Origin of the sequence: Salirhabdus salicampi (genome assembly GCF_024259515.1) — a bacterium.
In the GTDB taxonomy this organism is placed as follows: domain Bacteria; phylum Bacillota; class Bacilli; order Bacillales; family Alkalibacillaceae; genus Salirhabdus_A; species Salirhabdus_A salicampi.
This window is the reverse complement of record NZ_JANBWE010000004.1, coordinates 182,937-240,607: the sequence shown is the minus strand read 5'-3', so window position 1 is coordinate 240,607 and position 57,671 is coordinate 182,937. Positions and strand designations below refer to the sequence as shown.

Below are 57,671 nucleotides of genomic sequence, written 5' to 3'. Positions count from 1 at the left end.
ATTAACCCAATCTCATCACAGTGACCCGCTAGTAATAGTTTGAATTCTGCATCCGGATTTAAAATTCCGATGACATTTCCTGCATTATCAGTTTTGATTTTATGTGCAAATGATTGTACATAATTCATCCATTTTTTTTGGATTTGCATTTCCATACTTGATGGTGATGGTGTTGTTAACAAAGTTTGTAAAAATTTCCGGCTACTTGTTTCCATAGGTATCCTCCTCTATGTATCTCTACTGCGTTTATACTTAACTTTATCTTTATTTTTCCCTTTTTTCAAATGTTTCTACATTCACATATCGAGCTTATAAGGAAGCATTGAATCACACATAATATGAAAAAACGTTTGGGAGGACCCCAAAATGGGCTTACAATTTTTATGGCGGTGGTATTTTCGAATACCCATTTTTTTACGTCTACTAATAACCGTTTTCTTCTTTATGACTTTGTTCGGAATAACCATTCATTACGTTGAGCCAAATAATTTTAAAAGTATTCTGGATGGTATTTGGTGGGCGTTTGTAACAGGGTCAACAGTCGGGTATGGAGACTTTGTGCCGTTAACGGTGTTGGGGAAACTAATTGCTATTTGTATGATATTAGCTGGTGGTGGTATCGTTACCTACTATATGGTCACCGTCTCTTCCGAAGTTGTGAAAAAAGAATATGAAATTGAACATGGGGAAGTTAAGTATAGAGGGAATAATCACGTAATTATTGTGGGCTGGAATGAACGAACAAGAAAACTGATTGAGATGATTAATGACCACCATCATGAAAACATCGTCTTAATAGATGAAACGTTAGAAGAAGTGCCGAGAAAATTTCCTGCCTTCTTTGTGAAAGGAAACCCTTCAACCGATAAAACATTAAATAAAGCAAACATTAGTGCAGCTTCAAAAGTGGTCATCACATCAGACCAATCTAAGGAAGAAGGACAAGCAGACCAGCAAAGCATTCTTATTACAGTTGCTGTGAAAGGAATGAACGAAAAAGTACCTATTATTACTGAAATTTTAACAAAGGAACAAGTGGAAAATGCAAAGCGTGCAGGTGCTCATTCTGTCATAAGGTCAAATGATTTCATGAGTACATTGTTCTTCCATGAGCTGTATCGGGAAAAACCACTTCAACCGTTTAACCTCATCTTAAAACAGCTTTCCAACCAACAATATTTAATGTATGACTTGCCGGACCATCTAGATGGAAAAACATTTCTACAATGTTCCGATCATCTCGTTCAAAAGGATGAACTTCTTATTGGTGTATTAAAAAACGGAGAGTTACAGATTAACCCTCCGTTTCAACAAAAAGTTCATAAGGGAGATCAATTACTAGTGCTTTCATCTTTATGATAAAAGCACTTTTTCTACTGTTTTCATAAAATGCTCTCCCTTATCTTTATATTCTGGTGCGATTTCAGCATCCGAATCGACAGGAGTTTGAAACTGGTTTATCAAGGCTGTTGAATTGCTTAAAATGCCATCTACATCTTCATTATCCTCATACTGGTGACCTAACATAAATGGTTGACCGATTCTCACTTGGACTCCAGGTTCATCCAGCTGACCTATTTCAGCTGTGAAAGGGATTCGTAAAAAAACGTACTCTCCTTTTTTGGCAAAGGCATAATCAAAATAACCGTGATCATATTCCCAATTACTACCTATGTCAAATCCTAAAGGCTTTAATTTCTGTTCTAACTCCTGTAACGTATATACTTGATTGACAACTGCTGATTCCAAAGGAATCATCTACATCACCTTTTCACTTTTTATTCCTAGTATGCCCGCAAGTATGTTCTGCAATAAAAAAGAGCCTTGCCACTTTATGACAAAGCTCTCGTTTCTTATTGTAAGCGTTTCTCAAGCTCTTCTTTTTCATTTTCAAAGCCTGGTTTACCTAATAATGCAAACATGTTTTTCTTATATGCTTCTACACCAGGTTGGTCAAATGGATTTACCCCTAATAAGTAACCACTTACTGCACAAGCTTTCTCAAAGAAGTATACTAAGTAACCGAACGTATGTGCATCAATTGTAGGGATATTAACAACTAAGTTTGGTACTTGACCGTCTGTATGAGCCAACAACGTTCCTTGGAAGGCTTTATCATTCACTTCATTAAATGTTTTACCTACTAAGTAGTTCAACCCATCAAGGTTTTGCTCATCATGTTCAATTGGCATATCTTTTTTTGGTTTTTCCACACGGATGACCGTTTCAAATAATTGTTTTTTGCCATCTTGAATATATTGTCCTAATGAGTGTAAATCAGTTGAAAAGATTGCGGACGCCGGATAAATTCCTTTTTCATCTTTCCCTTCACTTTCTCCATACAGTTGCTTCCACCATTCCATAAAGTATTGCAGGGATGGTTCATAACCAACTAACAATTCAACTGAACGCCCTTTACGGTATAGCGCATTACGAATGGCTGCATATTGATAAGCAGCATTTTCTTCTAAATTCGGATTATTAAAATCTTCAAGAGCCTGCTGAGCTCCGCTCATCATTGCTTCAATGTCAATTCCAGTAACAGCAATTGGAAGTAGGCCAACAGCAGTAAGGACAGAATATCGGCCCCCAACGTCATCAGGAATGACAAATGTTTCATAACCTTCCTCATCAGCAAGCTTCTTCAGTGCACCTTTCTTTTTATCCGTTGTTGCATAAATTCGCTTTTTTGCTTCTTCTTCACCATATTTTTCTTGTAAAAATTTACGGAATAAACGGAAGGCCATCGCCGGTTCTGTTGTTGTTCCACTTTTTGAAATTACGTTTACGGATACATCTCGTCCTTCTAGTACATCAAATAATTCTTTAACATATGTTCCACTAATATTTTGACCAACAAAAATTACTTGTGGATAATTACGCTTATCATCAGAAAGCATGCTATAGAAAGAGTGGTTTAACATTTCAATAGCTGCACGCGCTCCTAAATAAGAACCACCAATTCCTACTACAAGTAAAACATCAGAATCTTTTTGTATTTGGCTTGCTGCTCTTTGAATACGCGCAAACTCCTCTTTATCATAGTCAGTTGGCAGGTCAACCCAACCTAAAAAATCACTGCCAGGTCCTGTCTTGCTATGTATTGATTCATGTATTGTATTCACTGCATCTTGTAAATAATCAATCTCATGTTGCTTCACTTCTTTTATTGCATTGCTGTAATCGAATCGGATATGTGTCAATGTAAACGCTCCTTTAAATAAGTATATCTAAATTGAAATGAAAAAAGGTATCGCAATTAAGGATACATAATTTTTATGTCTTTTACTAGTATTTCTAAACAACAACTTTCTATGAAAAAGCCGATATAGATTTATACCGGCTTCATCATTCTTTATAAAGATTGTTGCAGTATGCTTACGACGTCATCGCGCTCAAGCTTACGGAAGTTTCCAAAGGCACCTCTCGCCATTGCCCGATCTGCAATAAGCTCTAATTGACTATCATCAATGTCGTAATCAGCTAATTTATTGGGTGCTCCAAGTGAGTCCCAATACTGCCTTAGTTTATCAATACCCTCTAATGCGATATCTTTATCAGATTTGCCTGTTGGATCAACATCGAACACTTTTGTCGCCAGACGTTTGAAACGGGTTACATCGACATCAACGTTATGCTTCATCCAATTTGGGAACAGAATCGCAAGTCCTCCAGCATGTGGAATATCATAAACGGCTGATACGGCATGCTCGATATTATGTGTTGCCCAGTCACCACGATATCCCATTTGTAACATACCGTTTAATGCAATCGTTCCGGCATATAAAATGGTTTCTCTATGTTCGTAAGAAGATAAATCGTCTAAAAGTTTCGGTGCTGCTTCTATTATAGCCCGAAGCACTCCTTCACACATTTCATCTTGTACAGGTGAAGCTGTTGCCTGATGAAAATACTGTTCGAATATGTGGCTCATCATATCCACAATGCCATAAATCGTTTGGTCTCGTGGTACCGTTAATGTGTTTGTTGGATCCAATATTGAGAATTGTGGATACAATAACGGACTTCCCCAACCATATTTTTCGTTCGTTTCCCAATTTGTAATTACAGCACCTGCGTTCATTTCAGAGCCAGTTGCTGCTAAAGTAAGGACCGTACCTAATGGCAACGCAGTTTCAGGTGTTACTTTTCGAGTAACTAAATCCCATGGGTTACCATCGTACTTTGCCGCTGCGGCGATTGTTTTTGAACAATCAATTACACTACCGCCACCAACAGCTAAAATAAAATCAATTTTTTGTTCCTTACAAAGGTCTGCTCCTTTTTGTACGGTAGTTAGGCGTGGATTAGGTTCAACTCCTGCTAACTCATGTACATCTACATTGCTGGATTCTAATTGTTTTAATACTTGATCATACAGGCCATTCCTCTTAATACTACCGCCACCATATACGAGTAGAACCCGGTTGACGTGATCCGGTAATAGTTCGGGTAACTGTTCAAGTTGATCCTTTCCAAAAACTAACTTCGTTGGATTATGAAAAGTAAAGTTCTCCATATTCAATGAACCCCTCTCTCTATAGTTTCTCTTTTAGTATGTTTAACTTTTACGATAAATTCAAAAATATTGCTCTTACACGAATCCTTCCGAATGGAAAAATAAGGTATATAACATCCTGAAGGAGGATTGTAATGAATAAATTGTAACGGTTTGCATTGTTTTTAACTGTCATTGGCGCTATAAACTGGGGGCTTGTCGGTTTTTTTCAGTTTGATTTAGTCGCTTTATTACTAGGCGGAGGAAACCAAAGCGAAGTTGTTCCACGTATTGTTTATTCTCTTGTAGGGATTTATGGGATCATCCTGGTTCGAACCTTGTTTCGTAATGATTAAAACCATAAGAAAAAATGTCCGGAAACCATCCGGACATTTTTTCTTATTTGTTATATGTTTCTTCACGGTCACTTGACTGTTGAATCCATTCTTCTAATTTGTCTTTAAGGGTGTTAAATCCGGCTGACGAGGAAGTAGATTCTGCTGCCGCTTTTTTATTGTTTTTCGTCGTTGCAGGTTTACTCGCACGTTTAGGTGCTTCCTCTGTTGCACGGATAGATAATGAAAGTTTTCCTTTTTCTTCATCGATATTTAAAATTTTAACTTTAACTTCATCACCAATGTTTAAATGTTCGTTAATGTCTTTCACATAACCATGTGTAACTTCAGAAATGTGCACTAAACCTTGTGTTTCTTCATCTAGGGCAACAAATGCGCCATATGGTTGAATACCTGTTACTTTCCCTTGTAGTACTTGACCTACTTCAAATTTTTCTGTCATGCTCATACAACTCCCGACTAATTTTTCTCATACTTATCGTTTCTTTTTACGCAATTAAATATTTTACCATAAGTAGACTGAACTAGCAAAAAACTGCCAGTTTAGAAAGGATGATAATGGAAATGGTGGACTTTCCAAATACGATTTCAATTATTCTAATTGCAGGCCGGGATAGTATTTGAACTTGTTTTTTGAAACACCTTATAAGCTTCTTTACCGTTTTTCTAATCTTGACTCAGGAAAATTTCACTCATAGGAAAGACTTCTTTTCATACGTATTTCTTTTTTGTAACGTTATAGCAATTTATTTTGTTTATTTCATTTTTTTGAAAAAGGAAGTTTAATTTTTGTTAAAAACGGTAATACTTGTAATGCAAGACTTTCTCGTATTCCCCCTGTGTATAGCAAAGCGTTCTGATAATGCGCTTTGCTTTTTTTTGTTCTTTTTTATATGTACAAATCCATTTTTATTCTTGTATAAATTTAGTATGATTATCGTGAAGGGGGAGGTACTATGGATAAGTTTTTACAACCTGTAAAACGTAACAATACACGTTCCGTGAAATGGGACTGGACAGAAAAGCTTTTTAACTATAAAGATGTGTTACCGATGTGGGTTGCGGATATGGATTTCCCTACCGCAGATGCAGTACAAGAAGCCATTATGAACCGTGCTAAACATAATGTGTATGGCTATACTGCAGCCGACGACCAACTAACAAACACCATTACATATTGGTTACTAAAACGACATAATTGGTCAGTAGACCCTCGTACAATCCTCTTTAGCCCTGGCGTTGTCACCTCTTTAAATATCATTGTCAATACTTTAACGAAAGAGGGTGATCAAGTGATGATTCAAACACCTGTATATCACCCCTTTTACGAAGCAGTGGAAAAGCACAACCGTAAACTCATCAAAAACTCCCTAATCCGAAAACAAGAAAAATATGTGATAGATTTCGATGACTTTGAACAAAAGCTAAAAGATGGGGTGAAATTGTTTATTTTATGTAGTCCTCACAACCCTGTCGGGCGTGTTTGGTCAACGGAAGAATTGCGACGAATGGGGGAGCTGTGCGTTTCCTATGGAGTTATCATTGTTGCTGATGAAATTCATGCAGATTTAATTTACAAACCACATGTACATAAACCAATGGCCACAATTTCAAATGAAATTGCCGACCATACTATTACTTGTATGTCTCCATCAAAAACATTTAACTTAGCAGGACTACAAGCTTCTTATATCATTACACATAATCGGGCCTGGAAACTTAAGCTAAAACGTACTTTTCATAAGTTTGGACTTCATCTTCTTAATCCATTTGGTATTGTCGCAATGGAGGCAGCTTATGAAAAAGGAGAGCCATGGTTAAACGGGTTATTGAATCAATTAGAACAAAACAAATCCTACACTATAAACGTTTTAAAACAGGAAACTGATCGAATAAAAGTGATTGAGCCTGAAGGCACATATTTGTTGTGGTTTGATTGTCGAGGTCTTGGGATGGATCAAAAAGAATTAAAGCGATTTATGCAAGAGGAAGCTCGAGTCGGGTTAAACGATGGGATCCAATTTGGTCAAGAAGGAAGCGGTTTTATGAGAATGAATATTGCATGCCCGCCTCCTACCCTTGAAGAAGGTTTGAAGCGAATTACCACCACTGTGAAACAACTTTAAAAAATATAAAAAACAAGCATGCGCATAACATGCTTGTTTTTTACGATGACTCTTCTTTTTCCGGTCCTTCTTCAGCTGGATTAGATGGAGTTTCATTTTTATTAGCTTCTCCTAATTCAATTTTCCCACAAGCAATTCTTGCCCCAGCATCTCCTGCTGGTTGAGTCATTCCATCGTCTTGTTTTTCATGAATGATTAAGGAGGTGCCACCATTTTTCAACAATGAATTTTTCCCATCTGCCATTGTAGCTTCTGGTAACATCACTTCTGTGTCAATCGCTCCCTTATCATCCGCTTCCACATTTGGCATATCTCCTAGGTGGGATCCTTCAGGATGCATTAACCCATGGACTTTTGAAGTATCAGGATTATAGTGATTACCAGCTGATTTAAAATCAGGACCTTCACACTTTGGATATTCATGAATATGAATTCCATGCATACCAGGCTCAAATCCTGTAACATTTAATTTAATGTTGACACCGTCCGGCTGTTCCGATAGCGTTGCTGTCCCTAATGAATCACCTTCAGGATTATATAATTCAATCTCTAATGGGGACCGTTGATCGCCACTGTTACAAGCAGATAACATCAAAATGCTACATATCAAGGCGAACCAAAGATGTTTCACTGCACCCACAACCTTCCTTTTTCATTTCCTGTCGTAGTTTTGCCCAAAATGGAAAAATTTAAACCGGGGATACTTTTCCTAAAATATAAAAAGAACCTGTGTTTAACAGGTCCTTTAAGAAGTTGGGGGATGATCGTCGTTATTCATCTTCCCTATTTTATGTTCGTAGCGTTTCTTAAACTGTTCTTCTTCACGTTTCGACGCCTTTATAATAATTCTCATCACAAGAATAGCTGCAATGGTAAATAAAACTAACATAAATATAGATGGAATATATTCCGTTTTATCTTGAGGAAAATACAAAAAATCCATCATTTTATATCACATCCTTATCCGCTACGATTATACCAAATATTCGTTTTACTAGGAAGTGACTTAAGTACCTGGAACACGTAGGTTCTCTTGTTTTTTTCGTTTTGGCTTTCCGAAAATAAGATTGGTAAGCTTTGGTGCTTGTTGAAACAATAACATTCCTAAAAACGCAGCTGTAATAATGTAAATGCCTGCAAATACTTTGATGGTGCCCGCTGCTAAGCTCGCAATAACTACAGAAAACTCCCCTCTTGCACATAAAGACAAACCTGCGCGAAACGAAACACGTTTTGATAAACCATACATTTGCCCACCGAAGTATCCAACACCAATTTTCGCAACTAGCGACCAAAGGAGTAACATGAGTAAAAAGAACATCATGGGAACCCCTTCTCCAAATTGAACCGTTGTGCCAAAATAAATAAAGAAGGCAGGTAAAAGTAAATCCCTGAATGGATGAACAGCGTGCTCTATTGGCTCCAGGCGTTTTACTTCCGCCAGCATCATACCAGCCAAAAAGGCACCTAGCACTTCAGATAACCCTAGAAGCAAGGCAACTCCTCCATAACTAAGGGCGATCCCAATATAAAAAGCATATTTAAACTCTTCGTCGTCAATTTTATCGAAAAATTTCCCTAGCTTACTAAACAGGAACTTTCCTAGAAGAATGGCACCGATCGCAAGTACTGCTATCTTTCCGAATAAGAACAATAAGTCAATACTCGAAACATTCCCACTTAAACTTAAAGCCATTAATATGGCAATAATAATTGGAGCAACTATATCTTCAAATATTAAAAGAGCCAAAATAAACTCTGTCTCCCGGTTAGCCATTCGGCCTGTATCATCTAACAGTTTTGCGGTAATAGAAGAACTTGTAGCATAAGCAACTCCACCGACTAACAAGGAGGAGTAAACATCCATTCCTACAAGCCAACATAATAAGATCACAAAACCAAAATTAACAGCAACATCTAACAGACCGGCACTCCAAATTTTTTTCGCTATGCCACCTAGGCGGGCAACACTAAACTCTAATCCGAGAAGGAAGAAAAGAAGAACAATTCCAATTTCCCCAGCAAAATGAAGGATTTCATTATGATACAAAGCCTGAGATAATACAATTCCAAGTAAAATATACAGAATCACACTCGGTAGTTTTATTTTTAGACTAAGAATACCGAGCCAAAATATAAAGATTAAAACGATTCCTGCTCCTAATAGACTCGGAATGTCTATGTGCACGTTTACCCTTCCTCTCCCTTACACAATGATTCAAAGTTGTCAACATGTTCTTTTTTTCCCATTACCATTAAAACATCACCAGGATTGAGCACTGTATCGGCATCAGGAACAGCAATTGTTTCGTCCCCCTTTACGACTCCCATAACCGTTGCTCCTGTTTTATTCCGGATCTCGGCTTCTTCTATTGTTTTATTTGTAAAAGGGGAATTCGTCTTCACTTCAACCCAATCGACAATAATTTGACTTTTTAACAGTTTTACTTTATCGACGTCAACCGGCTGATAAGTTGCACCTAAAAGTTGAGCCCCTAGCTCTCTCGTTTCATCAGCAGTTAAATCCATTGCAAAATCCGCTTCATCACTATCTGCATCCTCAAAAAAATAAAGTTCACGTTTACCTGTATGGTGAACGATTAAAACGAGCATATTATCTTCTGCCGTCTCAAACGTAATTTTCTGACCAATACCCGGCAATTTTGAAACTGATACGTTCATGAAAAATTACTCCTTCCATTGATTATTAAGGGTCTTTTTACTTCTTGTAGTATAGGTTACCCAAATGAAAACTTCAATGTTATCTTTTTGTCATGGACGTTCGTTTGTTTTTCGCTAAAACTTATGGTAACTTAATTCTGATTAATAAACTGACAAGGAGGTTGTATTTATGAGTGTACATATCGGAGCAAAAAAAGAAGATATCGCAGACAAGATTTTACTACCAGGTGATCCCCTTCGCGCAAAATATATAGCAGAAAACTTTTTAGAAGATGTTCAGCAATATAATGAAGTAAGAGGCATGTACGGTTACACCGGGACATATAAAGGAGAGAAAATTTCTGTCCAAGGAACTGGAATGGGTGTTCCTTCAATATCGATTTATGTTAATGAACTGATTCAAGAATATGATGTACAAACATTAATTCGAGTAGGTTCATGTGGAGCTCTACAAAAAGATGTAAAAGTACGTGACGTAATTTTAGCATCCACTTCATCTACAGACTCCCAGATGAATCGTATGACGTTCCAGGGCATTGACTATGCGCCGACTGCTGACTTTGACCTATTGCATAAAGCTTATAAAGCCGGTGAAGACAAAGGTCTAAATTTACGAGTAGGAAATGTGTTCACAAGTGATAGCTTTTATCGAGACAATGCGATGGAGTTATTTGAACTTCTCGCCAAGTACAATGTATTAGCTGTTGAGATGGAAACGACAGCACTATACACATTAGCTGCGAAATTCAACCGCAAAGCATTATCTGTGCTTACTGTAAGTGACCACGTACTAACTGGGGAAGAAACGACGGCACAAGAACGACAAACGACATTTAATGATATGATCCATGTCGCATTAGACGCTGCTATTCAATAAGCTAAAAAAGTTCTGAATCCTTCCATTCAGAACTTTTTTCATACTCACGAAGAGTACTTCCACTCATATGATGACAACATGGAGGTGATTGTAGAAAATGGAAAACAACCACTATGTTGTCCCATACTTAAACTCCCGAACGTTTCCTGATGTTGATACTACCCAATTTACAGAATCGGCTGTTGTCTTTCAATCCCTTATGGTTGATGCTAAAAAAATTGTAGATCGATTTGCAGAATCAAAACAGTTTGCCCACGATGTTATGTCTGCTGCTCAAAAATCTGAATATGATAAAGTTAAACAGATGATTGAAAATACAGGTCTTAAACATCCAGTAAATATTACGTTTAACCCTGACAATCTTCACCTAACATTATTGGCGAAAACAGCGGATATTGATTGCTGCAAATTAGAGATGTCTATCCATTGGTAACGTCCCCCTAACAATTGTTAACCATTGCACAAAAATGGTTGACAATAAAAGATTCCCCCCTTAAGATTTGATATAGGAGGTGGGAATGTGACATATTCAAATCAAAGACAAGGTTTTAAAACAGTTGAATTAACGATGGGGGCCCTTTTTGTAGGATTGATGGCCATTGGGGCTAATATCGCCATCTGGTTACCTTTCTTAAAAGTGTCAATCGGTGGCGCAAGTGTCCCCATATCTTTACAAACTTTCTTTGCTACTCTGGCAGGCTTAATGTTAGGAAAACGTCTCGGGTCCTTTTCGATGCTTGTATACCTTTGTGTTGGCGCAGCAGGTATTCCAGTATTTGCCGAAATGAAAGCAGGAATTAGTACATTCGCTACTGGAACTGGAGGATTTTTACTCTCATTTATTTTCGTCGCTTGGTTTGCAGGATGGGTTGTTGAAAAAAGCCAACGATTGTCTCCGTTTCCTACATATTTCCTTGCTTCTTTAGCTGGTCTAATGGCAAATTATATGATTGGTACAAACTTTTTATATGTTGCATTAATCGGCTGGATTGGAGTAGAAGCATCCTATACGGCAGTATGGTTAGGAATGGTGCCGTTCTTTATTAAAGATTTTGCTCTAACATTTTTTGCCGCATCATTAGCAGTAGCACTTGTAAGTAGGGTTCGTACTCCTTTACAGTCATCTACAGTTAGATCATAAAATAAAACCACTTTGAAAGGTGGTTTTTTCTTTAGTTTCGTTCAATGTTAAAATTATAGTGATCAAAAATAAAGCACATGAATGTATTACCCATTCATGTGCTAACACTATAAACATCAATTATTCCTTAGCTTTTTGAATTTGTTCACGAAAAACCTGCATTGTTTCATCTTCATTTAATTCATCTAATACTTCTGTAGTTAGTGACCCATTACCTTTTTCGATAATGTATACCTCAACTTCTTGCTTACCCCATTCTTCGTATACAGCGTCAACCGTTTCATAATAAAGGTCAATTTTATTTCCTTTAATTGCACCACCTTTATCCGCAACTACTCCGTATCCATAACCTGGAATAAACAGAATGGTTCCTATTGGAAATACGTTTAAATCAGCTGCAATCGTTGAGTATAAATCACGTCGAACCTCTACCCCTGAAAACGTAATTCCGTATTGTGGGTGGTCTGGACCCTTCCCAGTTGATTCTGGTCCAGCTGTATATCCTGTGGCTACTACCCTTTGGGAGGGATATTGGGATACATCAATATATTCTTCTAATGTCAAATCCACTTCATCACCAGATACGTATCTTGCTTCTACATTTTCAGTGTTTAATGATTTTAGCTGTAAGTTCGTCTCTTTCGGATTATACTCGTTTACTTGTATGGATGGGTGTTCAATTTCTGTAGTTTTTTTCTCTTCTACCCAAACTTTTAAGTCACTTGCGGTTATGTTGGACATTGAAGAATAGGTTGTAAAGACAGCCCCCATAATAAATATGCTGTAAATTACAGCCCTAAAAATCTCCATCGATAACACCTCTCTCGGTGTCATCCTGTCCATTAATAATAGCTTTTATACATTTTTTACACAATAAAGCTTTTAAAAAGATTAATATGTTAGAACATTTGATATCCGTTTGCTCGAAGGGTCTTGATCACAATTCCGGATACAATTGTACCGACAAAACCAGCTGTTAAAAAGACGATATCTAATAATTCTAGCCTTACCACTTGTAACCATAACTCTGGGAATGCCCAACCTGGATCCGTAAAATATTTTCCAAAGGGAAAATTATCAACGATGCCGATTACGATAATGGGATAAAAAAAGGCCATAATCCATGTTTGACGTAGTAGCATATTAAGTAAAAAGGCTATTCCAAAAAATAAGACGAAATATAAAATCGTCCCTACAAACAAATGCAATATATTCAAGGCATTTCCCCCCTAACTTCCAACTTCAGTCCAAAGCCTATTTTATAATACTATACAAAAAAAGCAAAGGCAGACTTACCGCCTTTGCTTTTATCTTAATCGTACAAATTATTTAAAGATATTAAATTTACCTTTTTTCAGTAATAGTCCAACTCCACCTAGCTTAAGTAGGTAACGGTTATCAATCACTTTCTTCATTACAGAAGCTGTCCAACCGAATAGTTTCCTCTTACCGAAAATAACGCCAATCGCATCTCCTTCACCGATAGATGCAACTGTACCTAAAATCTCAGGTTTGAAGTGTTTTAGTTCATTGCTCCCCCGCACTAATGCCTTAATGTTATCTGATGCTACGTAGGACATTTGAATCGCAATTTGTGCAGTCGGTGGATATGGGCGTTCCGTTTCTTCATTCATAATTAACGCACAATCACCAACGATAATAACATCGTCATAGTTCGGTGCACGAAGGTCAGGGCGAACTGGAACTCGTCCACGATTTACTTCAAACCCTGATTTTTCTACAATCGTACTACCTCTAACACCAGCAGCCCATACGAAGTTATTTGTTTTAATGAGTTCCTGTTCTCCATCTCTCTCAACAAGGATTCCTTCAGGTGTTACTTCTTTTATCATTGTACTAAGCATAAATTCTACGCCTTTAGCCTCTAGACGCTTAACCGCATAGTCAACAAGTTCGGAATCAAATCCAGCCAATGCTGATGGACCAGCCTCTACATTAATGATACGTACTTTGTCCGGATCAACATCGTACTCTTTACATAGTTCTGGAACACGATTAGCCATTTCCCCTACAAATTCAATCCCAGTAAAACCAGCACCACCTACCGCAATCGTAATTAATTCAGGGCGGTCTTCAGGTTCATTGTTATATCTAGCGAAGTTATATTCAATATGGTCACGGATAAGTCGAGCACTGTTAATGTTTTGGATTGTAAAGGCATGCTCTTCAATACCTTTAATACCAAAAGTAGCTGTTTCGAAGCCTAGTCCTACAACAAGGTAGTCATACTCTAATTCTCCATCTTCGAGCTGAACCTTCTTATTATCAGGATCAATTGATACGACAGTATCTTGTACAAAATTAACTTTGTTAAAATCCACTACATCCTTAATCGGAATACGTGTCTGGTCATGGTGGATTGTACCTGCTGAATTTTCGTGTAACCATGTTGTTTGATAGTGATAGTCATGTTTGTTTACAAGCGTGATGTCAACTTCGTTCGTTCCGAGTGTTTTTTGTAGGCGGGTTGTAGTCATCATACCGCCGTAGCCTGCACCTAAAATGACAACTCTTGGCTTCCTCATTATCATCACTTCCATTTATCAATTTTGTTTATAGCGTGTGCATGAACGCTAAAATCATTTGCTTGTGACATAATTCACGAACATAAGCATAAAAAAAATAATTTCTATAAATGATGAAAATGTCACAAAATCGTTAAAAATGTATTACCTAATGACAATCATAGAACTTTTTATTTTATATTTCAACCCTTTAAATTCATTTCAAATCTTTCTTACTATTCCAATTATTCGAATTAATTAGAAAATATATTTTCAATTAAAACATAAATGTCTTCGAATATGCTAAAATAGGAGAGGTGATGTATTATATGTATAAGTATTTTAAGAAATGGGGGAATGATTATGACGAATAAAGTATATGACATTACAATAATCGGTGCAGGTCCAGTAGGATTATTCACGGCATTTTATGGTGGTATGCGTCAAGCCAGTGTCAAAATAATCGAAAGTCTGCCCCATATTGGAGGACAGCTATCGGCCCTTTATCCTGAGAAGTATATATACGATGTAGCCGGTTTTCCAAAAGTTCGTGCTCAAGAATTAGTTGATAACTTAATGGAACAGGCAGGCCAGTTTGACCCAGCTATTTCATTAGAGCAATCGGTAGAAACGATTGAAAAACTGGAGGACGGTACGTTTAAGTTAATAACAAGTAAGGAAGAACATTTCTCTAAGGCGGTCATTATAACTGCCGGAAATGGTGCATTTCAACCACGTAAGCTTAAGCTGGATAATGTAGAGCAATTTGAAGGAAAGAATTTACATTATCACGTACAAAACATGGATGAATTTAAGGGAAAGAAAGTAGTCATTTGTGGTGGTGGCGATTCAGCTGTGGATTGGTCCCTTATGCTAGAACCAATAGCCGAACAAGTTACGTTAGTTCACCGTCGTGATAAATTTAGAGCCCATGAACATAGTGTAGAACAATTAAAGTCTTCCTCTGTTGATATTAAAACTCCATATGTTCCAGTTGAATTAATTGGTGATGATGAAATTAAACAAGTTGTGTTAAAAGCTGCAAAAGGTGACGAAACGTTAACTGTTGACGTTGATGCAGTTATTGTTAATTACGGCTTCGTTTCATCACTCGGTCCTATTAAAGAATGGGGACTTGAAATTGAAAAGAATAGTATTGTCGTAAATTCGAAAATGGAAACAAACATCCCGGGCATTTATGGTGCAGGTGACATTTGTACATATCCTGGCAAGGTAAAACTTATAGCTTCTGGTTTTGGTGAAGGCCCAACGGCAGTGAATAACGCGAAAGCCTATATAGACCCAGACGCAAAAGTTCAACCAAAACATTCAACAAGCTTATTTTCAGAATAATCGATATAAAAAAGTAGCCGTTCGGCTACTTTTTTTTAATATTAATAAGTTTCTTTTGATATGAGCGCTTATTTCTTTTAATGAAAAAGACGTTCACATCAAGTAAAGAGCATTTTCATTAGGTTATATATAAACCTCCATCATGCTACATTGAGTTTAAATAAAAAAGCCTTTTTAGCGTTTGGCTAAAAAGGCCATTATCTTAACTTCTCATTAACAATTTTCCGGAGTTCCTTCATTTGTCGCCGTTTTAAATGATGTTCCACACCCACAAGATATAATCGCATTCGGATTATCAATTGTGAATCCGCCACCCATCATATTTTGTTTAAAATCAATTGTTGTGCCATCAATTAAAGGGACATCTTCTTTTCTCACAACAACTGGTATTTCGTTAGATGTAAAAGTCATATCTTTGTCGTCAACATCGTAATCAAAGCCCATAGAATAGGATAAGCCACTGCAACCTCCACCCTTTACCCCAAAGCGAAGGTGAACTTTTTCAATATCCTCATCTACCATCATATCTTTAATCTGTAAACTTGCATTATCTGTAATGTTTACAACCATTTTTTTCATCCTCCTTACGAATAATATATTAAGCTCTTCGTCTTTCTTCAATCATACGAAGAGAATGGTTTGATGATTACCTATTTGTTATTCCCAATGAAACGTTCCTGTCACCACGGTTTGCGCTGGACCTCTCATGGAAACACGTCCATCTTTATTCCAAGTAATGTACAAATCTCCACCACTTAAATGGACACACACTTCCTCCCCTATATCGGAGAAGCCATTGAGGATTGATGCAACAACAGCTGCACATGCACCTGTACCACAGGCCTCGGTAATCCCTGATCCCCTTTCCCAAACGCGAAAATTCAGTTCATGTTTACTTACTACTTCTACAAATTCAACATTAACTCCTTCAGGGAAACGGTAGTCATCCGTAATTATCGGGCCAAGTCGGTGTAATGGAGCATCCTCTATGTTATTTACAAAAAATACTGCATGTGGGTTTCCCATAGAAACCGCCGTTATATTTAATTGTGCTTCATCGATCACAAAAGGTTCATTTATAATGCGCTCCCCTTCGTTACCTGTCATCGGGATTTTTTCTCTTTCTAAACGGGGCTCGCCCATATCAATCGTAATGTCAGATACTTTGCCATTTTCTACATGCACTTCTGCATGTACGACACCAGATTTCGCTTCAATGAAAAATGATGTTTTGTTGACAACTAGTTGATAATCATAGGCATATTTTGCAACACAGCGCAAACCATTTCCACAGTTCATGCCTTCTGAACCATCTTTATTAAAAATACGCATTCCTACATCTGCTATTGAAGAAGGAGTAATTAAAATTAAGCCATCAGAGCCTATTCCTGTGTTTACGTTTGAGACAGTTTTGGCCAATTCAGGTAACTTTTCCTCTGCAATACGCTCTGTAAACATATTTACATATATATAATTATTTCCTAATCCGTGCATTTTCGTAAAAGTAATATCCACGCCATCCACTCCACTTTCAGTATAATCCTATGCGATACTGTATTAAAACAGAGGATTTTCATCTAAATGTTGATATATATTATGAACAAGTTCTTCAGCGCTTTCAGCTGTAACACACTCCCCGTTTACTATAGCAAACATAGATTGTGCACAGATTCCACAGTGACTCGTACAACCATACTCCACAACATCGAGACTTGGATCTTTTTCTAGCTGTTCTAGCGCCTTTTGTGAACCACTTGCTAAGTTGTTAACACAAAATTCTATAATGGGATTCACCAGATACACTCCTTCATTCACTAGGTCTTGTTGGATGAATCGTTCAACTCAAAATGCTATCACATTCAGTGCTGAAAATACAATTTATCAACTTAATTCCTATTCGTTTAAGATTGTGCATGTAATCCTTTTTCCTCTAAAATACGATAGATTGTTTTTAACTTCGGGTTTCCTTCCCCGGCAATTTCATCGTCTACCAGTACAACTGGATAAAACAAGTCCTCTTCAATTACACGTCGGGCAAATTGCTCGTGCTTTTCAACATTTGGCGGAGCAAAAATATCCACATATTCATATTGGACAGCATCAGCCCCATACTTTCGGTCTATAGCTGCTTGTAACCATTCATACGTATCCTTTGAACTTGGTAGGTTGACACAACTTGCACATAGTTGTTCAGCTCCATAAACTGTAATACTGATCCCATTTCCCATCATTCATCCCCCCTGTTCGTAAAGAACCTTTATATTCATTTTACAAAAGCATTGAAAAAAGATAAAATGTTTAACGTTCTTCATAATATAAATATAAAAACAAACATAGTCCTGAATAGATTTTTTCTGTAAAAAGTTTTATAATTGGAGTAGTTAAGAAAGGAGAAGATGGCCGATGTTTGAACAAGTCCAAGAAGTGATTAACAAACTACGTCCATTCTTACTGCGAGACGGTGGGGATGTTGAATTAGTAGAAGTTGAAGATGGCATTGTACGTCTTCGTCTTATGGGAGCGTGCGGAAGCTGCCCAAGCTCTACCATTACATTAAAAGCAGGAATTGAACGTGCGTTAGTTGCAGAGGTTCCTGGAATTAGAGAAGTAGAACAAGTATTTTAATGAATTAAGATGAAAAAACAGCTGGTAATTACCAGCTGTTTATTTTTATTCCACATGGCGCAACTGATAGTTCTAACCAATCAAAGTCTGGATGATCATGCTTCCATGTTTCCATGTTTTGTTCACTTACTTCTTTTGGACAAATACTAATTAATGTTGGTCCAGCCCCACTTAAGTAAGTACCATAAGCTCCTTGCTCTTTCATATATTTCACAATGTCATCAAAATAAGGGATAAAATGTTTTCGATATGGTTGATGAAACAAATCGTGTTCTATTAACCTGCCAAAGGTAGAAAAATCTCCTTGAAATAAAGCGGCAACAGATACGTTTGCCACTGCACTTGCACGAACACTCTCTTTATAAGGAAGAGATTGGGGCAATACTTCCCGAGCTGTTTTGGTTGCTAATTCAAACGCTGGGACAACCGCAACAAAACGGATATCCTCAAAATCCTCTTTTTGTACATAAATAAACTCATCATTTACGACATGCCCAACTATATATCCTCCTAAAATGGATGGAGCAACATTGTCAGGATGACCCTCTATTTCTGTCGCATAAACTGCTTTTTCATACGGAGTTAGTCCTAAATTCAAAATTTGATTGGCCAACTCTACACCTGCTGCAATGGCCGTCCCACTACTACCTAACCCTCTGGCAACTGGGATTTCACTTTTTACTTCAACCCGATGTGCAGGCAATTCATGATAGTGGTATTGTTTCGCCACATATAATGCGCTTTGATAAATAATGTTTTCTTTATCACTTGGAATCGATGCTACATTATGTGTCACAGGAACGAATTCCCAATCATCATGCGGTTGGCAAGATATGGTTAAAAATAACGATACCGCCATACCGATTGAGTCAATTCCTGGCCCTATATTTGCTGTACTAGCAGGGACGATTATGTCAAAGCCTCCCTTTTTCATTGGGTTACACCCCTGCTAATTGCTTTCACAATTGCACCATGATCGTTCGGTAATACTTGTGGGCGAATATCACTTTGATCTACAGCTGTTGTTGGATCCTTTAATCCGTTTCCAGTTAACACACAGACAACCGTTTCACCTGATTGTAATGTTCCTTCTCGTTTTGCTTTCATAAGCCCAGCAATAGATGCACATGAAGCAGGTTCTGCAAATACCCCTTCATTTCTAGCAAGCCAGTTATACGCCTGTAAAATTTCTTCATCTGTCACAAGGTCGATTTTGCCGTTCGATTCAGTCGCAGCTTGCACAGCACCATTCCAACTAGCCGGGTTTCCAATCCGGATAGCGGTCGCAATTGTTTCCGGTTGTTCAATCACCTCATCCTTGACAATTGCTGCTGCACCTTCAGCCTCATATCCTCTCATAACCGGTAAACCCGTATTATTTTTTTCATGATATTCCTTGAAACCTTTCCAGTATGCCGTAATATTGCCTGCATTTCCTACAGGGATGAATAAAGAATCAGGAGCTTTCTCCAATTGATCACAAACTTCAAAAGCAGCCGTCTTTTGCCCTTCAATTCGGTATGGGTTCACAGAGTTAACAAGTGTTATCGGCTCTGTTTCGCTCAATTCTCTTACTGCCCTTAGTGCATCATCAAAATTCCCTTCAATGGCATATATGTCTGCACCATACATCACCGCTTGTGCAAGCTTTCCTTGTGCAATTTTGCCATCAGGAATTACGATAACACAATCTAGTCCGGCCCTGGCAGCAAAAGCAGCTGCTGAAGCTGAAGTATTACCTGTAGAAGCACAAATGACACCTTTCGCCCCCTCTTCTACCGCTTTTGCCATCGCCATTACCATCCCCCGGTCTTTAAACGAACCAGTAGGATTTAACCCTTCGTACTTAGCATATACTTCTACATTCAACTCTTCAGAAAGTTTATCAAGTTTGACTAATGGGGTGTTTCCTTCATAAAGTGTTAAATTCGGTGTTTTCGCATTAATCGGTAAAAATTCTTTGTAATGATTCAAAAGCCCCTTCCAAGCCATCATTTATTCCCCCTCTTCCACACGATACACACTTTTCAGGTTGCGAACAGCTGGTAAATCCGTTATTTGTTGAATAACCGAATGAATTTTGGCCTTACTGGCTTGGTGTGTAACAAGAATAATTTCTGCCGTTCCCTTTGATTGATCTGGTACTTGGGATATCTTCGCAAAGCTAATGTCCGCATTTGTGTATATGTTCGTGATTTCCAAAAATGTTCCTGCAATATCGTCAACTTCTAACCGGAAAAAATATTTCCCAAACATTTCTTCATCGGTTTGCAATTCTTTCTCATATAACGGTTTAACATAAGACTTCCCTGTAGTTCCTAACGAGATATTCTTTACGACTCCAATTAAATCCGATACGACAGCTGAGGCAGTCGGTAAGCTTCCTGCACCCGGCCCGTAAAACATCGTTTCTCCAACCGCATCACTATATACGTATACTGCATTGTATTCGTTTTTTACAGATGTTAAAGGATGATCAGATTGTAGTAATACAGGCTCTACACTAACCTCCACTCTACCATTATGTCGGTTGGCAAATCCTAGAAGTTTCATCGTATACCCTAATTGCTTCGCCAACTTTAAGTCTTCTAATTCAATATTACGGATGCCTTTTACATCAACATCTTTTAAATCAATAGGCATGGAGAATGAAAGTGTTGACATTAAGGCAATTTTACGTGCTGCATCTAAGCCATCAATATCGGCACTTGGATCTGCTTCAGCGAAACCAAGTTCTTGCGCTTCTTTTAGAACATCATCAAATTGGCGCTCCTCTTCATCCATTTTCGTCAATATGTAATTCGTCGTACCATTGACAATCCCCATTAGTTGGTTAATCCGATCAGCAATTAATCCTTCCTTTAACGTACGAATGATTGGAATTCCACCTGCTACACTAGCTTCGTAAAAAATATCTCGGTTATGCTTTGAAGCCAGATGAAAAATTTCCGATCCGTATTCAGCTAACATATCCTTATTTGCTGTTACAACATGTTTACCGTTTTTTAACGCTTCACCTACTAGTTCATATGCTGATTTCAAACCACCCATCACTTCAATTACAACATCTATACTGTCATCATTCACAATATCTGTAACGTCTGTTGTCAATACATCTTCTGCGATTTGCAATTCACGTTCTTTTTCTATGTTATTGACAAGGATTTTTTTCACTTCTAAAGAACATCCTGTTTGATGAAACAGTTCTTCCTGGTGCTCCCGTAATATTTTTACAACACCTGTTCCGACAGTCCCTAACCCGCATAAACCAATGTTAATTTTATTCAATCCTGCTCATCTCCTTTGTTCCCCTCAAAAGAACAATTGTTTATATATAGTGGTCATTATAGCGTGACAGAAGGGAAAAAGGCAACCCTAAATTTCAAAAAAGCTTGCCCTTTATTTTGGCAAGCTTCTTGTTCCTTCTATACTGGAGTTTTTGCAGCCTTTCCTTGTAAAACGAGTTGAATATTTTCTAATGTTAATTTCATCATCGTATATCTCGTTTCATAAGAGGCTGAACCTATATGAGGTAAGGCCGTAACATTAGATAAAGTAAGTAAAGGGTGGGACGGGTCAACTGGCTCTTCACGGAAAACATCTAAACCTGCTGCCGTTATATCACCGTTTTTCAAGGCATCATATAAAGCATCCTCATCGACAGTTGCTCCTCTGCTCGCATTGACGAAGATTGCACTATTTTTCATTTTTTGGAAGGCTTCACGATTAAATAAATCCTTCGTTTCCGGTGTTAAAGGGGTTAAGCAGACAACATAATCAGATTGTTTTAATAGATCATCAAAAGATGTGTACTGCGCTTCTAGTTCCGCTTCCGCACCTGGTTTCCTTGAACGATTATAATATAGAACGTCCATGTTAAATCCCTTCGCTCTTCTGGCAACTGCTTCACCAATGCGCCCCATTCCTACAATTCCTATCGTCTTACCATAAACATCCGTACCTGCTAAAAGAAGTGGAGACCATTCCTTCCACTTACCTTCTACTACATAACGATTTGCCTCGACTAATCGCCTTGCAGACGCCATTAAAAGGCCAAACGTTAAATCTGCTGTTGTTTCCGTCAACACATCTGGGGTATTGGCAACAACAATCCCCTTTTCCTTTGCATACTCAACATCAATGTTATCAAACCCTACCGCTAAGTTTGCTATGACTTTTAAATTCTTTGCTTTATCAATCGTTTCACGATCAATTCGATCTGGTAGTGTCGTAAATAACCCATCAGCTTTTTCAATTTCACGTTGTAATGTACCCGAATCAACCGGAGTTTCTTCATAAGGCCATACGTGAAAGTCCCAATCGTTCTTATATGGTTCTAAAACTTCTTCGGGAATTTTTCGCGTTATGTAGACATATGGTTTAGACATTACAATACCTCCTATTACAATGTTATCTATAAATAGTAGCACAAGTTTGACAATTCAAACAATTATTTTGCCAACCATTCAACAGCAGGAACCGTATCGTCCTTCATTCGCGAAGAAATTTCCTCAAATAATGTTCGTAAACAATATTCATATTCCGTTTGATAGTCAATCCAACTTTTCAACTGTTCATGTTCATAATCTCCAATTCGTTCCATGCTTAAGATCTTCTTACTGTAATCTACAACATGAATAGGAAACAATAGCCTTGCATATAATAATCGCCAGCCAAATGAACTGATCGGCCGAAACTGTTCATATGTCTTTAAAAATTGTCCGACTGTAGAAAGTCCTTTTCGGCCTCTAGTTAAGAAAATATGTCGTATAAACTCGGCTAAATCTCTCGTAGGATGATCATGTACGAGCCGATATGGCAGGAGAAAATGCTGGTTAGGATAGGGCGAAATTCGATCAGTAGTAAAGACTGGTTGATCATATTGATTAAACTGATGATTACTTTCAGTTTCTTGTAAATATTGAATTGCATTTTCGGCAATTCCGATAAAATAAAAGGATGATTCAATCCACGTACGTTCCCATTTCGTAATGGCGTCACGCTCCATTAAAATGTTTTTGACCACGTCCATATGATCTGTAATATGGGACCAATTTTCTTTCCATTGTCCGTAACGAGATAAAAAAATGGGACTGTAAGGATATTGTTGCCCAACCGTATGAAAAGACGATAGAAAATGGGCTAAATGGGACTGTTTCCCATTGTACCGTTGTTTCACATGACATAAATACCCGGTATTTTGTTGATCAATGGGAAAAATAAATGTGTCATTATTTGTAAAGACCGGCACAGCGATATGACGATAACCTTGCTCTACTAAATAATTTGAAATAACGTGCTGTTCCATGATTGTATCTTCATCAAGTTCATTAGCTAAACATACAATTGCCCAACCATCTTCTACCCGGTATACATAATGACTTTGAAAGTAGGTTTGGGTACCAAACTGGAAAGTAAAGTATTGCTTCAATACTTTGTGCATAACATTCCCCCCTCATTTTAAGAATTGAATCCTCTTTGTGGAATGTTTACAGGAAACAAAACCTATATTAAATATATGCGTACTATTGAATCTCAATGAATAAGGTGGTTGATTATGAGTAAGAAAGAAATGCGTCCAATTGAAGCAAAAGCGAGAGAATGGCTGAAGGAGCGAGGCGTAACGATTCGTGATATTGCAGAACTAGTCCATTATTTACAATCCCCTTACCACGATCAATTAGATATTGAAACATGTGAACACCACATTGAACGTGTTTTAGAAAAGCGTGAGGTACAAAATGCAATCTTAACTGGAATTCAGTTGGACATTTTGGCAGAAAAGGAACTATTAGAAGAACCTTTACTTAGTACGATAAAAGTTGATGAAGGATTATATGGAATTGATGAAATAATGGCTCTATCTATCATCAATGTTTATGGTTCCATCGGTTTTACAAATTATGGTTATATCGACAAACAAAAGCCTGGTATTTTAGCTAAATTGAATGACAAATCCAGTGGTAAATGTCACACTTTTTTAGATGATTTAGTAGGAGGAATTGCTGCGGCAGCATCAAGCCGACTTGCACATAGTGCCCAAGGTGAAGAATGGTAAATAAAACCCCCAATCGATGATTGGGGGTTTCATTTTACGATAATGTTTTTTCGATCCATTCTTGTAAAGTGGAGACTGTATAAGTAGGTTGGTGCGCGACACCCTCTAAATCTTCTTTCGAAGTAACACCACCGAAGACAAGCAGTGTGTCCATTCCTGTTTGAATTCCCGCTAATATATCCGTATTATAGTTATCACCGACCATAATCGTTTCGTCAACTGTTAACCCAAGTTTCTGTAATGCTAATTCCATTATTAAAGATTCGGGTTTTCCAATGAATACAGGTTTTACACCCGTCGAAACCGATAAAACCGACGTAAGGGATCCATTCCCCGGGAGCATCCCACGTTCAGTTGGGATTGCTACATCACCATTAGTGGAAACAAATTTGGCACCATTTCGTATGTTTAAACAGCCTTTTGCTAATTTTTCATAAGTAATTCCGCGATCAATCCCGACAACTACAAAGTCTGCACTTTCTTCTACTAATGTAGCATCTACAGTTTCTAGTGCATATCGCAACCCTTCCTCACCAATCATATATACCCTAGGATTGTTATGTTGTTGGTTGATATATGCTGCTGTAGCCATACTCGTTGTAAAAATTTGTTCAGTTTGTGCGGGAATTCCCATACTTTGCAGTTTTTCAGCAACTTGTTCCGGTTTTTTCGAAGAATTGTTTGTTACAAACAGATGTGGAATATTCCGTTCTCGTAAGGCGTAAATAAATTCTTTGGCATATTCGATCGGTTCACTTCCTCGGTACATTGTTCCATCTAAGTCAATTAAATAACCACGGTAGTCTTTCATTACTGTTACTCCTTTTATATAAGTCATTTTTCATTCGAGTTAGAAAAGGCAGATACAGGACCAGGTTCCTCATCCAAATAACGACGAATTTGCTGAGAAAACTGTTCAATTTTAGGTAAATGCTCAAGCATAACTTTGGTTAATTGTTCATGGTCTATATCGATATAATTACGTACTAGCATTTTACGGAGTCGAATAAGCTCCTTATAGGCGCTTTTGCTTTCGTGTGGCAGAACTTTTTCGTCAATGAGGATATCGATAATGTCTTCATAGCTACCTGGGTCACGCATAATGAACCCATCTATCATCATATTACCTACATCAATAATCCCTTCAATTGTATTTTGTACAATACGCTCCAAACTTAATTTATGTAAAAAGGTGTCATTTTGGAGATCAGGGAATTGCTGTAAAATGGCATCAATGTATAATAACGTTTTTTCTAATTTATCCCGGTTAACAAAATACATTTACGTTCCTCCTACCATACAGAATCTTAACATACATAATAGCACATTCGTTTCATTTCAAGAAAGAAAGACCATTTTTATTATTGTTAAAGATTTGCTATCATTACTATATTATATTCATTAGTATAAAATGGAAAGATATTGTTAGAACGAAAAAGGAGATGATATGGCATGGTTGAGGAGCGCTTTTTTTTATATGATGAGACCGAGAATACAGAGGTTCGCTATGTTAGCTTTATGGGAGAGGCAAGTCGTTACGACATCGCGGTAATGTCCACTGATCGCTACTATGGAAAGAAAATAGTAATCGACATACAAGGGAATCGGTTTGCCATTATTGGAGCTGATGATTTAAAAGAACCTGGTTATTTAGAGCATACGTTTAATTTATCGGAAATTGAAGCGGATGAACTGCGTGAGTTTTTGTATGAAGTAATTATCTAACCTCCTGCACATAATAATGTGTAAGGGGGCTTTCACCATGACTGTAGATGACCAACAAAAATATGATGATTTTGCGTCAGTAGAAGTTCAACGGAAATATCTAGCTCAGGAGGAAATGCCTGAAGGTGCCTATGGTTCTGCGGTAAATAAACATGCACCACTGCAGGGTCGGGATTATGACGAAGGTCAACGGCACTATACACCATATAATTACGAATACAAATCCTTACACGAGGATATACCTCGACAATTTCCAAATGCACACAAGACAAACGATCATCCAGATGAAGATGTAGGACCATCGAAAGATAATCAATAAGAATGCCCAACTTTCTTTGAAGGTTGGGCTCCTTTTTACTGTTCAAGCTTTTTTATGACGAAGTACGCACAACCAAAATTGCAGTACTCATATAAATAATCTTCAAGAGTTGATATTTTCGTATCGAAAGCTGCTTTAGAATTTTGGTCATCAAAAAAACCTTTCATCCTTAACTGACCATATCCCCAATCCCCAACAATGTAATCATACTTCGATAAAATATCGCTAAACCGTTCTCGAACTTCCTCTTCCTGAAAGCCATCCTTATAATTATGAACAACATCATATTGGTTTCCAAACAATTCAATCATCGACTATCACCTCTATGTGTCTCTAGTGTATCACATTTTCAAATTGGAGATGAGACGAAATTTTAGCATGAAGACGATTTTTTAACACAAGCTATATATGAGACCTAAATGGAGGTGTTCGAAGTGAAGAAACAAATACAACTTTTTCTAACCGGAGTCCTTTGCTTGTCACTCATGGTTGGTTGTACACAACAGGAGGATATGGGGGCAGGAGACGATACATTAAGAGGTCGATCTATAGACAATTATAACCCATCAAATATGACCAATGAAAACAATCCAAATATGCCTCATCGGGGAGATCAATTTGGTTTTGTACGCTACAACGAAAACCAACTCGATATGGATGATGAAGAACACTACTCCCCTCAAATTGATCGGGAAGAGCTGGCGAATATGATTACACGTGTGTTGCTAAGAATAGATGAGATTGATGAAGTAGCCACATTGATTACGGATAAATATACTTTTGTCGCCTACTCACACTCGGCAGAAGTAGATGAGGAATGGGCTGAAACAACAGTTGGAATGACAGCAGCCTCTATCGTACCCGGTTATTATGAAGTATACATTTCAAAAGAAGGTACAGCATTTGAAGATTTAGCAAGTCTGAATAATAATACGACAACAGAGACTGATGATGAAGCAATGATTCGACAATTGTTAAATGACTTTGAACGAGTTCCCCAAAGTGGCGATTACGATAGTCAAAAAGAAGGTCACGAAATGGAGAAACCAGCCAGATAGCGGCTGGTTTTAAATTTTTCCAAACATGTTTTGAAATACATATCACAAAATATGTCTGACTACGTTTTTCGGGGTGAAAAGATGAAACATAAATGGGTAATCGTTACAATAATTGTTTTTGCCATGAGTATAATGTCAATTTCTATACTGAAAGCCGAAGAAAAACAAGGAAAATATGACTTCGAAACAAGAATGGCTTTATATAAAAAGACAGAGGCTGTTACACAAATTCCTTGGTACTTTTTAGCAGCAATTGATCAATATGAACATAATATTCATCAAGAAAAAGCATCAAAGACTGGGATTGTAGGAATTACGATTCCGATTGAAAAATGGGTTGGTGAAACGAACCCTGCATTAAAAGAAAAACTTCCAGAGGAGATTGTTGCTCTATTCGACGGAATGGGAAGAGATGGAGATGGTGACGGCTACGTTGACCGTAAAAATGATGAAGATATTTTATATTCGATGGCAAACTGGATATTACAGTATGGTGTAACAAGGGATGATATTAAAACCGCTTTATGGAACTATTACCAAAGAGAATTAACCGTTTATTCGATCACGAATATGGCGAAAATCTTTAAAACGCTTCAAACTTTGGATTTGGAGAAGAATGTATTTCCAGTTCCCCCTAATGCCAATTATAGTTATCGCAACACTTGGGGGGACCCAAGAGGTTTTGGAGGTAGAAGAATACATGAAGGAACAGATATCTTCGCAAACTATGGTGTGCCAGTAAGGTCCACCACTTACGGGATTGTTGAAATGAAGGGATGGAATAAGTTTGGTGGATGGCGAATTGGTATTCGAGACACCCATAACATTTATCATTACTACGCCCACCTTCAGTCGTATCAAAAGGATGTAAAACTGGGGCAAATAGTCAAGCCGGGAGATATCATCGGCTATGTTGGATCTTCAGGATACGGACCGAAAGGAACTTCAGGAAAGTTTCCTCCACACTTACATTATGGAATGTATCGTGATAATGGAAAAAACGAGTGGTCATTTGATCCTTATCCGCTACTTCGAAAGTGGGAAAAGCAACGGGAATAAAAAAAGCAGCTACCTTAATTAAGGTAGCTGCTTTTGATTTTTTACTTATTTTTAGATGCTTTTACTGCATTAGCAATACTTGCAGCTAAGCCTCCCCAAATTAGTACAGCAGCGATAACGAACATTACAATTGCACTAGCATCCATTAGCTACTAACCTCCTCGCTCTTATTTGTTTCCAAAGCTTCAGCCGACTTCCATTTTAATGTGGCAAATACAATACCACCGACTAACGTAAGAGCAAACGGCACCCAGCCCCAAGGGATAACAAGTGATAATGGGTAACCATCAATGAACGGTGCTGTAAAGTCATCGATTAACTGTTTCACCATCATATAACCTAATAGCAACGGTGTAATAACTGTTAAACAAATTACCCACCATGCGCCAATTTTAATGTCAGAAAGACTGTTATTATACTGCTGAAGTTCTTTCACTTTCTTAAGTCCCCAAGCGATAATGATAACTTCGAACAGTCCTGCTAACCCTACACCTACAACGAGTACGTATTGGTCAACAAGTGTTAAGAAGTGTACGCCACCTTCTGTAGCATAGATTAGTGAAATGAGTGCAGATAGTCCACCACCAATTGCTACTGCTTTTGTACGAGAAATGTTAAATTTCTCTTGGAATGCAGCAATGTATGTTTCACAAATGGAAACAAGGGATGAAAGACCCGCTAACACTAATGAAGCGAAGAATAAGAACCCAAATAATTCATTTAAGAATGGCATTTGGTTAATGATTTGCGGGAATACTGCAAATGCTAAACCTACTCCACTTGCTGCTACATCAGCTACTTCACTTTGCGTTGAAACTGCTAAGAAACCTAAAGCAGAGAATACCCCGATTCCTGCAAGCAATTCAAATCCAGAGTTACTTAAACCAGTAATAAATGCGTTATTGTTAATGTCAGATTTTCTAGGTAGATAACTTGAATAAGTGATCATGATAGCAAAACAAATTGATAAACTAAAGAAAATCTGTGTATATGCAGCTGTCCATACACTTGCATTACCTAACTGAGACCAGTCAGGCTTAAAGAAAGCATTTAGACCAGTTGTTGCACCTTCAAGTGTTAAAGCACGGATAACAATAATCAGGAATAATACCACTAATGTAGGGATGAAAATTTTGTTGGCAACTTCGATACCTTTCTTAATCCCTTTAAATAAAATACCTAAAACGATGACCCAAACAATAATAAGCGGAATGACAACTCCAGGTACAAAAGATCCTGCTGGACCGACATCTCCTACTTTGAGGTAGTCACCCATTAAGAATCCACCAGTTTCATCTCCCCATTTTAAGTTAAATGAGAAAATGGAATAGGACATTGCCCAACCAATAATGACTGCGTAGTAAGTTGCAATACCAAATGAAATTAATACTTGCATCCAACCTACCCACTCTGCCTTTTTGTTCAATCTAGCAAAGGTTAACGGCGAAGAACCTCGATACTTATGACCGATTGTAAATTCCAAAATCAAGATTGGAATCCCAGCTGTAAAAAGGGCAACTAAGTATGGTAAGAAGAATGCCCCTCCTCCATTTTCATAAGCTACATACGGGAAACGCCAAATGTTTCCTAAACCAATTGCAGAACCTACAGCCGCCAGGATAAATCCAGCGCGTGTTCCCCACTGTGCACGGTTTGACATAAACGCTACCTCCTTATAATTTTACTCTGCTTGTTCAGAGTATACGTTGTAATTGTCTGTTTATTCAGAATAATTTTACTAAACATGTATGTATTATACAGACTAATGTCCTAAGTGTAAAGAACATAAACAAAATTTTTAGACATTTTTTGCACATAAAAAAGAAAAGCCTTATGAAAGGCTTTTCTTAACGGTTTTTATTACCTATTACTACCTAAAATATACAACTTTGGTAGGATGAATAATGCTACCACCATACTCACAAGTGCAAGCCAAACCATTCCAGTTACACCAAAAATTAGATAACCAATAATTGTTGCAATAGCTGCAATAATTGCATATGGAAGTTGTGTAATGACGTGATCAATGTGATATACACCTGCACCAGTAGAGGACAAAATGGACGTATCTGATATAGGTGAACAGTGGTCACCGAAAACAGCCCCGGCTAAAACCGCAGCAATAGATATGAGGAACATGTCCTGGTCTGCTGCAGCTGCGATTTGAGCTGCAATTGGAATCATAATTGTAAAGGTTCCCCATGACGTTCCTGTAGCAAATGCCATAAGTCCAGCTAATACAAATACGATAATAGGTAGGAAAAGTAAATTCATATTCATTTCTTTTACAACAGTTGCTAAATAATCACCTGTTGCTAGTACATCGATAATTGTACTAATCATCCACGCAAAAATTAAAATATAAATGGCTGGTAACATGGACTGTATTCCTTTACCAATAACATCCATGACAGGCGTTTTTGTTCCCTTTTGGAACATATACGCAATCAAGGCAACGATTACTGCTGTTAATCCACCGTAAACGAGTGAAAGAGCTGGATCGTTCATATCTGTTAAGAACATGTGGACTACCGTTACTGCTACTAAAACGAGTATAGGTAAAAGCAACTGATAAATACGTCCGTTTTTCACTTCAACAAATGTATTACCTAATTCTCCTGGTGCATTGTTAGGGCCAACTACATCTCCTGTTTTTTGTGCACGTTCTTCATGTTTCTTCATTGGACCTATATTTAAGTTTGTTAAAGCGACGATAAACACAAGAATAATTGCTGCTATTGCATAAAAGTTAAGTGGCATCATTTGAACGAATGCATCAAATGCCTTTAGATCTGTAATTTCATTTGCTGCAATTGCCGTACCAACTAAACCGATAATGGTAGCACCCCAGCTGGAAATTGGCGATAATACCGTTACAGGTGCAGCTGTTGAATCAATTAAATAAGACAATTTTGCACGTGATACCTTATGACGGTCCGTTACTGGTCTAGATACTTGTCCAACCGTTAAACTGTTAAAATAATCATCAATAAATAAAACTAAACCTAATACAGCTGGTACTGTTTGGGCACCTTTTTTCGTTTGAATTTTACGTACTGCCCAATCACCAAACGCTTTTGCACCACCTGATGCAGTCATAAATGATGTCATCATGCCTAAGAATAATAGGAACAATAACAGATTAATATTCCAATAGTTTGGTGCTCCATCATCAATGAATATTCCAAAAAAGGAGTTCCATACCTCCAACAATGCACCACCAATATGAAACTTGTGGATAAATAGTGCTCCTAATATAATACCAACACCTAATGACAAAAGAACTCGCTTCGTTAAAATGACGAGCAAAATCATCACAAAGGGTGGAATTAAAGATAAAAATGTACCTGTCATATTTAAGTCTCCCTTCTATTCTGTGTTTTCCAAGATGGACAGGTTAAAGGAAAAATGGACATGAGGTTAGTACATAGATGTATTGGGAGACAATAAAAAAAGGCAATGATAGAGACATAACTCATCATTACCTGTGTAATAATCTGTCATCCTCCATCGATCAGTAGCACCCCATGCAAGTTATGGATTTGCATGACAGTATATTCCTTATTCAAGAACATACCAACAAAAATAGGTGACCCTACTTTATGCTTCGGCAATACGTCCTTTCACCACCCTTCATCGTTTTTCATCCTCCAAGTGGTTACTAATACGAACTGCACCTCTACCCCATCGATAAGATAAGGTTTATACCATATTCCATTTTCCAAATAAAAATATTATCATATCTATCGATTTATTGTAAAGAGTTAAACGGAACTGTGATGGAAGGTGTTGAATTTCCACTATCTGAACGATTATAAAATTCTGGTACATGCCCTTGGATGACACGTACATCTACAGGTATATTCGCAGATACCTTTGTTGTCTCTGTAGAAAACGGAATCACAATAGAAACATTGGCTTCAATTTTAATAAAGAGCTTAACTAGTGCACTATTGATCCCATACTCTTCAATCGTTACTTCCATATCAGACTGTACATCTCCAATTACTTTAAACCGAATCGGAATTTTTGGTCCAAGATTGGATAGAATAGCGATATTAGTTGCCTCACCTATTGGGATCTCTTCAACTACCGGATTGTTGTTAACATCCTGTTCTTCTTGGAGATCATTAGGATCTGCCTCGATATCTAGAGAAGCATCAGGGGAAAACTCCCCTCGTTCCATTCGCTTTAAATAATTTTGAACACGGAAGGTCGTATTTCGTAATACACGATTTAAAACAACAGAATTCCAGCCCATTGATGTTATGACTCCATCCTCATCTGTTTCCGCTTGGATTAGATCTTCAAATTCCAGGTCTTCGGCAATCCGTTTGCTAACAGCCTCATTTATTGCTTCACGAGCAAATTGCTTTGTCTTCGTTTCAGCGATAGCCATTAATGTCGGCTCAATTCCTTCATTGATGAACCATAGACTGGCAGATACTGTAACCATAAAAAATATAATTGTAATCATGAAGACTTTTGCTAATGGAGGCGGTGCCTTTTTTTTTCGTTTGCTTAACATTGTTCGAACCCCCCTCTGTAAAATGTATGCACAAAAATACAGAGGGTTGACCACACAAACATCTTTTTCATAAGATAAGCCTGTTCATGAGTGGTCATAAACAGGCTTAACAATTGGGATTATAATTTTAGCAATGCCTCTCGACAGGACATGCCTTCTATCCAGCCATACTTTTCCTTAGCTGTAATGGTCACTTTTTCGAGGGAAGCTTCTAATAAATCTTCCATCGTGCGGACTCCAATTGCTCTTCCCGCTACAATACCACGGTCTGCTAATTTCTCATTCAAAAGATCAATATCAAGGGCACCACACATGACATAACCTATATCATTTGAGATAACAAGTAAGTTTGTTTTTGGTAGTTGTACGTGTACCGCTGTAAATGGTTTGTCTTCAATCCATAATGGTTTAACCGAAACCATTTATTCCACCCCTTTCTTCTACAATGTATGAAGAGAAGAGGGGAACGTTTCATTATGAGGTGAATTTTTTAATCGTATCTCCTAAAAGATCCCGTAAAAATTCAGGCATATAGTATTCTTTATTCGTCGATTTCGCTATTTCAGGGATTAGCTGTCCAAATGTAAAAGTGTCTGCCGTTGCAAGCTGGTATTTTCGGTTTTTGTTTAAAGGTTCTCCATTAATATAAACCTTTTTTACGTGTTGATCCCCATGTTGGTCTGTAAACATTTCAGTCGTAATATTAGAAAAAATCATTTTTCCAATAACTTTCCCCCTAAATCCAAACCCCTTTAATTCAAATTGCTCAAATCGTTTTGTTTTCACCAGTCTTATGATTTCAAGGAGCTCTTCACCAGAAACTTTAACTTTACATGGATTCACCGGGTGTGGGCAAATTCGATGTAAATCGCCATAGGTAATAACCCCACGCTCTAAGCCTCCGAGTAACATACCTGCATTCAGCATGGCACAGTCCGCCTCTGTCCATATCTTCATCGTTTCAACGAGCTGTTCTATTAACGCCGTTGATGAAAACCAGTTTACCTCATAATGCTCTTTTAGAAAGCCTACGGATTTAGACAAGATTTCGTTTGCTCTTTCATCAAAATTACGAAGCAAACTTTCAGTATGATGATCTTTGGCATAATGGTTGATGTCTATTGCCGAGGCTTCTTTTGTAACGATTTCATTTAATTCAAAATCCCAACTAAACATAATTTCACCAGCATACATCCCGTGTTTTCCAACCGCTGCCAATAAAGTATCGTTAACAACTTCCCCATGTTTAAATAAATGGTGAGTGTGTCCTCCGATAATGATATCTATCTCAGGATAATGATTGGCAATGTATTCATCATCATGAATACCTAAATGTGATAATAACACGATGACATCTGACTGCGCTTTAACCTCAGCTATATAGCGGTCTAACACATCATATGGAGATTCTGTTTGCCAGCCGATTTGCTCATAAAAAAGTTGAAAGGGTGCTGTCAAACCTAACACGGCAATTTTGACACCTTTTTTCGACTGTAACATTGTATATGGTTTTAACCATGATGGCTTTTTTTCATTTTTTGGATAAATATTGGCGCAAACAACACTGAAATCAGCATTGTCATATAAGTGAAAAAAGTTCTCTGCAGGTAATGTTATCCCTTCATTGTTACCGACCGTAACACAGTCGTAACCACCATCATTTAAGAGTGATACGTTTGCCTCCCCTAAAAATGCCTCTGTAATTGGATGGAATCGATCCATATGATCACCATTATCCAATAAAAAATATGTATCATCTCGTTGTTTTCGTCGATAAATTTGTTCATTAAAAAACTCTATTATATTGGGCCAATGTTCAAAGTGGCTATGGACGTCACTTGTAAAATAAAGATAGATATTTTCTTTCATTTTCATACCCCTTATGTTAAACCTTGCAAAATCATACGGATTCCAATTAGGATTAATAAAATACGCAGGAACCATTCAACAGTTTTACTTTTCATCCTTTGGTTAACTTTAGCACCTGCCACACCACCTAGCCAAGCGCCTGGAATAAATAATAACGTATATTCCCACTGTATGTTCCCAAACGAAATATGTCCTATAGTGCCAACGATACTGGAAATAAAAATCATAAACATTGATGTTGGGACTGCAATAGATGAAGGAAAGTGGAATAAAAGCAACATTACGGGAACCATTAACGAACCCCCACCAATTCCAAACAGGCCCGAAAAGCTCCCTATGACAAAAGAAACAAGCCATGCGACCGGAACACGATAAGAATAGTAATACGTTTCACCGGACAAATTGTAAGGACGGCTTATTCCATATTGATTTGGTGCATTTTGTAAAGTGAACTTAGTTCTTAAAAAGAACAAAGAGGAAACAGCTAACATTATTATGCCAAAAGTCACTTGGAAGGGTTCTGGATGTATATGCTGGTTTAGCCAAACACCAATAAGTGCGCCTGGTACACTGCCACTTAAAAATATAAAACCACTTTTTAAATCAACTCGTTTTTGCTTCACATATGTAAGTGTTGAGGATAATCCTGTGAAAATCATAACAAGCAATGACATACCAACAACAGCTTGCGGAGTTGCCCAACTGAAGGATGGGCTAAATTGATGCAACAACAATAGACTTGGGACAAAAATAATACCGCCCCCTAACCCGGCTATACTTCCAAGGAAGGCAGAAAGAAAACCTAACAAAATCATCATAATTATAAACATAATGAATCCCTACTTCATATGTACTTGTCAATGAAAAGAAAGAACCCGCTTCCTATATTATATACAGAAACGGGTTCTTATGAGTAATGTTATGAAAAGATTAACCGATAGAACCTTCCATTTCGAATTTAATTAGACGGTTCATTTCTACCGCATATTCCATTGGCAACTCCTTCGTAAACGGCTCAATGAAGCCCATTACGATCATTTCAGTTGCTTCTTCCTCTGAGATACCACGACTCATAAGATAGAACAGCTGCTCTTCTGAAACTTTTGATACTTTCGCTTCATGTTCCAGAGAAATATTGTCGTTAAGGATCTCATTATATGGAATTGTATCGGACGTTGATTCATTATCTAAAATCAATGTGTCACACTCAATGTTTGAACGAGCACCATCTGCTTTTCTTCCGAAGTGAACAATACCACGATACGTCACTTTACCACCTTGTTTCGAAATCGACTTCGAAACAATAGTAGATGACGTGTTCGGAGCCAGGTGCAACATTTTAGCACCAGCATCTTGGTGTTGGCCTTTTCCTGCTAACGCTATGGAAAGTGTCAAACCACGCGCTCCTTCACCTTTTAATAATACTGCAGGGTATTTCATTGTAAGTTTAGAACCGATGTTTCCATCAATCCATTCCATCGTAGCGTTAGCATCAGCACTTGCACGCTTTGTTACAAGGTTATATACGTTATTTGCCCAGTTTTGAACTGTTGTGTAACGGCAATACGCATCCTTTTTAACAAAGATTTCAACAACAGCACTGTGAAGTGAATTTGTTGTATAAACAGGTGCCGTACAACCTTCAACATAGTGAACTGATGCGCCTTCATCAACAATGATTAACGTACGCTCAAACTGACCCATGTTTTCTGAATTAATACGGAAGTATGCTTGTAAAGGAGTATCTGTTTTTACCCCTTTAGGTACATATATAAATGAACCACCAGACCATACAGCTGAGTTTAATGCTGAGAATTTATTATCAGAAGGTGGAATTAATTTACCGAAATATTCTTTAAACAAGTCCTCGTTTTCTTTCAATGCAGTATCCGTATCCTTAAAGACAATTCCTTGTTCTTCTAGTTCTTCTTTCATGTTGTGGTATACAACTTCCGATTCATATTGCGCAGAAACACCAGCTAAATACTTTTGTTCTGCTTCCGGAATACCCAACTTATCAAATGTTCTTTTGATTTCTTCAGGTACCTCATCCCAAGAACGCTCTGATTGTTCAGAAGGTTTTACGTAATACGTGATATCATCAAAATTCAGTTCACCTAATTCTCCACCCCATTGTGGCATAGGCATTTTGTAGAACTGTTCAAGAGATTTCAGACGGAATTCTAACATCCACTCCGGTTCTTCCTTCTGCTTAGAGATCTCACGAACAATATTTTCTGTTAAACCACGCTCTGTACGGAAAATAGAAACATCACGTTCATGAAACCCGTACTTATAATCACCAATTTCCGGTGCCTTTTTCGCCATTCCAATACCTCCTTAAGGTAATGTTATTCGTTGTTCTCTATCCCTTTTTCCATTGCTTTCCAAGATAGAGTTGCGCATTTTACCCGTGCAGGGAATTTGGAAACGCCCTGAAGCGCTTGAATATCGCCTAATTCCAAGTCCTCATGATCAACATCTTTTCCTTGAACCATATCTGAAAAGTAATCAGATAACTTTAATGCTTCTTCAACGGTTTTCCCTTTAACTGCTTGTGTCATCATCGAAGCCGAAGACATACTAATGGAACAACCTTCACCTGTGAACTTTGCATCTTCCACGATGCCGTCACGAACCTTTAGTTGAAGATGGATTCGGTCACCACATGTTGGGTTATTCATTTCAACCGTTAAATGCTCATCTCCGTCAATTGTACCTTTATTACGAGGGTTTTTATAGTGGTCCATGATGACCTGTCTGTATAAGGTTTCTAAGTTATTAAAAGACATCACCAAAAAACTCCTTTGTTTTTTCAAGTCCTTCTACTAGTTTATCAATATCCTCCTTCGTATTGTAGAGGTAAAAACTAGCTCTTGCTGTTGCGGTTACATCTAACCAGCGCATTAACGGTTGAGCACAATGGTGACCTGCTCTTACTGCAATCCCCTGTGAATCCAATGCCGTTGCAACATCATGGGGATGAACGTCTTCCAAATTAAAGGTGACAAGACCCGCACGTTCTTTTGGACCATAAATCTTCATTCCATTAAAATCATTCAGCTTTTGAAGTGCATAGTGAGCAAGTTCTTTTTCATGTTTTTCAATATTGTCTAACCCGATTTCTTCTAGAAAATCAATTGCTGCTCCAAGTCCTATTGCTCCCGCAATAATCGGTGTTCCACCTTCAAATTTCCACGGAAGTTCTTTCCATGTCGACTCATGAAGATCAACAAAATCAATCATTTCTCCACCAAATTCAACCGGTTCCATATTTTCCAACAATTTTTGTTTTCCGTATAGAACACCAACTCCACTAGGTCCACACATTTTATGAGCGGAAAAAGCAAAGAAGTCACAATTTAATTCTTGAACATCAATTTTCATGTGTGGTGTACTTTGGGCACCATCTACGAGAACAATCGCTCCGTGTTTATGGGCAACATCAATGACTTCTTTAATTGGGTTAATCGTACCAAGAACATTTGAAACATGAACCATTGCTACTATTTTTGTGTTTTCCGTAATTGTTGCCTTAACATCCTCCATCGAAATCGTACCGTCTTCCTGAAGGGGAATGTATTTTAACGTTGCACCAGTAGTCCTTGCAACTTGTTGCCATGGAATAATATTACTATGATGCTCCATCGGGGTTATGACAATTTCATCCCCCTCTTTTAAATTTGTTCTTCCATAACTATGAGCAACTTTATTTATAGCGGTCGTTGTTCCTCTTGTGAAAATAACCTCTTTTGTGCTTTTCGCATTAATAAAGTTTTTTACCTTTTCCCGTGCACCTTCGTATCCTTCAGTAGCTCTTGTTCCCAATGTATGAACCCCTCGGTGTACGTTAGAATTGTGCAGTCGATAGTACTCATTCACCTTTTCGATCACTTGAATTGGCTTTTGTGAGGTAGCTGCACTATCTAGGTATACTAATGGATGACCATTTACTTCTTGGTTCAATATAGGAAACTGTTCACGAATTTCGTTAACGTTCATTAATATACTTTCCTTTCAATCACTTCAGTTAATTGCTTTTTGACTGACTCAATTGGAAGCTCATTTACCACAGGCGCTAAGAAACCATGAATAATAAGACGTTCTGCTTCTTTTTGAGAAATACCACGGCTCATTAGATAAAATAACTGAATTGGGTCCACTCTTCCTACTGATGCAGCGTGACCTGCCGTTACATCATCTTCATCAATTAACAGGATTGGGTTTGCATCACCACGGGCCTTACTACTTAACATAAGAACTCTCGATTCCTGTTCTGCATTCGATTTCGATGCACCGTGTTCAATTTTTCCTACACCGTTATAAATGGAGCTGGCGCTGTCCTTCATAACACCATGTTGTAATATGTGTGCATCTGACCCTTTTCCGTAATGAGTAATATTCGTCATGAAGTCTTGCTTCTGATCACCGCGACCCACAGAAACGGACTTCGCATTTGCAACGGAGTTTTCTCCCATTAAGTTTGTCACATTTTCTGAAAGGGTATTCCCGTCGTTCATTTGACCTAATGCCCATTCAATTTGTGCGTCACGGTATGCAACACCACGACGGTTGACATATGTTGTTGTTCCCTTTGCAAAGTTATCTACTGAACCGTATGATACTTTTGCTTGGTCATTCACAATCACTTCACTTACGATGTTTGCCACTGCTTCTTTTTCTGTGTTTGTTGAAATATAATTTTCAACATACGTAACTTCACTACCTTCATCAGCAACAAGCAGCACATGGTTGAATAGACCTATTTCATCATCTTCTTGCCAGAAAACAACTTGAATAGGCTCTTCAATTACGACATTTTTCGGTACATATAAGAATACTCCACCATTTAACAATGCTGCATGAAGTGCTGTTAAACGATTTTCGTCAAATTTCACTGCATCACGCATAAAATAGTTATGAACTAAGTCACTATGCTCGTTTAACGCTGTACGTATATCTGTAAAAATAACGCCTTTCTCTTTCAATGATTGTGAAAGTGATGCATAGGCTACAGAATTGTTACGTTGAATTATGATGTTACTCGCATTCTCTTTATCAACAAACACCCGTACTTCGCTAGGTAATTCATCAAGGTTTTGAATGACATCACCTTGAACATCATGATTAAACCGTGTGAAATTCCAATTGTCAATTCGTGTCTTTTCCGGTTTCGGCATAGGAAGTTGATCTGCCAGTTCCAATGCCTGAAGACGAAATTCCTTCATCCATTCCGGTTCACCACGACCTTCGGAAAATTGATTGACATATTGTTTATCAAACGGTAATTTCGTTTCTACGGTCATGTTACCCCTCCTATAATTACGCTTCTTGCCCTACTGTTTCGTCTTCGATTCCTAGTTCTTGTTTAATCCAGTCATAACCTTCTGCTTCTAACCGTTCAGCTAGTTCAGGACCACCGGATTTTACGATACGACCTTGCATCATAACGTGTACTTTATCTGGAGTAATATAATCAAGCAAACGCTGGTAGTGTGTAATCATTAAACAGCCGAAGTCCTCGCTACGTAATTTGTTAATTCCTTTAGATACCACTTTTAACGCATCAATATCTAAACCTGAGTCAATCTCATCCAAAATAGCAATTGCCGGCTTAAGCAACATCAACTGAAGAATTTCATTACGTTTTTTCTCACCGCCAGAGAACCCTTCATTTAAATAACGTTGTGCCATGTTTTTATCAATTTCCAAATAATCCATTGCACTATCCATTTCTTTAATGAATTGCATTAAAGGAATTTCGTTACCTTCACCACGTAGTGCATTAATAGAGGAACGTAGGAAATCTGAGTTTGTGATTCCCGGGATTTCACTTGGGTATTGCATTGCTAAAAACAGACCTGCTTGAGCTCTTTCGTCCACTTCCATTTCCAGCACGTCTTTTCCATCAATTGTTACCGAACCTTGTGTAATCTCGTACTTCGGATGCCCCATAATTGCGGAAGCCAACGTTGATTTACCTGTACCGTTTGGCCCCATAACCGCATGGAATTCTCCACCAGTAACTGTTAAATTGACACCTTTCAATATTTCTTTACCTTCAATTTCAACGTGAAGATCTTTAATTTCTACTGTTGATCCTGCCATAAAGATACCTCCAATATTATAAAATTACTTAAATGTAAGTGAACCTATATTCTCACTCTATTCTCATTACAATCTTATAACATATAGAATCTAGATTCAACTTATAGACCACAGATAAATATACGTCACCGTAATCATGTAGAGACTAGTTTCTACAATTATATGTATTATTTATTTACATACATTTTTAAGATGTAATTTATACTCATTATAAAGAAAATTTCCTTATAAAGATACAGCCAGCTTAACATTTCTTTTAGTATGAAAAAAGGGAGACACTTGCCTACTTCTATACAAGTGTCTCCCCAAATTATTTATTTATATTATCGATGTAGTTGCTGGTCAACTTTCGCTATCATTTGTTGCATCTCCCGATGTTCCTTCTGTCTCTTCTTCTCAACTTCAATCCGCTTTGTCAGCTTTCGGCTATACTCCTCATATCCCATTCCGTGTGATTGTTGCATAGCCTTTTCCATTTCAGACGTGTAATTTAAATCAAGATGGTCAGAAATAACAAAATCATTCCTTTCTTATAATTTACGTCTTAAATTTTAGCATACCCAAAATCCGAAATACAAAGCGCAATATATCCCTTATATATACGTGAAAGGGGATGTAACTCTATATGTCATAGTTACATCCCCTTCCTTTATAATTGAAGTTATATCCTTCTAATAGCTATAATTTTCTCATTACTCGTTTACTGGTACAACCGCACCTTCATATTTTTCATTGATGAAGTTTTGGATATCTTCAGAACGTAATGCTTCAACGAGTGCCTTCAATGCTTCGTTATTTTCATCTTCACTGCGAGCAGCAATTACGTTAACATATGGAGATTCAGATCCTTCTAAAATAAGTGCATCTTCTGCCGGGATTAAGTCTGCTTCGATTGCATAGTTTGTGTTAATTGCTACTAATGTATCTTCTTCACGCTCATAATATTGAGGTAAGAAACCAGCGTCATAACTTGCATCAAAGTCAAGATTTTTAGGATTTTCAACAATATCTTCCTCAGTAGCATTTACTTTATCGATACCATCTTTAAGTTTAATCAAACCAGCCACTTCCAGAAGAGATAAGATACGACCATGATCTGCTACAGAATTACTCATCAATACAGCAGTTCCATCAGGAATCGCGTCAACACTAGTGTGGTTTACAGAGTAAATACCGATCGGCTCAATATGAATACCGCCAAGATTTACGAAATCATAACCGAAATCTGATTTTTGTTGCTCAAGGTAAGGAATATGCTGGAAGTAGTTCGCATCCAACGTTCCGTTATCTAGGTCTTGGTTAGGTAAAACATAGTCCTGATACGTTTCAATCTTTAATTCAATACCTTGTTCAGCTAAAAGAGGCTTTACTTCCTCTAATACTTCAGCATGGGGAACAGCTGTCGCACCTACTGTGATAGTTGTTGTTTCTTCTTCGTTTCCATTACCGTTTCCTTCGTTGCCATTCCCTGCATTATCTTCTGATGACCCACAAGCAGTTAAAGCAAGTACAAATAGTGCTGTTAATAATACTGTTAATAGTTTTTTCATTGATTTTCTCTCCTTTAGCGTTTATCTATTTTTCTTGACGTAATATCCCCAATAAATTGGAAGATAAATACGATAACAACAATAAAGACAGTACAAACAAATACAACATCAAAATCCCATCTTTGGAAGCCTTTACGGTATGCTAAGTCTCCTAGACCACCAGCTCCTATTACACCAGCCATAGCTGTGTAACTAATCAAAGCTATCGCTGTTACCGTAAGACCAGAAATTAAGGCTGGCATCGATTCAGGTAACAATACCTTAAAAATAATCGTGCGGTATTTTGCTCCCATCGCCTTTGCCGCTTCAATAACCCCTTTGTCCACCTCCTTTAATGCTATTTCTACCATGCGGGCATAAAAGGGGGATGCCCCGATGATTAAAGCTGGCAAAGCAGCCTTAGGTCCTCTTATCGTTCCCATTAAGAAATCTGTAAATGGGAAAAGAAGCAGTATTAATATAATGAACGGTATCGCGCGAAAAACATTAACTAATGTTGCAGTAATAAAATTGATAATTTGGTTTTCCCAAATCCCTCCACGCGCCGTCAAAAACAATAATAATCCTAGTAAAACACCTAAAATTAATGTTCCAATGACAGATAAAACGGTCATATATAGTGTTTCATAAGTAGCTGTCCATAAATCGTCCATATTTACATTAGGAAATAAATCATTCAACATCGGATATCACCTCAATTTCTACTGATGTACTTGTGATCGTATCCAAGGCTGCTTCGATATCCTTTTCATGTCCGTCTATATGAATAACCAATGACCCGTAAACCCCTTCTTGTGTCTGACTAATGTTGCCTTGCAAAATATTAATATCGACCTCAAATTGTTTAGCTAATTGGCTAATGAGGGAACGATTGGTATCTTCGCCGATAAAATGCAACTTCAAGACTTTCCCTGATGTATAACCTTTAATAATTGTGTCTAGTGTGTCGTCGTTCGGCTCTTGTGTCATAACTTGTTGTACAAACCGTTTCGTAGTATTCTCTTTTGGATGCATAAACACATCTAAAACTTTACCTTGTTCGATAACTTGACCATTTTCCATAACAGCTACACGATGACAGATTTTTTGGATGACATGCATCTCGTGGGTAATTAAAATAATCGTCAACCCTAATTTTTTATTAATATCAACGAGTAAATCTAGTATGTCATCTGTTGTTTGTGGATCTAATGCGGACGTAGCCTCATCACACAACAACACTTTTGGATCATTCGCCAGTGCACGCGCAATTCCGACACGCTGTTTTTGCCCACCACTTAGTTGAGAAGGATACGACTTTTCTTTTCCTGAAAGTCCAACCAGTTGAATTAACTCCCGAGCCTTTTCTTCTCGATTTGGTGTACCTGCTATCTCAAGTGGTAACATAATGTTCTCTAAAACGTTTCTAGACCAAAGGAGATTAAAGTGTTGGAAAATCATGCCGATTTTTTGGCGTTCTTTCCGTAATTTTCGTGGGCTCAAAGTGGTTATGCTTTGATTATCAACGATAATTTCGCCACTTGTCGGCTCTTCTAGTCTATTGAGTAACCGGACAAACGTACTTTTTCCAGCACCACTAAATCCAATTACACCAAAAATTTCACCTTTATTAATATTTAAGTTGATATTATCAACAGCTAAAACTTCAGATTCATTACTTTGATATGTTTTTGAAACATTTTTTATAGAAATCATTTTGGTACCTCCTCATAAAAAAACACCTTTCTGTTCGCAGGAGAACAGAAAGGCGTATGTATACGCTCGCTGTTCTCTCATCTGCCAAAGTCAATGACTTTGCAGGAATTGGCACCTTTCAAACAAAACGTTTGTTTGATGGTTGCCGGGCTTCACAGGGCCAGTCCCTCCACCTCTCTTGATAAGAGAATATATATGAAATTTATATGATTCTATTTGATTCACAAAAGAGATTTTAGCACCCTTTGTTAGTAGTTGTCAACAAAAATAACATCTCTTTACCACAAGAAAGAACTTTGTAATTTATTTAATCTCCGCCAACATTGTGAAATTAAGTGGGGTTGTCGTACCACTTTTCCTTATTTCTCAAGGTTAGTCTCTTCACCTCTCATGATGAGATAAATATGAGATTATCAGTATACTATATCTCAAATACAACCGATGTCAACAACAATTATGTGACGAAAAATAGGGAGTTCCCTCGATTTCCGGGGAAATAATTCAAAATTACGCAGAAAAAAGGGAGTCCTCCCGTAGAACTGGTTCGCGATTTGCGCACGGGCTCAAACAAAGTGGACATACTGATATTATGGTATTAAGCGGAAAAGTGAAATCAATCTTATTACTTTATTAACTAAGCATTTAAAATATTTCACTTAATTGTGCAAAAAAGGATAGTTAGCCATTATTTTGGGCTAACTATCCTAATGAATATCTATTTTATTTTAGCTAAAGGTCATAGATTTTGATGCTAATAGGATCTAGTAACCGTTAAATCAAACGCCCCATTCGCACCAGACCATAAACCGACATAAATGTATTTTGTTCCTCCCGGTACAACTCCTGACTCATTTCCGGATGCAGTTGCTACGCCACCGATAACTTCGAAATCTTTATTGTAAAAGAATACATCAAAATCATTGGAACTATCATTTGCTTTTAACGTAAAGTTATGCAACCCATCACCGTATTGTTGCGGAAGGGTTACTACATACCCATCTGCACCTTGTGAAGCTGGATTAGGATTCTGTGTTGTAACAAATTCATTCTCTGTAACAGCTAACGTAGCAGGAACGCCCCCTAATGACCCAATTCCTGTTCCTGGATTTCCAATCTCAACTGTTCCGTTCGCAGTAAATGGCTCAGATGGTGGAATATCAATAGGTTCGACTGCTGCTCCATTTTTCGTAAAGGCTTGTAATTCTGCCACTTGTACAAAACCTTTACTATTGTCTTGCGTACTGTTAGCTACTAACCTTATAAACTTCGCCTTTGTTGGTTTTTTAAGATCAAACGTTTTATAGTGTAAGTCAGGTGCAGCTGGACGTGGCTTTTGATACGTAAAGCGGTCTTCAACGACCGTTGTCCAATTCGATCCATCTTCCGATATTTGTATTTTGAAATCTTTCAAAGTAGCAAAGCGTGAGTTCGCTACATCCTTAAAGGCACTTACTTGAACACGAGAAACTTTGACTGCCTCATCCCCAGCCAAGTCGACACTAAACGTTGTACGATTGAAGCCATTTTCTTTTTCTTCTGTTGCATAAACGCTCGCTTCAGTATCATCAATTGCCAGTTTGGCAGGGTTGCTATCGGATGGGTCATCTGCCTGTAGAATGGTTGCTCCATTAAAAGAAGAAGCGACGTTTGGTGCTAATGAGATTTTAAGAGAGTTTGCTTTACCAGCTTTAATCTTAACCTTTTCAGTAAGAGTAGTAGAACCATAGCCTTTCGCCTGTATTGTTACGTCGTACTCCCCTTCGACCATTGGAAGTGCAAATCCACCTGTTTCACTTGTAACTGCCGCAGCAGAAGTTCTTGCCTCATATTGGCCAATAATTACCCTTGCATTATCTACTGGCTCTCCTGTCGTGGCATTCACAATTTCTCCACGAAGGAAGCCATTATAATCACCCTCATATGCAAAGGATGGAACTGGGTCTGTGTCGTCTCCTGTATTAGAGTATGCACCATCACCTAAACCACGTTGTGCAAATGCTTTCCAAATTACATCATTGTATTTTCCGTCGTATCGTTCAAACGCCGCTGTCACGATTGCCGTTCTCATATCAACCATAGAAGGATCAGGTACCGAAATAGGCATCGCATCTAAAACAATATGCTCAATTACTTCTTCTCCTTCTGACTTTCCGTATGCCTCAATTAAACTTTCACGGACATGCCACAATATGGCTGACCATATACCTCCATCAGCATGTACTTGAGGTCCAGTGATATCATAACCAATATCTCCGTAATTATATGGAGCTTTATCAAGAGCGTGGTTTCGGATTCCACGTTCAGCATTACCTGTTACATATGCACCTACTACTGGATCAGTTTGAAGACCCTCTTTCACAAGGTAGTGCATGCCTAGGAAATCACCCCACCCTTCTCCCATAGCTCCAGATTGGAAACTATTTAAAGCTTCTCCACCTGCAACGTAACGGTTTGTAAGTGCGTGCGAATATTCATGATATATAACCCCGGCATCATAATCACCGTCTGCGTATTTCCCTTCAAATACGCCTGGAATCGGCTCCCATAAAAACATGCCACTCCATGAAGTAAGACCATCCGGCAATGTTAACATATAAGCATTATCTCGCCCTGTATAGGTCGGTGCCCCACCTGTAGTCGCACCTGCCTGTACAAGACCTAATATTGGGTCACCTTCTAATCCACCATTACCGTAATTAGAGAGTTGCATATTCCCTGCTTCCTCAGTCCATCCAAGATTGTAAAGATAATCATGGAAAAGATTATGGTGATAAAACAAATTCGTTGCAGCACTGTTTACATCCTCTGCATAAGAAGGAGGTAACGTTTCTCCCTCCTTTTTCATCCATGCATTTGTGAAAAGATAGTCGAAATCACCTGTAGCCGTTACTGGTCGTACTGCTTCGTCTGCAGGGACAAGAAAGTTACTCCAGTTAGCAAACGAATTAGCATTGTTTCCAAATGTGGTGAATCCTAGTTCAGTACCCGGTATCAACCAACCGTGTGGTGATGCATGTTCATCTCCTGCAAAGGATTTTGATACTTGCTCTCCACCATCCGGTGCATATGGGACCGATGGGTAATTTTCAAATATTAACCCTTCTGACTCTAGTAAGCTTGACTCACTATGGGAAAAATCGACTAATGCTCGTTCAAATAGCTTTTCGCCTGTCGTTCCATCAATCACTACTTCATAACCTTCGTTCAGTTCTTCAATAAAAAGGACACGATAAGCAGGACGTACACTATCCTTCATAATAAACGAAGCCTTTTTCACATATTGATCAGTTGGAAGAACATCAGAACCATCGAATACTGTCCAGCCATTTTTTTCACCGCTTATAGAAGGCGTATAGTCTAACTCTGGGGCATGTAGATTTAATACTTCTTGAAGTGCATCATCCGGGGTAAGTTCAAAAGAAGCAGATAAAGTAGTTTCTCTTGTTACATTAGAGGTAACCATTAAGATTTTACCGTCTTTGTTCACAGAAACAATAATCCGCCCACCAAAAACTGACTCCAATCCATTAAATGACTGCTGAAATGTTACGGGTGTTAAACCTGTTTCTTCGCTCTTTGATGCACGAATCATTTTTAACGTTTTCATATTATCAGAAGATAGGCCAAACACAGCAGCATGATCCTCTAACCATTCTCTCGCAATCTCTTCAGCACTGCCATCTGTAGCTTCGGTTAAGTACCCATCCTTTTTCACAATCGTAGCTGGCGTACCAAACCTATCGTTCCAAGTAATTTTTGTTCTTTCCCCTGCTGAATTTACTAATTGGTTTGCTGCATCTAACTGTACATCCGTAGGCAATATTTGCTGTAACGAGTCTCTAATGTCAAATGAGTTTAAGTGGGTATGCTCTTCTTCTACACTTGAATTAGAGACAGATCCAGAAAGTGTTATAGCCCCTGAAGAACTAATCGTTAAGAGCTGTCCAACGATTAAAGCTGAACTTAATACAGATAAGGTCTTTTTCTTCCTTTTCATTTTCTTCCTCCTTTTTATTCGATTTATCTATTCGTTCTATAATGTATTTACAACCCCTTCCATTCATCATCAATATAGGAACTATATTCTATGAAATTTAGCCAATTGTCTTATGACATATAATACGGAAGTAGTAATATGTCAGTTGAGACTTTCACAAAGACTGGGTAATGTAACAATGGAATGAGCTGATCACAAAAAGATGCAAAAAAGTGAGGGAGATACTTCTGAGGCTTAAAATGAACGGCTATAAAAAAAGCCCTTTACAACCAGGTAAAAAATGCGCATAGAAGGTGTAAAGGACAATTCATTATGAAGGTAAGTACATTTGCAGCTTTTCATACATATACGGGACCGAATGAAAGGCATAAATCTTCTCTTCCGCTATCCCGTTACGAAAAACGATTAAACAAGGAACACTTTTGATTTTATACTGTTGCATCACATGAGGAAAAAGCGAAGCATTCATGGCGTGAAACTGGAGACTCCCTTTCATTTGTTCAATAGTATTCAACATTTTACGAGCCACATTACAAGTTCCACAAAATGGTGTATAAATAAAAATGAATGATAGACCAACTTCTTGGTTAAATATGGCTAAATTATCTTTCGTTATTTCCTTCATCTCTCTTCCTATCCCTTCAAATAGTTCGTATCAATCGCAATGTCCGCTCTTACGAGGATAGAGGCTAATTCATAATCAGGAGTTGTTTCTACCTCCCGGAATGACCGATCAACATATAATTGTTGGGCATGCGGAAGCTCCCGTGTTAACTGCTTACGCAATTTATGTCCAGAATCGTCTTCATCAAGTAATAAATAGACATCTCGGTAATCTAATTGATGGTCTTCAATAATATTCTCTAATTGCTCAACTCCGATTGTTCCATTTGTACAGATGATTTCAACTTGTTCTGTAATAATTTTTTTGATTTTTTTTTTATCGGAATTCCCCTCAACAATTATTACCTTTTCAGCCTCGTTCATAAGATCACCTATCTCAAGTTTTATCCGAATCAGTTACGACAAAGAAAAATATGAAAAAGGCAGTGGTGACCACTGCCTTTTACCACTAGCATTTCTAACTTACTCGTCTTTTGTCATCTCTTCGTACTGTTCTGCAGTCATTAAATCATCGATTTGGGATTTATTAGCAGGTTCGACAACAATCATCCAAGCTTTTTCATATGGAGATTCATTAACGAATTCGGGACTATCATCTAACTCTTCATTGACTTCAACTACTTTACCACTTACAGGAGCATAAAGCTCAGATACCGTTTTTACAGACTCTACACTTCCGAATGGCTCGTCGACTTCCAACTCATCTCCAACCTCAGGTAATTCAACAAAAACAATATCCCCAAGTTCCGATTGAGCAAAGTCCGTAATTCCGATTCGTACTTTATCCCCTTCTACTTTCACCCATTCGTGTTCTTCTGAATAACGTAAATCTTTTGGTAAACTCATTATTCATTACCTCCTATGTATCATTTCACAATTCAAATCATAAATTGTTTTCCTACTAAACCTCAAACGTATTGCTCATTATTTCCATGTTTCCTCAAAAGTTTCTTCTTTAAACCCAACGGTTACCTTATCACCGTTGGTTACTATCGGTCGTTTAATTAACATTCCGTCGGAAGCAAGATAGTCTATCATCTCATCTTCAGTTGCATCTTTCAGCTTATTCTTTAAGCCAAGTTCACGATATTTTTTCCCACTCGTATTAAAGAACTTTTTCGGTGGCAACCCACTTTTTTCTATTAAGTTCTTTAAGGTGTCCTCTGATGGTGTCTGTTCCACTATATGTATTGAATCATATGTAACACCATGATTATCAAGCCACTTAAGAGCTTTTTTACATGTTCCGCAATTTGGATAAAAATATACGAATACCCCCATTATCTGCCCCCCTTTTTCCCATTTCATCATTAGTTTATCACAAAACAATAAGGACCATAAGCCCTATAAAAAAAGGCCTGCCAATGCAGACCTACACGAAATACTTTTCTTCCGAGATAACTTTTGCAGCTATTTCCCTTTTCTTTAGTATAACGTTTACAGGATCTCGTCTAGTTAGCTTTCGTAGTGCACCTAACATCATTCGCAAATTGTCCCCTGATTCAACCGCCATTAATGTTTCTTTCGCATGGGCCTCAATACGATTGAAGGCCTCCTCACAATAAACCTCCGTACACAGTACCTTCTGTTGATTTTGTTCTTCACCGTTCGTTTTAATGGCTTTTTCCGTTCTGAGGATAGCTGATTCCATATTGTAAATCTCACCAGCAATATCAGCGATATTAACGAGTATTTCCTGCTCCTGTTCTAATTTTTTTCCGTAGGTTTGCACAGCTAATCCAGCGACTAACAAGCCAATCTTTTTCGCATTCGACAATACATATTTTTCTTGATTAAGTACACCTTCTTCTACTCGCTCCGGCATCATCATCATAATTTCCTCTTGTAGTGCTTCACCTTTTTGCAGTAATGGTAATTCACCCTTCATAGCCTTTTTTAAAAATGTTCCCGGTACAAGTAAGCGATTAATTTCGTTCGTTCCTTCAAATATACGATTGATCCGAGAATCTCGGTACATCCGTTCCACTTCATATTCTTGCATAAATCCATATCCACCGTGGATTTGGACAGCCTCATCAACACAGTAATCAAGCAGTTCTGTCCCTAAATACTTTGTAATTGAACATTCTATCGCATATTCGGCTATTCCTTTTGCCACTGCAGCACCATCATTTAATTCTTCCTGTGACAATCCTCCGAGTTTTTGCTCAAACAATCCTACAGTACGATAAACTGCACTTTCATTCGCATATATTCGGGAAGCCATTGTACCGAATTTTTCTTGTGTTAAACGGAACTGTGATATTGGTGTTTGGAACTGCTTCCGTTCATTCGCATATTTTGCAGCTACTTCTAATGCACGCTTTGAGCCACCAACGGCACCAATAGCCAATTTATATCGTCCAACGTTTAAAATGTTAAACGCAATAATATGACCTCTCCCTATCTCCCCAAGGACATTCTGTGCAGGTACTTCAGCATCTTCTAAAATTAATGTTCTCGTGGATGAAGATTTAATCCCCATTTTCTTTTCCTCAGGTCCAGTCGATACCCCTGGATAGCCCCGTTCCACAATAAAGGTGGTAAATTTATCACCATCAACCTTTGCATATACGATAAACAAATCAGCAAAAGCAGAGTTCGTAATCCACTGTTTTTCTCCATTTAAAATATAATGTGTACCATCTTTATTTAATTTTGCTGTTGTTTTCGCACCTAAAGCATCAGAGCCTGAACCGGGTTCTGTTAAGGCATATGCTGCTATTTTTTCTCCAGTTGCAAGTGCCGGTAAATACTTTTCTTTTTGCACTTTATTTCCGAAAAACACAATTGGTAATGATCCAATTCCAACATGGGCACCGTGCGTTATCGAAAAACCACCAGCTAGTGATATTTTCTCTGTTATTAATGATGAGCTAACCTTATCTAATTCAAGCCCACCATATTCTTCTGGCACATCTGCACCTAATAACCCTAATTCACCCGCTTTCTTTAATAAATTCACAGATAACTCAAACTCATGGTTTTCAATTCGGTCTAAGTAAGGTAATACTTCTTTAGCAACAAACTCTTCTGTCGTTTTTCCGATCATCACATGCTCATCTGTAAAATCTTCTGGAGTTAATATATCTTCCGCTTCAATATCTTCAATAAAGAAACCTCCGCCCTTAAATTGCTTCGCCTTCGTTTCTCCCATTTTCATAGCCTCCCTTATATTAATTCAAAGACACCAGCTGCTCCCATTCCACCACCGATACACATAGTGACAACGCCGAATTGTTCCTTTCTTCTTTTCATTTCGTGAATAAGTGATAAAGTCAATTTCGTCCCGGTGCACCCAAGCGGATGCCCTAATGCAATCGCTCCTCCATTGACATTCACTTTCTCTTCATCTAACTCGAGCGCTTGAATGACTCGTATGGATTGCGACGCAAACGCCTCATTTAATTCAAACAGACCTATGTCAGATAGTTCGAGCCCCGCTAGTTCAAGTGCCTTCGGAATAGCTTCGATTGGACCTACTCCCATAATTTCAGGTTCTACTCCAGCTACCGCAAATGACTTAAACTTAACGAGGGGCTTGAATCCTTCTGCTAAAGCTTTTTCATGGTCCATAACAAGTACAGAAGCGGCACCATCACTCATTTGCGACGAATTCCCGGCTGTAACCGAACCTGTAATAGAAAAAGCAGGTTTCAGTTGCGCTAACACGTCTAATGTTGTGTTTGGACGTACCCCTTCATCCTGCTTAAACATTATGGTTCTTTCCTCCAACTGATGATCTTCACTTAAACCGTTAGAATTTACTTCAATAGGAACGATTTCCTCATCAAATTTCCCTTCCGCCAACGCTTTTGCCGCTTTTTGATGACTCCGAACCGCAAAGGCATCCTGTTGTTCACGATTAATTTGAAACCGCTTTGCAACTTCTTCTGCAGTGTGACCCATCGACATGTAATAGCCAGGGGCATTTTCGACTAAGCGAACATTCGGTCTTATGACATGCCCCCCCATAGGGATTAAACTCATCGATTCAGCTCCACCAGCAATAATGGTGTCACTTGCTCCTAACATGATCCGCTCCGCTGCATAAGCAATACTTTGTAGCCCTGAAGAACAGTAGCGATTGATCGTAATGGCAGGAACGTCATAAGACAGTCCTGCTAAACCCGCAATATTTCGAGCCATGTTCATTCCTTGCTCAGCTTCGGGCATTGCACACCCGATAATGACATCATCAATATTTCCGTCATATCCATTTGCACGATTTAATGTCTCTTTAATTGTTAAAGCCGCTAAGTCATCGGGTCTCATTTTCGCTAATGTCCCTTTTTTTGCCTTTCCGACAGGTGTTCTAGCACCAGAGACGATTACTGCTTCTCTCACAATTTCTCCCCCTTTGTCACCTTAATTCCGTAACGGTTTACCTTTCATAAGCATATGTTGCATCCTTTGTTGTGTTTTCTCTTCTCCTATTAAACTTAAAAAGGCTTCCCGCTCCAGATCCAGTAAATACTGTTCATCTACGTATGTGCCATATGACAAACGACCACCTGCTAATACGAAAGCTAGCTTTCTGGCAATTTTCAAGTCATGTTCGGATGCATAGCCTCCGTAGTGAAGGGATTTTGCTCCTAGCAACATGGTTGCATAGCCTTGTTCTCCTACTACCGGGACCTTCTTACGCTTCGGCGGTTTATAACCAGTATCATAAAGAGCAATTGCCTTCTGTTTTGCATCATGAATGAGGTGGTCATTATTGACACTAATTGCATCTTGATCATTCAAAAAACCACTTTCATAGGCCTCATCTCCTGAAGTTGACACCTTTGCCATAGCAATCTTTTCAAACACATCGTTCGCTACCTTTTGTAAATCGAAATCGATACCTTCGGGTAGGCGGTTTAATTGCTTGATATAAAATTCTTTATTTCCGCCTCCTCCTGGTATTAATCCAACACCGAATTCTACTAACCCCATATACGTTTCTTGGGAGGCTTGAATGGCGTCAGCTGGGAGACAAACTTCTGCTCCTCCACCTAATGTCATGCCGAAAGGTGCTGCAACCACAGGTTTTTCATTATATTTTAATTTCATCATCGCTTGTTGAAACTGCTTCACGACTAACTCGATTTCCATAAAATTATCGTCCTGTGCTTCCATTAAAATCATCGCTAAATTCGCACCAACACAGAAATTTCTCCCTTGATTCCCAATTACGAGTCCCTTGTAATTTCGATTTACTTCGTCTAATGAGGAATGAATCATATGGATGATGTCGAGGCCAATGGCATTATTTTGAGAATGGAATTCCAGCAAAGCAATATCATCACCTATATCTATTAAGCTAGCTCCACTATTCTTTTTCATAACGCCGTTTGTTTCTTTCCAACGTTGAAGGTGAATTTCTTTTTTGTTGTACACCTTTTCTTTGTATTCTCCATGATGGTAGAAATGAACTTTCCCACCATCCCGTTTATAAAAGGAAGTAGTCCCCTCCTTTAACATATCGTCTAGCCACTGTGGGACACTTTGACCTTCGTCCTTCATTCGACTAATCGATTTTTCAAGACCTATTGCATCCCACATTTCAAAAGGGCCAAGTTCCCAGCCGAACCCCCATCGCATTGCTTCGTCTATCGCCGTAATATCGTCGGCTATTTCACCTAGCAGTTGAGCAGAATATAGAAGGACTGGACTCGTAATCGACCATAAAAAGTCACTTGCACGATCTCCTTCCTGGTATAAAAGCGTTTTCAATTTGCGGCTAAGGGTCTTTTCCTGCTTTGCCATTTTTACAGCTGCCGTTCTCAATTTCTTTCGCTCAACATATTCTAACGATTTATAATCTAATTCGAGAATGATACTTTCGTTATCACTTTTAACTTTCTTAAAAAACCCTTGCCCTGATTTCGCCCCCAACCATCCTTTTTCATTCATTTCCTTCATAAATGGGGGGATTTGAAACACATCTTTTTCGTCCCCTTCGACCTTTTCATGCACATTGTTCGCCACATGTATAAATGTATCCAGGCCAACGACATCAAGCGTGCGAAATGTTGCACTTTTTGGCCTGCCGATCACTGGTCCAGTAATGGAATCTACTTCCCCAATGCTATATCCATTACGAACCATTTCTTGCACCGTAACCATTAAGCCATACGTACCAATTCGATTCGCAATAAAGTTTGGGGTATCCTTCGCTTCTACTACACCTTTTCCTAACACATCTTCGCCAAACTTTTTCATAAAGGCTAAAACTTCTTCACTTGTGTTCTTTGTTGGGATAATCTCTAATAATTTTAAATAGCGTGGGGGATTGAAAAAGTGAGTGCCTAGAAAGTGCTTCTTAAAATCTTCTGTTCTTCCATCACTCATCTTGTTAACAGAAATACCAGAGGTGTTTGAACTGACAATGGATCCTTTTTTGCGGTATCGATCTACTTGTTCAAATACTTTTTGTTTTATCGGTAAATGTTCTACAACAACTTCAATAATCCAATCTACATCTGCGAGTTGTTCTATATCATCTTCCATATTTCCCACTGTAATGAGGTCGGCATTTTTCTTGCTTGTTAGTGGGGCCGGTTTTTGCTTGAATAGCTTCTTTTTACTTTCGTTTACTATGCGATTTCGCACTGAAGGAGTTTCTAGAGTATATCCTTTCTTTTGTTCAGATTCCGTAAGCGCCTTTGGAACAATGTCTAACATTAATGTTGGAATTCCCACGTTTACCAAATGGGCTGCAATTCCCGCTCCCATGACACCTGAGCCTATAACGACCGCCCGTTCAATTTTTTTCGTCATACGTTCCTCCCCTTTTTTTGAATGAATACTCATTCATTTTATTCGGAAATTTTTTTAGTTAGTACTTTTACCCAATTTATACCCTTACTATAAATGATTTTCAGACATTTCGCAATCTTTTCTCAATGAAAGAAACCGTTGATCCTCATTTGAGAATCAACGGTTTCTTCTTACTTTTTAAAGATTCCTTTTAATATAAAAGCAACGTTTGCAGGTCTTTCAGCAAGTCTACGCATAAAGTATCCATACCAGTCATTACCGTATGGTACATATACCCTCATTTTATAGCCTTCCTTCACTAACTCTTCTTGTTTTTCCGCACGTATTCCATATAACATTTGAAATTCGAATTGATCATTCGGAATGTTGTGCTCCTTTACGAGCTCTTTTGTATATTCAATCATATGATCATCATGAGAAGCAACAGCTGTATAATTACCGTTTAATAAATGTATTTTAATGATCTTTTTTAAGTTTTCATCTACATCAGCTTTATTTGGATACGCAACTTCTGGTGATTCTTTATATGCTCCTTTAACAAGTCGTAAATTCGGTTTATACACGTTTAATTCCTGGATATCGTCTACGGTACGGTATAAATACGATTGTAAAACGGTTCCGAGCCCATCATATTCTTTTTTCAATTGTTTAAATATGTCAAGCGTCTTTCCACAACGTGCATAATCCTCCATATCGATCGTAATGAACACGTTATGCTTCTTCCCTGCTTCTAAAATCTTTCGCATGTTTTCCATAACAAGTTCATCGGAAATATCTAGTCCCATTGATGTCATCTTTAATGACAGTTGGGAATCAAGTTGTTGTTCACCAATTACTTTAATTGCTTTAATGCACTCTTCCGTACGTTCCCTCGCTTCTTCTTCGTTGTCTACGAATTCCCCTAAATGATCAAGGGTAACGACTAAGCCTTTTTCATTCAATTTCTTTATCGCTGCAGCTGCATCTTCGATTGTTTCCCCTGCAACAAATCTACCTGCACCACAACGTAATCCATACTTTTTCGCCAATCTCGTAAAAAATTTGTTATTGGATAAGAACAAGAAAAACTTACGCATTAATTTCTCCATTTAAGCTCCCCCTCTGTGTATCCCCGTTATGTAATTGACAAACTATTTTAATAATATCATTTTTTCAGAAAAATGGACAAAATGGAATATATTTTTTGAAGATATTGTAGCAATTTGAGCATAATTGTCATTTTTTAGTGAAAACATATTCAATAGTCATAAAAAAAAGGAGGAAATTTTGTGCAACAACAACAATCCAACCAAACGCAAATGTCCATTCCCCAAAATGTATATAGTACAAAAGATCACTTATACTTATCCGACATGCTTTCCTGGAATTTAAATGCTTGTAAAAAAGCTCATTTTTATGCGCAAAACTGTAACAATCAAGATGTAAAAGCTGCCCTAGAACAAGCTGGACAAATGCACCAACGACATTACGAAAAAATATTGCAACATTTGAATTCCAACCCTTCTTCCCAAACTATGCAATAAGGAGTGAACAATATGCAAAATCAACAAGGTGGACAAAGTGGACAAAAAATTCAGAATCCAGAAACTCAAATCCCGAAAACACCACAAATGAATGAACGTGACTTTGCCCAAGATATGCTAACGACAGAAAAATATATGACCAATGCTTATAGTGTGGCAATGAATGAAATGAGCAATCAAAGCGTTTACCAAGATTTAGCTACCATCTTCAAAGAGACACAAGATTGTCAACGTCAACTGTTTGAAATGATGTTCAAAAATGGATGGTACAGCCTTGAACAAGTAGGTCAACAAAAAATGCAACAATCATATCAACAATTCTCTAACTATAAAAACCAACTACCATATGTTCAACATTAAAAAAAGCATGTGAGCTTCAAGCTCACATGCTTTTTAGTTACACGACGTCGAAACCTTGTTCCTCTACAGCTTCTGCCATTTTTTCTTTTGTAACTTTTCCATCTTCAAATGTAACGTTCACTTTCCCTGCATCAAGTTGTACATCGACTTTTTCCACACCTTCAAGGGAAGTTAGTGCCCCCTCAACAGACTGTTTACAATGACCACATGTCATGCCTTTCACATCTAATGTTAATTCCATGATTCA

The 57,671-nt window shown here is 38.0% G+C and carries 65 protein-coding genes and 2 riboswitches (1 of these 67 only partly in view); of the genes, 15 read left to right on the top strand and 50 right to left on the bottom strand.

What is annotated here, in order from left to right:
- On the bottom strand, positions 1-215 hold the start of the coding sequence (locus NLW78_RS13150; protein ID WP_254497606.1) for a M20/M25/M40 family metallo-hydrolase. The gene continues 844 nt to the left of window position 1, outside the view; 215 of the gene's 1,059 nt are visible here — the first part of the coding sequence; it begins with the start codon at positions 213-215; its stop codon lies beyond the left edge, outside the window.
- Between the two features lie 151 nt (positions 216-366).
- Here NLW78_RS13150 and NLW78_RS13145 point away from each other — a divergent pair, with 151 nt between their 5' ends.
- Positions 367-1,359, top strand: coding sequence for a potassium channel family protein (locus NLW78_RS13145; RefSeq protein ID WP_254497605.1), 993 nt, complete (start codon positions 367-369; stop codon positions 1,357-1,359).
- On the opposite strand, the gene NLW78_RS13140 is transcribed toward NLW78_RS13145, so the two are convergent.
- The 3 genes from NLW78_RS13140 to NLW78_RS13130 all read right to left on the bottom strand — a co-directional run bounded on the left by NLW78_RS13140 (position 1,354) and on the right by NLW78_RS13130 (position 4,519).
- On the bottom strand, positions 1,354-1,758 hold the full coding sequence (locus NLW78_RS13140; protein WP_254497604.1) for a YugN family protein: 405 nt from the start codon (positions 1,756-1,758) through the stop codon (positions 1,354-1,356). The two genes, NLW78_RS13145 and NLW78_RS13140, sit on opposite strands and share 6 nt — an antisense overlap.
- Before the next feature lie 95 nt (positions 1,759-1,853).
- Positions 1,854-3,203, bottom strand: a complete 1,350-nt coding sequence (locus NLW78_RS13135) for a glucose-6-phosphate isomerase (RefSeq protein WP_254497603.1) — start codon at positions 3,201-3,203, stop codon at positions 1,854-1,856.
- A 152-nt stretch (positions 3,204-3,355) separates the two neighbouring features.
- The gene (locus NLW78_RS13130) at positions 3,356-4,519 is read right to left on the bottom strand and encodes an iron-containing alcohol dehydrogenase (RefSeq protein WP_254497602.1); all 1,164 of its coding nucleotides are present in this window, start codon (positions 4,517-4,519) and stop codon (positions 3,356-3,358) included.
- A 158-nt stretch (positions 4,520-4,677) separates the two neighbouring features.
- Here NLW78_RS13130 and NLW78_RS13125 point away from each other — a divergent pair, with 158 nt between their 5' ends.
- Complete coding sequence (locus NLW78_RS13125; protein ID WP_254497601.1) at positions 4,678-4,854, top strand: DUF378 domain-containing protein; 177 nt, start codon at positions 4,678-4,680, stop codon at positions 4,852-4,854.
- A 43-nt stretch (positions 4,855-4,897) separates the two neighbouring features.
- On the opposite strand, the gene yugI is transcribed toward NLW78_RS13125, so the two are convergent.
- Positions 4,898-5,296 carry a S1 domain-containing post-transcriptional regulator GSP13 gene (gene yugI / locus NLW78_RS13120; protein WP_254497600.1) on the bottom strand — a complete coding sequence of 133 codons (399 nt, stop codon included), beginning with the start codon at positions 5,294-5,296 and terminating at the stop codon, positions 4,898-4,900.
- Between the two features lie 514 nt (positions 5,297-5,810).
- On the opposite strand from yugI, the gene NLW78_RS13115 reads away from it, so the two are divergent.
- The gene (locus NLW78_RS13115; protein WP_254497599.1) at positions 5,811-6,980 is read left to right on the top strand and encodes a MalY/PatB family protein; all 1,170 of its coding nucleotides are present in this window, start codon (positions 5,811-5,813) and stop codon (positions 6,978-6,980) included.
- A gap of 40 nt (positions 6,981-7,020) precedes the next feature.
- Here NLW78_RS13115 and NLW78_RS13110 read toward each other — a convergent pair whose 3' ends face one another.
- The 4 genes from NLW78_RS13110 to NLW78_RS13095 form a co-directional block, all read right to left on the bottom strand.
- Positions 7,021-7,611: a superoxide dismutase family protein gene (locus NLW78_RS13110; RefSeq protein ID WP_254497598.1), complete on the bottom strand. Its 591-nt coding sequence runs from the start codon at positions 7,609-7,611 to the stop codon at positions 7,021-7,023.
- Between the two features lie 114 nt (positions 7,612-7,725).
- On the bottom strand, positions 7,726-7,926 hold the full coding sequence (locus tag NLW78_RS13105) for a hypothetical protein (RefSeq protein WP_254497597.1): 201 nt from the start codon (positions 7,924-7,926) through the stop codon (positions 7,726-7,728).
- Between the two features lie 60 nt (positions 7,927-7,986).
- A complete protein-coding gene (locus tag NLW78_RS13100) occupies positions 7,987-9,168 on the bottom strand; it encodes a cation:proton antiporter (RefSeq protein ID WP_254497596.1) in 1,182 nt (393 codons plus the stop codon).
- Between the two features lie 2 nt (positions 9,169-9,170).
- The gene (locus NLW78_RS13095) at positions 9,171-9,662 is read right to left on the bottom strand and encodes a cation:proton antiporter regulatory subunit (RefSeq protein WP_254497595.1); all 492 of its coding nucleotides are present in this window, start codon (positions 9,660-9,662) and stop codon (positions 9,171-9,173) included.
- A gap of 169 nt (positions 9,663-9,831) precedes the next feature.
- Between NLW78_RS13095 and deoD the strand changes: the two genes are divergently transcribed.
- The 3 genes from deoD (at position 9,832) to NLW78_RS13080 (ending at position 11,680) form a co-directional block, all read left to right on the top strand.
- Positions 9,832-10,539 (top strand): purine-nucleoside phosphorylase, encoded by a 708-nt coding sequence (gene deoD, locus NLW78_RS13090; RefSeq protein WP_254497594.1) that lies wholly within the window; start codon positions 9,832-9,834, stop codon positions 10,537-10,539.
- A gap of 97 nt (positions 10,540-10,636) precedes the next feature.
- Positions 10,637-10,972 carry a YuzC family spore coat inner layer protein gene (locus NLW78_RS13085; RefSeq protein ID WP_254497593.1) on the top strand — a complete coding sequence of 112 codons (336 nt, stop codon included), beginning with the start codon at positions 10,637-10,639 and terminating at the stop codon, positions 10,970-10,972.
- Between the two features lie 87 nt (positions 10,973-11,059).
- On the top strand, positions 11,060-11,680 hold the full coding sequence (locus NLW78_RS13080; protein WP_254497592.1) for a biotin transporter BioY: 621 nt from the start codon (positions 11,060-11,062) through the stop codon (positions 11,678-11,680).
- 120 nt (positions 11,681-11,800) lie between these two features.
- On the opposite strand, the gene spsC is transcribed toward NLW78_RS13080, so the two are convergent.
- The 3 genes from spsC to NLW78_RS13065 all read right to left on the bottom strand — a co-directional run bounded on the left by spsC (position 11,801) and on the right by NLW78_RS13065 (position 14,226).
- On the bottom strand, positions 11,801-12,490 hold the full coding sequence (gene spsC, locus NLW78_RS13075) for a stationary phase survival protein SpsC (RefSeq protein ID WP_254497591.1): 690 nt from the start codon (positions 12,488-12,490) through the stop codon (positions 11,801-11,803).
- Positions 12,491-12,579: 89 nt separating this feature from the next.
- Entirely contained in the window at positions 12,580-12,891 is a 312-nt protein-coding gene (locus NLW78_RS13070) for a YuiB family protein (RefSeq protein WP_437181978.1), read from the bottom strand.
- 114 nt (positions 12,892-13,005) lie between these two features.
- Positions 13,006-14,226, bottom strand: coding sequence for an NAD(P)/FAD-dependent oxidoreductase (locus NLW78_RS13065; RefSeq protein WP_254497589.1), 1,221 nt, complete (start codon positions 14,224-14,226; stop codon positions 13,006-13,008).
- Between the two features lie 342 nt (positions 14,227-14,568).
- Here NLW78_RS13065 and NLW78_RS13060 point away from each other — a divergent pair, with 342 nt between their 5' ends.
- Complete coding sequence (locus NLW78_RS13060; protein WP_254497588.1) at positions 14,569-15,558, top strand: NAD(P)/FAD-dependent oxidoreductase; 990 nt, start codon at positions 14,569-14,571, stop codon at positions 15,556-15,558.
- Between the two features lie 213 nt (positions 15,559-15,771).
- On the opposite strand, the gene NLW78_RS13055 is transcribed toward NLW78_RS13060, so the two are convergent.
- The 4 genes from NLW78_RS13055 to NLW78_RS13040 all read right to left on the bottom strand — a co-directional run bounded on the left by NLW78_RS13055 (position 15,772) and on the right by NLW78_RS13040 (position 17,786).
- A complete protein-coding gene (locus NLW78_RS13055; protein ID WP_254497587.1) occupies positions 15,772-16,128 on the bottom strand; it encodes a HesB/IscA family protein in 357 nt (118 codons plus the stop codon).
- 87 nt (positions 16,129-16,215) lie between these two features.
- Complete coding sequence (gene dapF, locus NLW78_RS13050) at positions 16,216-17,073, bottom strand: diaminopimelate epimerase (protein ID WP_367617686.1); 858 nt, start codon at positions 17,071-17,073, stop codon at positions 16,216-16,218.
- 42 nt (positions 17,074-17,115) lie between these two features.
- Positions 17,116-17,352 (bottom strand): YuzB family protein, encoded by a 237-nt coding sequence (locus NLW78_RS13045; protein WP_254497586.1) that lies wholly within the window; start codon positions 17,350-17,352, stop codon positions 17,116-17,118.
- A gap of 107 nt (positions 17,353-17,459) precedes the next feature.
- A complete protein-coding gene (locus NLW78_RS13040) occupies positions 17,460-17,786 on the bottom strand; it encodes a YuzD family protein (protein ID WP_254497585.1) in 327 nt (108 codons plus the stop codon).
- Positions 17,787-17,961: 175 nt separating this feature from the next.
- Here NLW78_RS13040 and NLW78_RS13035 point away from each other — a divergent pair, with 175 nt between their 5' ends.
- Positions 17,962-18,183, top strand: coding sequence for a NifU family protein (locus NLW78_RS13035; RefSeq protein ID WP_254497584.1), 222 nt, complete (start codon positions 17,962-17,964; stop codon positions 18,181-18,183).
- Between the two features lie 28 nt (positions 18,184-18,211).
- On the opposite strand, the gene thrB is transcribed toward NLW78_RS13035, so the two are convergent.
- The 5 genes from thrB to NLW78_RS13010 all read right to left on the bottom strand — a co-directional run bounded on the left by thrB (position 18,212) and on the right by NLW78_RS13010 (position 23,626).
- Positions 18,212-19,117, bottom strand: coding sequence for a homoserine kinase (gene thrB, locus NLW78_RS13030; RefSeq protein WP_254497583.1), 906 nt, complete (start codon positions 19,115-19,117; stop codon positions 18,212-18,214).
- Positions 19,114-20,175: a threonine synthase gene (thrC, locus tag NLW78_RS13025; protein WP_254497582.1), complete on the bottom strand. Its 1,062-nt coding sequence runs from the start codon at positions 20,173-20,175 to the stop codon at positions 19,114-19,116. Before thrC ends, thrB begins: the two co-directional genes overlap by 4 nt.
- Before the next feature lie 3 nt (positions 20,176-20,178).
- On the bottom strand, positions 20,179-21,471 hold the full coding sequence (locus NLW78_RS13020; protein ID WP_254497581.1) for a homoserine dehydrogenase: 1,293 nt from the start codon (positions 21,469-21,471) through the stop codon (positions 20,179-20,181).
- 137 nt (positions 21,472-21,608) lie between these two features.
- Positions 21,609-22,571: a 2-hydroxyacid dehydrogenase gene (locus tag NLW78_RS13015; RefSeq protein ID WP_254497580.1), complete on the bottom strand. Its 963-nt coding sequence runs from the start codon at positions 22,569-22,571 to the stop codon at positions 21,609-21,611.
- A 62-nt stretch (positions 22,572-22,633) separates the two neighbouring features.
- Complete coding sequence (locus NLW78_RS13010) at positions 22,634-23,626, bottom strand: YutH/CotS family kinase-like spore coat protein (protein ID WP_254497579.1); 993 nt, start codon at positions 23,624-23,626, stop codon at positions 22,634-22,636.
- Positions 23,627-23,740: 114 nt separating this feature from the next.
- Between NLW78_RS13010 and NLW78_RS13005 the strand changes: the two genes are divergently transcribed.
- Positions 23,741-24,241, top strand: coding sequence for a phosphatidylglycerophosphatase A family protein (locus NLW78_RS13005; RefSeq protein ID WP_254497578.1), 501 nt, complete (start codon positions 23,741-23,743; stop codon positions 24,239-24,241).
- A 34-nt stretch (positions 24,242-24,275) separates the two neighbouring features.
- Here NLW78_RS13005 and NLW78_RS13000 read toward each other — a convergent pair whose 3' ends face one another.
- Positions 24,276-25,052, bottom strand: coding sequence for a TIGR01457 family HAD-type hydrolase (locus NLW78_RS13000; protein ID WP_254497577.1), 777 nt, complete (start codon positions 25,050-25,052; stop codon positions 24,276-24,278).
- A gap of 23 nt (positions 25,053-25,075) precedes the next feature.
- On the bottom strand, positions 25,076-25,522 hold the full coding sequence (locus NLW78_RS12995; protein ID WP_254497576.1) for a DUF86 domain-containing protein: 447 nt from the start codon (positions 25,520-25,522) through the stop codon (positions 25,076-25,078).
- A 171-nt stretch (positions 25,523-25,693) separates the two neighbouring features.
- Here NLW78_RS12995 and NLW78_RS12990 point away from each other — a divergent pair, with 171 nt between their 5' ends.
- The gene (locus NLW78_RS12990) at positions 25,694-25,966 is read left to right on the top strand and encodes a DUF3055 domain-containing protein (protein ID WP_254497575.1); all 273 of its coding nucleotides are present in this window, start codon (positions 25,694-25,696) and stop codon (positions 25,964-25,966) included.
- 37 nt (positions 25,967-26,003) lie between these two features.
- The gene (locus NLW78_RS12985) at positions 26,004-26,285 is read left to right on the top strand and encodes a cytosolic protein (protein ID WP_254497574.1); all 282 of its coding nucleotides are present in this window, start codon (positions 26,004-26,006) and stop codon (positions 26,283-26,285) included.
- 35 nt (positions 26,286-26,320) lie between these two features.
- On the opposite strand, the gene NLW78_RS12980 is transcribed toward NLW78_RS12985, so the two are convergent.
- Positions 26,321-26,596, bottom strand: coding sequence for a YutD family protein (locus NLW78_RS12980; RefSeq protein WP_254497573.1), 276 nt, complete (start codon positions 26,594-26,596; stop codon positions 26,321-26,323).
- A gap of 123 nt (positions 26,597-26,719) precedes the next feature.
- Here NLW78_RS12980 and NLW78_RS12975 point away from each other — a divergent pair, with 123 nt between their 5' ends.
- Positions 26,720-27,343, top strand: coding sequence for a YhcN/YlaJ family sporulation lipoprotein (locus NLW78_RS12975; RefSeq protein WP_254497572.1), 624 nt, complete (start codon positions 26,720-26,722; stop codon positions 27,341-27,343).
- Positions 27,344-27,424: 81 nt separating this feature from the next.
- Complete coding sequence (locus NLW78_RS12970; protein WP_437181974.1) at positions 27,425-28,402, top strand: M23 family metallopeptidase; 978 nt, start codon at positions 27,425-27,427, stop codon at positions 28,400-28,402.
- 41 nt (positions 28,403-28,443) lie between these two features.
- Here NLW78_RS12970 and NLW78_RS12965 read toward each other — a convergent pair whose 3' ends face one another.
- From NLW78_RS12965 to NLW78_RS12845, 25 genes are all read right to left on the bottom strand, one after another.
- Positions 28,444-28,548, bottom strand: a complete 105-nt coding sequence (locus tag NLW78_RS12965) for a MetS family NSS transporter small subunit (protein WP_254497571.1) — start codon at positions 28,546-28,548, stop codon at positions 28,444-28,446.
- Complete coding sequence (locus NLW78_RS12960) at positions 28,548-30,062, bottom strand: sodium-dependent transporter (RefSeq protein WP_254497570.1); 1,515 nt, start codon at positions 30,060-30,062, stop codon at positions 28,548-28,550. The genes NLW78_RS12965 and NLW78_RS12960 overlap by 1 nt, the downstream gene beginning before the upstream one ends.
- Positions 30,063-30,262: 200 nt before the next feature.
- Entirely contained in the window at positions 30,263-31,756 is a 1,494-nt protein-coding gene (locus tag NLW78_RS12955) for a Na+/H+ antiporter NhaC family protein (protein WP_254497569.1), read from the bottom strand.
- Positions 31,757-31,912: 156 nt separating this feature from the next.
- Positions 31,913-32,092: riboswitch (Lysine riboswitch) on the bottom strand.
- A 61-nt stretch (positions 32,093-32,153) separates the two neighbouring features.
- Positions 32,154-32,930, bottom strand: a complete 777-nt coding sequence (gene yunB, locus NLW78_RS12950; RefSeq protein ID WP_254497568.1) for a sporulation protein YunB — start codon at positions 32,928-32,930, stop codon at positions 32,154-32,156.
- 119 nt (positions 32,931-33,049) lie between these two features.
- Positions 33,050-33,352 carry a YunC family protein gene (locus tag NLW78_RS12945; protein ID WP_254497567.1) on the bottom strand — a complete coding sequence of 101 codons (303 nt, stop codon included), beginning with the start codon at positions 33,350-33,352 and terminating at the stop codon, positions 33,050-33,052.
- 52 nt (positions 33,353-33,404) lie between these two features.
- A complete protein-coding gene (locus NLW78_RS12940; RefSeq protein WP_254497566.1) occupies positions 33,405-34,799 on the bottom strand; it encodes a bifunctional metallophosphatase/5'-nucleotidase in 1,395 nt (464 codons plus the stop codon).
- A gap of 11 nt (positions 34,800-34,810) precedes the next feature.
- The gene (locus NLW78_RS12935; RefSeq protein ID WP_254497565.1) at positions 34,811-35,629 is read right to left on the bottom strand and encodes a sulfite exporter TauE/SafE family protein; all 819 of its coding nucleotides are present in this window, start codon (positions 35,627-35,629) and stop codon (positions 34,811-34,813) included.
- 100 nt (positions 35,630-35,729) lie between these two features.
- The gene (gene sufB, locus NLW78_RS12930; protein WP_254497564.1) at positions 35,730-37,127 is read right to left on the bottom strand and encodes a Fe-S cluster assembly protein SufB; all 1,398 of its coding nucleotides are present in this window, start codon (positions 37,125-37,127) and stop codon (positions 35,730-35,732) included.
- Between the two features lie 23 nt (positions 37,128-37,150).
- The gene (gene sufU / locus NLW78_RS12925; protein WP_254497563.1) at positions 37,151-37,591 is read right to left on the bottom strand and encodes a Fe-S cluster assembly sulfur transfer protein SufU; all 441 of its coding nucleotides are present in this window, start codon (positions 37,589-37,591) and stop codon (positions 37,151-37,153) included.
- Positions 37,581-38,801: a cysteine desulfurase gene (locus tag NLW78_RS12920; protein ID WP_254497562.1), complete on the bottom strand. Its 1,221-nt coding sequence runs from the start codon at positions 38,799-38,801 to the stop codon at positions 37,581-37,583. The genes sufU and NLW78_RS12920 overlap by 11 nt, the downstream gene beginning before the upstream one ends.
- Positions 38,801-40,105, bottom strand: a complete 1,305-nt coding sequence (gene sufD, locus NLW78_RS12915; protein WP_254497561.1) for a Fe-S cluster assembly protein SufD — start codon at positions 40,103-40,105, stop codon at positions 38,801-38,803. Before sufD ends, NLW78_RS12920 begins: the two co-directional genes overlap by 1 nt.
- Positions 40,106-40,121: 16 nt before the next feature.
- On the bottom strand, positions 40,122-40,907 hold the full coding sequence (gene sufC / locus NLW78_RS12910) for a Fe-S cluster assembly ATPase SufC (RefSeq protein WP_254497560.1): 786 nt from the start codon (positions 40,905-40,907) through the stop codon (positions 40,122-40,124).
- Between the two features lie 323 nt (positions 40,908-41,230).
- Positions 41,231-41,371: a YuzK family famiily protein gene (locus NLW78_RS12905; protein ID WP_254497559.1), complete on the bottom strand. Its 141-nt coding sequence runs from the start codon at positions 41,369-41,371 to the stop codon at positions 41,231-41,233.
- Between the two features lie 228 nt (positions 41,372-41,599).
- The gene (locus NLW78_RS12900) at positions 41,600-42,457 is read right to left on the bottom strand and encodes a MetQ/NlpA family ABC transporter substrate-binding protein (RefSeq protein WP_254497558.1); all 858 of its coding nucleotides are present in this window, start codon (positions 42,455-42,457) and stop codon (positions 41,600-41,602) included.
- A gap of 14 nt (positions 42,458-42,471) precedes the next feature.
- Complete coding sequence (locus NLW78_RS12895) at positions 42,472-43,140, bottom strand: methionine ABC transporter permease (RefSeq protein WP_254497557.1); 669 nt, start codon at positions 43,138-43,140, stop codon at positions 42,472-42,474.
- Positions 43,130-44,152, bottom strand: a complete 1,023-nt coding sequence (locus tag NLW78_RS12890) for a methionine ABC transporter ATP-binding protein (RefSeq protein WP_254497556.1) — start codon at positions 44,150-44,152, stop codon at positions 43,130-43,132. The genes NLW78_RS12895 and NLW78_RS12890 overlap by 11 nt, the downstream gene beginning before the upstream one ends.
- Positions 44,153-44,226: 74 nt before the next feature.
- Positions 44,227-44,340, bottom strand: a riboswitch (SAM riboswitch).
- A gap of 563 nt (positions 44,341-44,903) precedes the next feature.
- Complete coding sequence (locus NLW78_RS12885; protein ID WP_254497555.1) at positions 44,904-48,149, bottom strand: M36 family metallopeptidase; 3,246 nt, start codon at positions 48,147-48,149, stop codon at positions 44,904-44,906.
- Positions 48,150-48,459: 310 nt separating this feature from the next.
- Positions 48,460-48,774, bottom strand: coding sequence for a thioredoxin family protein (locus tag NLW78_RS12880; RefSeq protein ID WP_254497554.1), 315 nt, complete (start codon positions 48,772-48,774; stop codon positions 48,460-48,462).
- A gap of 8 nt (positions 48,775-48,782) precedes the next feature.
- Positions 48,783-49,136 (bottom strand): toprim domain-containing protein, encoded by a 354-nt coding sequence (locus tag NLW78_RS12875; protein WP_254497553.1) that lies wholly within the window; start codon positions 49,134-49,136, stop codon positions 48,783-48,785.
- 99 nt (positions 49,137-49,235) lie between these two features.
- On the bottom strand, positions 49,236-49,619 hold the full coding sequence (gcvH, locus tag NLW78_RS12870) for a glycine cleavage system protein GcvH (protein WP_254497552.1): 384 nt from the start codon (positions 49,617-49,619) through the stop codon (positions 49,236-49,238).
- A 78-nt stretch (positions 49,620-49,697) separates the two neighbouring features.
- Positions 49,698-50,054, bottom strand: coding sequence for an arsenate reductase family protein (locus NLW78_RS12865; RefSeq protein ID WP_254497551.1), 357 nt, complete (start codon positions 50,052-50,054; stop codon positions 49,698-49,700).
- 91 nt (positions 50,055-50,145) lie between these two features.
- Positions 50,146-51,930 (bottom strand): acyl-CoA dehydrogenase FadE, encoded by a 1,785-nt coding sequence (locus tag NLW78_RS12860; RefSeq protein ID WP_254497550.1) that lies wholly within the window; start codon positions 51,928-51,930, stop codon positions 50,146-50,148.
- Positions 51,931-51,944: 14 nt separating this feature from the next.
- Positions 51,945-53,120, bottom strand: a complete 1,176-nt coding sequence (locus NLW78_RS12855) for an acetyl-CoA C-acetyltransferase (RefSeq protein ID WP_254497549.1) — start codon at positions 53,118-53,120, stop codon at positions 51,945-51,947.
- A gap of 21 nt (positions 53,121-53,141) precedes the next feature.
- Positions 53,142-55,541, bottom strand: coding sequence for a 3-hydroxyacyl-CoA dehydrogenase/enoyl-CoA hydratase family protein (locus NLW78_RS12850; protein WP_254497548.1), 2,400 nt, complete (start codon positions 55,539-55,541; stop codon positions 53,142-53,144).
- A 170-nt stretch (positions 55,542-55,711) separates the two neighbouring features.
- Entirely contained in the window at positions 55,712-56,629 is a 918-nt protein-coding gene (locus tag NLW78_RS12845) for a proline dehydrogenase family protein (RefSeq protein WP_254497547.1), read from the bottom strand.
- Between the two features lie 180 nt (positions 56,630-56,809).
- Between NLW78_RS12845 and NLW78_RS12840 the strand changes: the two genes are divergently transcribed.
- Together NLW78_RS12840 and NLW78_RS12835 are read left to right on the top strand one after the other, a co-directional pair.
- A complete protein-coding gene (locus tag NLW78_RS12840; RefSeq protein ID WP_254497546.1) occupies positions 56,810-57,064 on the top strand; it encodes a hypothetical protein in 255 nt (84 codons plus the stop codon).
- A gap of 12 nt (positions 57,065-57,076) precedes the next feature.
- The gene (locus NLW78_RS12835; RefSeq protein WP_254497545.1) at positions 57,077-57,424 is read left to right on the top strand and encodes a spore coat protein; all 348 of its coding nucleotides are present in this window, start codon (positions 57,077-57,079) and stop codon (positions 57,422-57,424) included.
- A 37-nt stretch (positions 57,425-57,461) separates the two neighbouring features.
- On the opposite strand, the gene copZ is transcribed toward NLW78_RS12835, so the two are convergent.
- On the bottom strand, positions 57,462-57,665 hold the full coding sequence (gene copZ, locus NLW78_RS12830) for a copper chaperone CopZ (protein ID WP_254497544.1): 204 nt from the start codon (positions 57,663-57,665) through the stop codon (positions 57,462-57,464).
- Positions 57,666-57,671: the final 6 nt, after the last annotated feature.

Coding starts and splice junctions, on each gene's coding strand:
- NLW78_RS13060 (WP_254497588.1), top strand. CDS start 14,569: ATGACGAATAAAGTATATGACATTACAATAATCGGTGCAGGTCCAGTA.
- NLW78_RS12945 (WP_254497567.1), bottom strand. CDS start 33,352: ATGGTTTCGGTTAAACCATTATGGATTGAAGACAAACCATTTACAGCG.
- NLW78_RS12895 (WP_254497557.1), bottom strand. CDS start 43,140: ATGTTGAATGATTTATTTCCTAATGTAAATATGGACGATTTATGGACA.
- NLW78_RS13145 (WP_254497605.1), top strand. CDS start 367: ATGGGCTTACAATTTTTATGGCGGTGGTATTTTCGAATACCCATTTTT.
- NLW78_RS12835 (WP_254497545.1), top strand. CDS start 57,077: ATGCAAAATCAACAAGGTGGACAAAGTGGACAAAAAATTCAGAATCCA.
- NLW78_RS13000 (WP_254497577.1), bottom strand. CDS start 25,052: ATGAAAGACTACCGTGGTTATTTAATTGACTTAGATGGAACAATGTAC.
- NLW78_RS13055 (WP_254497587.1), bottom strand. CDS start 16,128: ATGGTTGTAAACATTACAGATAATGCAAGTTTACAGATTAAAGATATG.
- NLW78_RS13005 (WP_254497578.1), top strand. CDS start 23,741: ATGAGTAAGAAAGAAATGCGTCCAATTGAAGCAAAAGCGAGAGAATGG.
- NLW78_RS12985 (WP_254497574.1), top strand. CDS start 26,004: ATGACTGTAGATGACCAACAAAAATATGATGATTTTGCGTCAGTAGAA.
- NLW78_RS13130 (WP_254497602.1), bottom strand. CDS start 4,519: ATGGAGAACTTTACTTTTCATAATCCAACGAAGTTAGTTTTTGGAAAG.
- NLW78_RS12900 (WP_254497558.1), bottom strand. CDS start 42,457: ATGAAAAAACTATTAACAGTATTATTAACAGCACTATTTGTACTTGCT.
- NLW78_RS13010 (WP_254497579.1), bottom strand. CDS start 23,626: ATGCACAAAGTATTGAAGCAATACTTTACTTTCCAGTTTGGTACCCAA.
- NLW78_RS12955 (WP_254497569.1), bottom strand. CDS start 31,756: ATGACAGGTACATTTTTATCTTTAATTCCACCCTTTGTGATGATTTTG.
- NLW78_RS13105 (WP_254497597.1), bottom strand. CDS start 7,926: ATGATGGATTTTTTGTATTTTCCTCAAGATAAAACGGAATATATTCCA.
- NLW78_RS12905 (WP_254497559.1), bottom strand. CDS start 41,371: ATGCAACAATCACACGGAATGGGATATGAGGAGTATAGCCGAAAGCTG.
- NLW78_RS12845 (WP_254497547.1), bottom strand. CDS start 56,629: ATGGAGAAATTAATGCGTAAGTTTTTCTTGTTCTTATCCAATAACAAA.
- NLW78_RS13040 (WP_254497585.1), bottom strand. CDS start 17,786: ATGGGAAATGGGATCAGTATTACAGTTTATGGAGCTGAACAACTATGT.
- NLW78_RS12995 (WP_254497576.1), bottom strand. CDS start 25,522: ATGTATTTTGTTAACCGGGATAAATTAGAAAAAACGTTATTATACATT.
- deoD (WP_254497594.1), top strand. CDS start 9,832: ATGAGTGTACATATCGGAGCAAAAAAAGAAGATATCGCAGACAAGATT.
- NLW78_RS12940 (WP_254497566.1), bottom strand. CDS start 34,799: ATGAAAGAAAATATCTATCTTTATTTTACAAGTGACGTCCATAGCCAC.
- NLW78_RS12850 (WP_254497548.1), bottom strand. CDS start 55,541: ATGACGAAAAAAATTGAACGGGCGGTCGTTATAGGCTCAGGTGTCATG.
- sufU (WP_254497563.1), bottom strand. CDS start 37,591: ATGTCTTTTAATAACTTAGAAACCTTATACAGACAGGTCATCATGGAC.
- copZ (WP_254497544.1), bottom strand. CDS start 57,665: ATGGAATTAACATTAGATGTGAAAGGCATGACATGTGGTCATTGTAAA.
- NLW78_RS13065 (WP_254497589.1), bottom strand. CDS start 14,226: ATGAGGAAGCCAAGAGTTGTCATTTTAGGTGCAGGCTACGGCGGTATG.
- NLW78_RS12920 (WP_254497562.1), bottom strand. CDS start 38,801: ATGAACGTTAACGAAATTCGTGAACAGTTTCCTATATTGAACCAAGAA.
- spsC (WP_254497591.1), bottom strand. CDS start 12,490: ATGGAGATTTTTAGGGCTGTAATTTACAGCATATTTATTATGGGGGCT.
- sufC (WP_254497560.1), bottom strand. CDS start 40,907: ATGGCAGGATCAACAGTAGAAATTAAAGATCTTCACGTTGAAATTGAA.
- gcvH (WP_254497552.1), bottom strand. CDS start 49,619: ATGAGTTTACCAAAAGATTTACGTTATTCAGAAGAACACGAATGGGTG.
- NLW78_RS13035 (WP_254497584.1), top strand. CDS start 17,962: ATGTTTGAACAAGTCCAAGAAGTGATTAACAAACTACGTCCATTCTTA.
- yunB (WP_254497568.1), bottom strand. CDS start 32,930: ATGTTAAGCAAACGAAAAAAAAAGGCACCGCCTCCATTAGCAAAAGTC.
- sufD (WP_254497561.1), bottom strand. CDS start 40,105: ATGACCGTAGAAACGAAATTACCGTTTGATAAACAATATGTCAATCAA.
- NLW78_RS12865 (WP_254497551.1), bottom strand. CDS start 50,054: ATGGGGGTATTCGTATATTTTTATCCAAATTGCGGAACATGTAAAAAA.
- NLW78_RS12990 (WP_254497575.1), top strand. CDS start 25,694: ATGGTTGAGGAGCGCTTTTTTTTATATGATGAGACCGAGAATACAGAG.
- NLW78_RS12980 (WP_254497573.1), bottom strand. CDS start 26,596: ATGATTGAATTGTTTGGAAACCAATATGATGTTGTTCATAATTATAAG.
- NLW78_RS13015 (WP_254497580.1), bottom strand. CDS start 22,571: ATGTCTAAACCATATGTCTACATAACGCGAAAAATTCCCGAAGAAGTT.
- sufB (WP_254497564.1), bottom strand. CDS start 37,127: ATGGCGAAAAAGGCACCGGAAATTGGTGATTATAAGTACGGGTTTCAT.
- NLW78_RS12875 (WP_254497553.1), bottom strand. CDS start 49,136: ATGAACGAGGCTGAAAAGGTAATAATTGTTGAGGGGAATTCCGATAAA.
- NLW78_RS12970 (WP_437181974.1), top strand. CDS start 27,425: ATGAAACATAAATGGGTAATCGTTACAATAATTGTTTTTGCCATGAGT.
- NLW78_RS13095 (WP_254497595.1), bottom strand. CDS start 9,662: ATGAACGTATCAGTTTCAAAATTGCCGGGTATTGGTCAGAAAATTACG.
- thrC (WP_254497582.1), bottom strand. CDS start 20,175: ATGGCTTGGAAGGGGCTTTTGAATCATTACAAAGAATTTTTACCGATT.
- NLW78_RS12960 (WP_254497570.1), bottom strand. CDS start 30,062: ATGTCAAACCGTGCACAGTGGGGAACACGCGCTGGATTTATCCTGGCG.
- NLW78_RS12890 (WP_254497556.1), bottom strand. CDS start 44,152: ATGATTTCTATAAAAAATGTTTCAAAAACATATCAAAGTAATGAATCT.
- NLW78_RS12860 (WP_254497550.1), bottom strand. CDS start 51,930: ATGGGAGAAACGAAGGCGAAGCAATTTAAGGGCGGAGGTTTCTTTATT.
- NLW78_RS13115 (WP_254497599.1), top strand. CDS start 5,811: ATGGATAAGTTTTTACAACCTGTAAAACGTAACAATACACGTTCCGTG.
- NLW78_RS12880 (WP_254497554.1), bottom strand. CDS start 48,774: ATGAAGGAAATAACGAAAGATAATTTAGCCATATTTAACCAAGAAGTT.
- thrB (WP_254497583.1), bottom strand. CDS start 19,117: ATGAAAAAGGGAGGCTTTGACATAATCGTCCCTGCTAGTACAGCAAAT.
- yugI (WP_254497600.1), bottom strand. CDS start 5,296: ATGACAGAAAAATTTGAAGTAGGTCAAGTACTACAAGGGAAAGTAACA.
- NLW78_RS13140 (WP_254497604.1), bottom strand. CDS start 1,758: ATGATTCCTTTGGAATCAGCAGTTGTCAATCAAGTATATACGTTACAG.
- NLW78_RS13085 (WP_254497593.1), top strand. CDS start 10,637: ATGGAAAACAACCACTATGTTGTCCCATACTTAAACTCCCGAACGTTT.
- NLW78_RS12935 (WP_254497565.1), bottom strand. CDS start 35,629: ATGTTTATAATTATGATGATTTTGTTAGGTTTTCTTTCTGCCTTCCTT.
- NLW78_RS12885 (WP_254497555.1), bottom strand. CDS start 48,149: ATGAAAAGGAAGAAAAAGACCTTATCTGTATTAAGTTCAGCTTTAATC.
- NLW78_RS12965 (WP_254497571.1), bottom strand. CDS start 28,548: ATGGATGCTAGTGCAATTGTAATGTTCGTTATCGCTGCTGTACTAATT.